The following is a 56495-nucleotide window of genomic DNA, read 5'->3' on the forward strand; positions in this document are numbered from 1 at the left end:
CAACGCGTTTGTCCGGATGAAACAGGATTCGACCGCCGCCTGTTCCGCCCCTATGCCCGCAGCCTGAAAGGGCAAATGGCGAAAGCGCGGATAAGTGGGAAAAGATACCGGCGCTTATCTTTGGTGTCCGCACAAGTCGGCAACCGGCCGATTGCTCCGATGGTTTGTCAAAATACGGTGGCCGGGGTCTTTTTTGAAGCGCGGTTTCAGCAATGCCTACTGCCCGCATTGGCTCAAAAATCGGTGATTATTTCAGATAATGCGCGATTTCGCCGTATGGGTGCCTTACGGGGAACGGCGGAAAAATTGGGACATAAGGTATTGCCTCCCGCACCTTGTTCGCCCGAGCCCAACCCGATTGAGAAAGTGTGGGCGAATATTAAGCGGTATCTGCGAACCGTTTTGTCTGATTACGCCCGATTTGACGATGCACTACTGTCCTATTTTGATTTTAATTGACTATATATTTCAGACGGCATTTTTACAGTAGATTGAAATCAAAAATGTACACGCCCGTCATTCCCGCGCAGGCGGGAATCCGGAAGGTCGGGCTTGCCGTTATTTTCAATCATTACAGAAACTGAAAGGTCCGGATTCCCGCCTGCGCGGAAATGACGGCGGTGTGCATTCTTACTTCAATCTGCCAAACAAATCGAACAGAGAAACTCTGTCCGTCAAAACATCATGCAGCCATCGCCTTGAACACTTCAACCGCAACCGCAACCGTTTCGTCAATCAGCTCGGGCGTATGCGCGGCGGAAACGAAACCTGCTTCATAAGCGGACGGGCCGAAGGCAATGCCGCGGTCGAGCATGCCGTGGAAGAAGCGTTTGAAAGCGTCGATATTGGAGCGCGCCATATCGGCATAGTTTCGCGGCACGTGTGCGGCGAAATACAGACCGAACATACCGCCCACGCTGTCGGCGGCAAACTCGATACCGTGCGCTTTGGCGGCGGCAATACCGTTGGCAAGGCGTTGTGTCAAGGCGGTCAGGTTTTCATAGAAGCCTTCGCGCTGGATGATTTCCAGCGTTTTCAAGCCGGCGGCGACGGCAATCGGGTTGCCTGATAATGTACCTGCCTGATACACGCCGCCCAACGGGGAAATACATTCCATGATGTCTTTGCGTCCGCCGAACGCGGCAAGCGGCATACCGCCGCCGATGACTTTGCCCATCGTGGTCAGGTCGGGCGTGATGCCGTGCAGCGACTGCGCGCCGCCGAGCGCGACGCGGAAACCGGTCATCACTTCGTCGTAAATCAACACCGCGCCGTGTTTTTCGGTCAATCCGCGCAAGGCTTTGACAAAGGCTTCGGTCGGGCGGACGAGGTTCATATTGCCGACGAAGGGTTCGACAATCACGCAGGCGATTTCGTCGCCGCTTTGGGCAAAGGCTTCTTCGAGTTGGGCGATGTTGTTGTATTCGAGTACCAAAGTATGTTTGGTAAAGTCGGCAGGCACACCGGCGGAAGAAGGATTGCCGAAGGTAAGCAGACCGCTGCCTGCTTTCACCAACAGGCTGTCGGAATGGCCGTGGTAGCAGCCTTCAAATTTGATGATTTTGTCGCGGCCGGTAAAACCGCGTGCCAGACGGATGGCAGTCATCGTCGCTTCCGTGCCGGAGCTGACGAGGCGCAGCCGTTCGACAGACGGCATAATTTCGGCAATTTGTTCGGCAATGGCGATTTCGCCTTCGGTGGGCGCGCCGAACGACAAACCGCCCAACGCAGCTTCGCGCACGGCTTCGACGACTTCGGGATGCGCGTGTCCGACAATCGCAGGCCCCCAAGAGCCGACATAATCGGTGTAGCGCGTGCCGTTTTCGTCCCAAACATACGCGCCTTCGGCTTTTTTGATGAAGCGCGGCACGCCGCCGACGCTGCCGAATGCGCGCACGGGCGAATTCACGCCGCCGGGAATGACCGCCTTGGCGCGGTCGAATAAAATTTCGTTACGGTTCATATTTATCCTCAAATGCCGTCTGAACGGCAGGTTTCGGGCTTGGAAGCAGAAAGCCCCATTTTATCATTTTTCAGGTTGCGACAAGGATTTGCCCGCTTCTTTGCGGATTACGCCAACCGTATCCCGGATGACGGAACGCTCGTCTTTTTCCACTTTATGTGTAAAGCGGTAGTCCCGGACGACTCCCTCCCCGTCGTAATCCGCGCACCATTCCCAATGCCGCCGCTCCGATTTCATATAGATGAAATTGGTCGGCAAAAAATTATAAATCGGCAGGCTGACCTCGTGATAGGCATAACAACCGAAAGGGTTGCGCTTCCCGAAACGTGCCTCTACCTCCGCCCGGGTCGTTTTGCCTTTAACAACCGTTTGTGCGATTCCCTCTTCCGTCTGATATAGTGGATTAAATTTAAATCAGGACAAGGCGACGAAGCCGCAGACAGTACAAATAGTACGGCAAGGCGAGGCAACGCTGTACTGGTTTAAATTTAATCCACTATAACGCAGGAACTGATGTTCCCTGTCGCCGAAATTGCTGGTACACGCACACAGCAGCAATGCCGCCCATACACACACCTCCCGTTAAAGCCAAACATTATACAGCCGTTCCGACCGATTAAATTCATATTTTAAAACAATATTTTGCCTCCCAAACCCACATCGTGCTATAATCCGCACCGATTTTCAGACGGCATCGTCGTGCCGTCTGAAATTTTTTCATTCCAACAACCATCAGCCCCGCGATTACGGCTGCCTGAGAAAGACACAAACCATGAAAAAAGTATTTATCCGCACCTTCGGCTGCCAGATGAACGAGTACGACAGCGAAAAAATGCTGTCCGTCCTTGCCGAAGAACACGGCGGCATCGAACAGGTTACCCAAGCCGACGAAGCCGACATCATCTTGTTCAACACCTGTTCCGTGCGCGAAAAAGCACAGGAAAAAGTGTTCTCCGACTTGGGGCGCGTCCGTCCGCTCAAAGAAAAAAACCCCGGCCTCATCATCGGCGTTGCCGGCTGCGTCGCCTCGCAAGAAGGCGAAAACATCATCAAACGCGCGCCTTATGTTGATGTGGTTTTCGGCCCGCAAACGCTGCACCGCCTGCCCAAAATGATTGTGGACAAAGAAACCAGCGGGCTGTCGCAAGTCGATATTTCCTTCCCCGAAATCGAAAAATTCGACCACCTGCCGCCCGCCCGCGTCGAAGGCGGCGCGGCATTTGTGTCGATTATGGAAGGCTGTTCCAAATACTGCTCCTTCTGCGTCGTCCCCTACACGCGCGGCGAAGAATTCTCCCGCCCGCTCAACGACGTATTGACCGAAATCGCCAACCTTGCCCAGCAAGGCGTGAAAGAAATCAACCTCTTGGGACAAAACGTCAATGCCTATCGCGGCGAAATGGACGACGGCGAAATCTGCGACTTCGCCACCCTGCTGCGTATCGTCCACGAAATCCCCGGCATCGAACGTATGCGCTTCACCACCAGCCACCCGCGCGAGTTTACCGACTCGATTATCGAGTGCTACCGCGACCTGCCCAAACTGGTTTCCCACCTGCACCTGCCGATTCAAAGCGGTTCCGACCGCGTATTGAGCGCGATGAAACGCGGCTACACCGCTTTGGAATACAAATCCATCATCCGCAAACTGCGCGCCATCCGTCCTGATTTGTGCCTGAGCAGCGACTTCATCGTCGGTTTCCCCGGCGAGACCGAACGCGAGTTCGAGCAAACCTTGAAACTGGTGAAAGACATTGCCTTCGACTTGAGCTTCGTGTTTATTTACAGCCCGCGCCCCGGCACGCCTGCCGCCAACCTGCCGGACGACACGCCGCACGAAGAAAAAGTGCGCCGCCTCGAAGCCTTGAACGAAGTCATCGAAGCCGAAACCGCCCGCATCAACCAAACCATGATCGGCACGGTTCAACGCTGCCTGGTCGAAGGCATCTCCAAAAAAGACCCCGACCAGCTCCAAGCCCGTACCGCCAACAACCGCGTCGTCAACTTTACCGGCACGCCCGACATGATCAACCAAATGATCGATTTGGAAATCACCGAAGCCTACACCTTTTCCCTGCGCGGCAAAATTGTCGAAGCCTAAAACCCTCACGCCGAAAAATGCCGCCTGAAGCGTTTCAGACGGCATTTTGCCTTGTATCGGCAGACGGCACCGCCGCCGTTATACGGACAAGCGGAATAAATTTCCAAACGCGCAACGGCACACCAAGCACCGCCCGAAAGCCGCCGCCCGAACCCTTCCTGCCGCCTGCGGGGTTTCAATAAAAAAACCGCAGAAACAAACGCCGTTTAAAAACGCCGCCCGATAACGACGGCGCGGTCAAGCGGTTTAATTTGCCGCATCACGGTCCGGCAGCCACTCGCGCACCCGGCGTTCCACCGCTTCGGCACTCAAACCCAAATCGTCCAAAAGTTTTTTCGGATCGCCGTGTTCGGTTACGGTATCGGCAACGCCCAAAAGCAAAACGGGTTTGCAGATGCCGTGTTTCGCCAACACTTCCAAGACCGCGCCGCCTGCGCCGCCCTGTTCGGCGTTTTCTTCAAGGGTAACGATGCGGTCGTGGCTTCGGGCAAGGCGGACAATCAACTCTTCGTCTATCGGTTTGACGAAGCGCATATCGGCGACGGTGGCGTTCAGTTTTTCGGCAACCGCCAATGCGGTGGCGACCATACTGCCGAAGGCAATGAAGGCGGTTTTCTCACCTTCGCGGCGGATAATGCCCTTGCCGATTTCCACGGTTTCCATGCCGTCTGAAACCGGCGCGCCCGTACCCGTGCCGCGCGGATAGCGGACGGCGGCGGGCGCATCCGCCTGATAGCAGGTCGAAAGCAGCAGGCGGCATTCGTTTTCATCGCTCGGCGCGGCAACAATCATGTTCGGCACACAGCGCAAGAAGCTCAAATCGTACAAGCCGGCATGGGTCGGACCGTCCGCGCCGACGATGCCCGCACGGTCGACGGCAAACAAAACGGGCAGGTTTTGCAGGGCGATGTCGTGCACCAGTTGGTCGTAGGCGCGTTGTAAAAAGGTGGAATAAATCGCCACGACGGGCTTCATGCCTTCGCACGCCAAACCGCCGGCAAAGGTAACGGCGTGCTGCTCGGCGATGCCGACATCGAAATAGCGGTCGGGGAATCGTTGTTCAAACTCCACCAGTCCGCTGCCCTCGCGCATGGCGGGGGTAATCGCAACCAGTCGGGAATCTGCCGCCGCCCGGTCGCACAGCCATTTGCCGAATACTTGGGTATAGGTCGGTTTGGCGGCGGGCTTGGGTTCTTTTTCAGACGGCATTTGCGCCCCGCCTTCTTTAGGCAGGTTGGCGACGGCGTGGTATTTGACGGGGTCGTTTTCGGCGAGTTTGTAGCCGTTGCCCTTTTTGGTGATGACGTGCAGCAACTGAGGGCCTTTGCGGCTGCGCAAGTCTTTCAATACGTCCACCAGATTCTCGACGTTGTGTCCGTCCACGGGGCCGGTGTAGCGGAAGCCGAAATTTTCAAACAGCGACAGCGACTGTTTGGCGTGTTCGGCTTCTTCGGCAAGGGTTTTGATTTTGTGTTCGACTTTTTGGGCAAACTCCATCGCGCCGGGTATTTTGTCTAATACCTTGCCCGTTTGCGCTTTGACGGTACTCAACAGTCCGTGCATATCGCGCACGACGTTGCTGGCAAGATATTTGGGCAACGCGCCGACGTTGGGGGAAATCGACATTTCGTTGTCGTTGAGGACGACCAGCAAATCCACATCCATATCGCCCGCGCAATTCAAGGCTTCAAACGCCTGCCCCGCCGTCATCGCGCCGTCGCCGATGATGGCGACGCTGCGGCGGTCGCCGCCCAAGAGTTTGTCCGCCGCCGCCATGCCCAAAGCCGCGCCGATGGAGGTGGAGGAATGCCCCACGCCGAACGCGTCGTACTCGGACTCGCAACGTTTCGGAAAACCCGCCAAACCGCCGTATTGGCGCATGGTGTGCATCTGGTTTTTCCTGCCTGTCAGGATTTTGTGCGGGTAGCTTTGGTGTCCGACATCCCACACCAGCTTGTCTTCGGGCGTGTCGTACACATAGTGCAGGGCGATGGTCAGTTCGACCGCACCCAGATTGCTGGCGAAATGCCCGCCGGTCTGCCCGACAGATTCCAGCAGAAAGGCGCGCAACTCGCCGGCAAGGCGCGGCAGCTGTTTTTTGTCCAGGCGGCGCAAATCTTGCGGGCTGTCAATCAGGTCGAGTAGGGGGCTTGGGTTCATGGTGTGTCTTTTTTATGTGTCGTCCGGGTGCAACGGTCAATTATATATCAAGAGCGTGCGGCTGACGGCTGATTTTGCCGTACGTCATTCGTCCTGCCGCTTGGCGCGCGGGTGGGCTTCGTCATAGAGGCGGGCGATGTGGTCGAAATCGAGCTTGGTATAAATCTGCGTGGTCGAAAGGCTGCTGTGTCCGAGCAGCTCCTGCACCGCCCTGATGTCGCGCGAAGCCTGCAACAGGTGGCCGGCGTAGCTGTGGCGCATCATATGCGGCGAAACGTGCCTGCCGTCGCCGTATTGCGCCGCCCACGATTCGAGGCGTTTTTGGATTTGGCGTTGGCTCAGGCGCGTGCCGTTCCTGCCGGTAAACAGGGCTTTGCCGTCCGATGCCGTCTGACGCAGCGGCAGATAGTTTTTCAAGGCTTCCACGCTTTTGCCGGTCAGCGGAACCTGACGCTGCTTGCGCCCTTTGCCGGTAACGTGTACCCACGCTTCGTCCAAATATACATCATCTGCATTCAAGCCGTGTATCTCGCTCACGCGCAAACCGCTGCCGTACATCAGCTCGAACAGCGCGTGGTCGCGCACCGCCAGCGGGTCGCCGCCGTCCACGGGCAAATCCAACATCCGGTTCAGCCATTCCTGCGGCAGGGCTTTGGGTACGCGCTCGGGCTGCTTCGGCGGTTTGATGTCGGCGGTCGGGTCGGCGCGCATCAGCCCGCGTTTGACCAGCCAGGCGCAATACTGCCGCCACGCCGACAGCTTGCGCGCCAGCGTCCGACCGTCCAAACCGCGCTGCGACAGCCGCCGCAACGCCGCCGTAAAATCGCGCCGCGACAAGTCCTGCGGCACGCCGCCTGCATCTTCAGACGGCATTTGTGCCAACAGTGCAAACAGTTCTTCCAAATCGCGCCGGTATGCCGCAACCGTGTGCTCCGACTTGCCCTCGCGCACGATGTTTTCCAAATAAGCGTCAAAATACGCCGCAAACCCGTCCAAAACCATAACCGTCCCACACAAATATCAAAAAACCAGTGAAAACATTATCATAAACAACACACCAAAATCCCGAACCGCCCAAAATCCGCCCCATCTGCCCGCCGTTATCGTTAATATAAAATCAATGAGCCGTTTATGGTTTTTTGCCGTAAAAAACATTATAATCCGCCTTATTTACCTATTGCCCAAGGAGACACAAATGGCACTCGTATCCATGCGCCAACTGCTCGACCACGCCGCCGAAAACAGCTACGGCCTGCCCGCGTTCAACGTCAACAACCTCGAACAAATGCGCGCCATTATGGAAGCCGCCGACCAAGTCAACGCGCCCGTCATCGTACAGGCGAGCGCAGGTGCGCGCAAATACGCGGGCGCGCCGTTTTTGCGCCACCTGATTCTGGCGGCAGTCGAAGAATTTCCGCACATCCCCGTCGTGATGCACCAAGACCACGGCGCATCGCCCGACGTGTGCCAACGCTCCATCCAACTGGGCTTCTCCTCCGTGATGATGGACGGCTCTTTGCTCGAAGACGGCAAAACCCCTTCTTCTTACGAATACAACGTCAACGCCACCCGTACCGTCGTCAACTTCTCCCACGCCTGCGGCGTGTCCGTCGAAGGCGAAATCGGCGTATTGGGCAACCTCGAAACCGGCGAAGCAGGCGAAGAAGACGGAGTGGGCGCGGCAGGCAAACTCTCACACGACCAAATGCTCACCAGCGTTGAAGATGCCGTGCGTTTCGTTAAAGATACCGGCGTTGACGCATTGGCGATTGCCGTCGGCACCAGCCACGGCGCATACAAATTCACCCGTCCGCCCACAGGCGACGTATTGCGTATCGACCGCATCAAGGAAATCCACCAAGCCCTGCCCAATACACACATCGTGATGCACGGCTCCAGCTCCGTTCCGCAAGAATGGCTGAAAGTCATCAACGAATACGGCGGCAATATCGGCGAAACCTACGGCGTGCCGGTTGAAGAAATCGTCGAAGGCATCAAACACGGCGTGCGCAAAGTCAACATCGATACCGACCTGCGCCTCGCTTCCACCGGCGCGGTACGCCGCTACCTTGCCGAAAACCCGTCCGACTTTGATCCGCGCAAATACTTGGGCAAAACCATTGAAGCGATGAAGCAAATCTGCCTCGACCGTTATCTTGCGTTCGGTTGCGAAGGTCAGGCAGGCAAAATCAAACCTGTTTCGTTGGAAAAAATGGCAAGCCGTTATGCCAAGGGCGAATTGAACCAAATCGTCAAATAACAGGTTGCCTGTAAACAAAATGCCGTCTGAACGCCGTTCGGACGGCATTTGATTTTTGCTTCTCTGACCTGCCTCATTGATGCAGTATGCAAAAAAAGATACCATAACCAAAACGTTTATATATTATCTATTCTGTGTATGACTAGGAGTAAACCTGTGAACCGAACTACCTTCTGCTGCCTTTCTTTGACCGCCGGCCCTGATTCTGACCGCCTGCAGCAGCGGAGGGGCGGAGGCGGTGGTGTCGCCGCCGACATCGGCACGGGGCTTGCCGATGCATTAACCGCGCCGCTCGACCATAAAGACAAAGGTTTGAAATCCCTAACATTGGAAGCCTCCATTCCCCAAAACGGAACACTGACCCTGTCGGCACAAGGTGCGGAAAAAACTTTCAAAGCCGGCGGCAAAGACAACAGCCTCAACACGGGCAAACTGAAGAACGACAAAATCAGCCGCTTCGACTTCGTGCAAAAAATCGAAGTGGACGGACAAACCATCACACTGGCAAGCGGCGAATTTCAAATATACAAACAGGATCACTCCGCCGTCGTTGCCCTACGGATTGAAAAAATCAACAACCCCGACAAAATCGACAGCCTGATAAACCAACGCTCCTTCCTTGTCAGCGATTTGGGCGGAGAACATACCGCCTTCAACCAACTGCCTGACGGCAAAGCCGAGTATCACGGCAAAGCATTCAGCTCCGACGATGCCGGCGGAAAACTGACCTATACCATAGATTTCGCCGCCAAACAGGGACACGGCAAAATCGAACACCTGAAAACACCCGAGCAGAATGTTGAGCTTGCCTCCGCCGAACTCAAAGCAGATGAAAAATCACACGCCGTCATTTTGGGCGACACGCGCTACGGCGGCGAAGAGAAAGGCACTTACCGCCTCGCCCTTTTCGGCGACCGCGCCCAAGAAATCGCTGGCTCGGCAACCGTGAAGATAGGGGAAAAGGTTCACGAAATCGGCATCGCCGACAAACAGTAGTATTTGAAAAATGCCGTCCGAACACGATAATTTACCGTTCGGACGGCATTTTTGCGCCATACCGCCCTAGGACACGACGGCACGGCAGGCAAGCCGATTTCACTATATAATGCCGTCTGAACCAACGAGAACCACACCATGCAAGCCGATTTCAACCGCCCCGTCCTCGCCGTCGATACCGGAACTTCCTATTTGTCGCTCGCGCTGCGCGCCGACGGCGAAATCCGTCTGTTCCATCAGGAAGTCGGCATCCGCCAGTCCGAACTGATCCTGCCGGAAATCCGCACCCTATTCCGAAATGCGGGCATTACCGCCGCCGATTTGGGGGCGATTGTTTATGCGAAAGGCCCCGGCGCGTTTACCGGACTGCGTATCGGCATCGGCGTGGCGCAAGGTTTGGCAACGCCGTTCGACACGCCTTTAATCGGCATCCCCACGCTCGATGCCGCCGCCTCGCTGCCGCCGCCGCAAAGCTGCATACTCGCCGCTGCGGACGCGCGTATGGGCGAAGTGTTTTATGCGTGGTTCGACACGCTGAACCGCCGCCGTTTGAGCGATTATCAAGTCGGTAGGGCGGCAGACATTGCCCTCCCCGAGGGGTACGTCTTTTCAGACGGCATCGGCAGTGCGTTCGCACTGGAAAACCGTCCGCCCTTCTCAGGCAAACCCGATATGCCGACCGCCGCCGATTTTCTCGCGCTCGCCCTCGGCGGCGGCTATCCCGCAACTGGCGCGGCACACGCCGAACTGCTCTACGTCCGCAACAAAATCGCCCTGACTGCCAAAGAACAGGCGGAACGGAAGGCACGAACATGAACATCCGCCCAGCCTTACCGTCCGACTGCGCCGCACTGGCCGCGCTCGATACCGTCTGCAACCCGTCCGCGTGGACGCAGCGCCAATTTGAGTCCGCGCTTGTTTCGCCGTCCGAACAGGTTTTCCTTGCGGAAAAAGACGGCAGGATTGCCGCCTTTATCGTTTGGCAGAACCTGCCCGACGAATCCGAACTGCACCTGATTGCCACCGCGCCCGAATGCCGCCGACGGGGCGTTGCGTCCGCCCTGCTCGAATATTGGTACGCACATCTGCCCGAAGGCACGCAACGCCTGCTGCTCGAAGTCCGCGCAGGCAACGCCGCCGCACAGGCACTGTATACCAAACACGGCTTCAGCATTGCGGGCAGGCGGAAAAACTATTACTGCGCCGCCGACGGGCAAACCGAAGATGCCGTCTTAATGGAGAAAATATGTTAAGCGCGCGCTACCTCCACCTGCACGAGGCTTTGGGCTTGGGTCCGATGTGGCTGAAACAGGCCGCCGCCGTCCTGCCGCCCAAAAACACACCCGCAACCCCGGCACAGGCACGTCCCCAAACCGTCCGCGCCGCCACGATCCGCCCTTCCCAACCCCATAACGTTCAGGCGCGGCTCGAAACGATGAAAGCGTTGGAAACCGCCGCCGTACATACGCGCAAACCCGCGCCTGAAACCGAAACGCCCCCGCCCGGCCTTTCAGACGGCATCGCCCCCGTTCCCGCCGCTTCGGGCATCACCAAGCTTGCCGTCGTCAGCCTGTGTCCGCCGATCGAGGATGCGGTTTACGGGCAACTGTTCCACGGCAAAGCGGGCATCCTGCTCGACAACATCCTCAAAGCCGCAGGACTGGATGCCGCCTATGTCCACAAAACCTGTTGGGTGAAAACCGCCGCCGTCGGTAACCCGATGCCGTCTGAACAGGCCGTCGCGGATGCGCTGGGTCAAATCGCCGGGGAACTCGACGGCTGCCGCGCCCCCGCCGTCCTATTCCTCGGACAGGCGTTTGTCAACCTGGAACGGCAGGCGATGATTGAAACTTTGTGCGGCAGCCGTCCCTTCTTCATCATCGACCATCCCGCCCGGCTGTTGCGCCAACCCGAACTCAAAGCCCGAAACTGGCAGGTGTTGAAACAGTTGAAACGCGCCTTGCGGCAAGGCGGCGGCAGTTGAAGCGCGCCGCACGGGGCGGTAGAATCGCAACTGCGTCCCAATATCTGACAGAAAGCACAAAATGACTGATTTCCGCCAAGATTTCCTCAAATTCTCCCTCGCCCAAAATGTTTTGAAATTCGGCGAATTTACCACCAAAGCCGGACGGCGGTCGCCCTATTTCTTCAATGCCGGCCTCTTCAACGACGGCGCGTCCACGCTGCAACTGGCAAAATTCTATGCACAATCCATCATTGAAAGCGGCATCCGATTCGATATGCTGTTCGGCCCCGCCTACAAAGGCATTATTTTGGCGGCGGCAACCGCGATGATGCTGGCGGAAAAAGGCGTGAACGTCCCGTTTGCCTACAACCGCAAAGAAGCCAAAGACCGCGGCGAAGGCGGCGTGTTGGTCGGCGCGCCGCTTAAAGGGCGCGTGCTGATTATCGACGACGTGATTTCCGCCGGCACATCCGTACGCGAATCAATCAAACTGATTGAAGCGGAGGGTGCAACCCCCGCCGGTGTCGCCATCGCGCTCGACCGCATGGAAAAAGGCACGGGTGAATTGAGCGCGGTTCAGGAAGTGGAAAAACAATACGGCCTGCCCGTCGCCCCCATCGCCAGCCTGAACGATTTGTTTATCCTGTTGCAAAACAACCCCGAATTCGGACAGTTCCTCGAACCCGTCCGCACCTACCGCCGGCAGTACGGCGTAGAATAAAGCATATGCCGTCCGAACCACCTGCCGCTTCAGACGGCATCAAACCGACACACACCGAGAAAACATCATGCCCGCCTGTTTCTGTCCGCACTGCAAAACCCGCCTCTGGGTCAAAGAAACCCAGCTCAACGTCGCCCAAGGCTTCGTCGTCTGCCAAAAATGCGAAGGGCTGTTTAAAGCCAAAGACCATCTGGCAAGCACGAAAGAACCTATATTCAACGATTTGCCCGAAGCTGTTTCGGATGTCAAACTCGTCCACCGCATCGGCACGCACGCCATTAGCAAGAAACAGATTTCCCGCGACGAAATCGCCGATATCCTCAACGGCGGTACAACCCTGCACGATACGCCGCCCGCAACCGCCGCTGCCGCACCTGCCGCCGCACCGCAGGTTTCCGTACCGCCCGCCCGTCAGGAAGGGCTCAACTGGACTATTGCAACCCTGTTCGCACTTATCGTCCTCATTATGCAGCTTTCCTACCTCTTCATCCTATGAACGCGCCCGACAGCTTTGTCGCCCACTTCCGCGAAGCCGCCCCCTACATCCGCCAAATGCGCGGCACGACACTGGTCGCCGGCATAGACGGCCGCCTGCTCGAAGGCGGCACCTTAAATAAGCTCGCCGCCGACATCGGGCTGTTGTCGCAACTGGGCATCCGACTCGTCCTCATCCACGGCGCGTACCACTTCCTCGACCGCCTCGCCGCCGCGCAAGGCCGCACGCCGCATTATTGCCGGGGTTTGCGCGTTACCGACGAAACCTCGCTCGGACAGGCGCAGCAGTTTGCCGGCACCGTCCGCAGCCGTTTTGAAGCCGCATTGTGCGGCAGCGTTTCAGGATTCGCGCGCGCGCCTTCCGTCCCGCTCGTATCGGGCAACTTCCTGACCGCCCGTCCGATAGGCGTGATTGACGGAACCGATATGGAATACGCGGGCGTTATCCGCAAAACCGACACCGCCGCCCTCCGTTTCCAACTCGACGCGGGCAATATCGTCTGGATGCCGCCGCTCGGGCATTCCTACGGCGGCAAAACCTTCAATCTCGATATGGTGCAGGCCGCCGCTTCCGTCGCCGTCTCGCTTCAGGCCGAAAAACTCGTTTACCTGACCCTTTCAGACGGCATTTCCCGCCCCGACGGCACGCTCGCCGAAACCCTCTCGGCACAGGAAGCGCAATCGCTGGCGGAACACGCCGCCAGCGAAACCCGACGACTGATTTCGTCCGCCGTTGCCGCGCTCGAAGGCGGCGTGCATCGCGTCCAAATCCTCAACGGGGCCGCCGACGGCAGCCTGCTGCAAGAACTCTTCACCCGCAACGGCATCGGCACGTCCATTGCCAAAGAAGCCTTCGTCTCCATCCGGCAGGCGCACAGCGGCGACATCCCGCACATCGCCGCCCTCATCCGCCCGCTGGAAGAACAGGGCATCCTATTGCACCGCAGCCGCGAATACCTCGAAAACCACATTTCCGAATTTTCCATCCTCGAACACGACGGCAACCTGTACGGCTGTGCCGCACTCAAAACCTTTGCCGAAGCCGATTGCGGCGAAATCGCCTGCCTTGCCGTCTCGCCGCAGGCACAGGACGGCGGCTACGGCGAACGCCTGCTTGCCCACATTATCGATAAGGCGCGCGGCATAGGCATAAGCAGGCTGTTCGCACTGTCCACAAATACCGGCGAATGGTTTGCCGAACGCGGCTTTCAGACGGCATCGGAAGACGAGCTGCCCGAAACGCGGCGCAAAGACTACCGCAGCAACGGACGAAACTCGCATATTCTGGTGCGTCGCCTGCACCGCTGACCGCAACGGAAAGCCGCCGCAGAAATGCCGCCTGAACCCCGTTTCAGACGGCATTTCCCCGATTATAAAGACCTGCCCGACCCTCAAGGACCCCGATGAAATCCTACCCCGACCCCTACCGCCATTTTGAAAACCTCGATTCCGCCGAAACGCAAAACTTCGCTGCTGAAGCGAATGCCGAAACGCGCGCGCGTTTTTTAAACAACGACAAGGCGCGCGCACTTTCAGACGGCATTTTGAATCAAATGCAGGACACGCGGCAGATTCCGTTTTGTCAGGAACACCGCGCGCGGATGTACCATTTCCATCAGAATGCGGAATATCCGAAGGGCGTGTACCGCGTGTGTACGGCGGCGACCTACCGTTCCGGCTATCCCGAGTGGAAAATCCTGTTTTCGGTGGCGGATTTCGATGAGTTGCTCGGCGACGATGTGTATTTGGGCGGCGTGTCGCACTTGGTGGAGCAGCCCAACCGCGCGCTGCTGACTTTGAACAAATCGGGCGGCGATACGGCGTATACGCTGGAAGTGGATTTGGAAGCAGGGGAATTGGTAGAGGGCGGTTTTCACTTTCCGGCAGGCAAAAACCATGTGTCGTGGCGCGATGAAAACAGCGTGTGGGTGTGTCCGGCTTGGGACGAACGCCAGTTGACCGAATCGGGCTATCCGCGCGAAGTGTGGCTGGTGGAACGCGGCAAGAGTTTCGAGGAAAGCCTGCCGGCGTACCAAATCGATAAAGGCGCGATGATGGTAAACGCGTGGCGTTACCTCGATCCGCAGGGTTCGCCGATTGATTTGATTGAAGCGTCGGACGGTTTTTACACCAAGACGTATTTGCAGGTGTCGTCCGAAGGCGGGGCGAAACCGTTGAACCTGCCTAATGATTGCGATGTGGTCGGCTATCTGGCGGGACATCTTTTGCTGACGCTGCGCAAGGACTGGCACCGCGCGAACCAAAGCTATCCGAGTGGCGCGTTGGTGGCGGTGAAACTGAATCGGGGCGAACTCGGGGCGGCGCAGCTTTTGTTTGCGCCCGATGAAACGCAGGCATTGGAAAGCGTGGAAACGACCAAGCGTTTTGTGGTGGCAAGCCTGCTGGAGAATGTACAAGGCCGTCTGAAAGCGTGGCGGTTTGCCGACAGCAAATGGCAGGAAGCCGAGTTGCCGCACCTGCCCTCGGGCGCGTTGGAAATGACCGACCAACCGTGGGGCGGCGACGTGGTTTATCTTGCCGCCAGCGATTTCACCACGCCGCTGACGCTGTTTGCGCTGGATTTGAACGTGATGGAACTGACCGTCATGCGCCTCCAGCCGCAGCAGTTTGTTTCAGACGGCATCGAAGTGCGGCAGTTTTGGGCGGTGTCGTCCGACGGCGAACGCATTCCTTATTTCCACGTCGGCAAAAACGCCGCGCCCGACACGCCGACCTTAGTCTATGCTTACGGAGGTTTCGGCATTCCTGAATTGCCGCATTATCTGGGCAGCGTCGGCAAATATTGGCTGGAAGAGGGCAATGCCTTTGTATTGGCAAACATCCGCGGCGGCGGAGAATTCGGCCCGCGCTGGCATCAGGCGGCGCAGGGAATCAGCAAACACAAAAGCGTTGATGATTTGTTGGCAGTCGTGCGTGATTTGTCCGAACGCGGCATGAGTTCGCCCAAACACATCGGCTTGCAGGGCGGCAGCAACGGCGGCCTGATTACCGCCGCCGCCTTCGTGCGCGAACCGCAAAGCATCGGTGCGCTGGTGTGCGAAGTACCGCTGACCGATATGATCCGTTATCCGCTGCTGTCCGCCGGTTCAAGTTGGACGGACGAATACGGCAATCCGCAGAAATACGAAGCCTGCAAACGCCGGCTGGGCGAATTGTCGCCGTATCACAATCTTTCAGACGGCATCGATTATCCGCCCGCACTCATTACCACCAGCCTCAGCGACGACCGCGTCCATCCCGCCCACGCGCTCAAATTCTACGCCAAACTGCGCGAAACCTCGCCGCAATCTTGGCTCTACTCGCCTGACGGCGGCGGCCATACCGGCAACGGCACCCAACGCGAATCCGCCGACAAACTCGCCTGCGTGTTGCTGTTTTTGAAAGAATTTTTGGGATAAGGGCAGGGGGCGACACTGCCGCCGCGAATGAAAAAAGATCGTCTGAAATTGCTTTTTCAGACGATCTTTTTTAATGGTTGTTTCAAATCAAAATATCTATGCCGTCGGCCCATCAGCACTTTTTCACATCCGAAGGCAAAAATCCGTAATGCCGCCTGAACGCTTCGTTGAACCGTCCCGCGTGGCGGTAGCCGCAAAAGTGCATCGCGGCTTGGATGGTGCTGCCCGATTCGATGAGGGCGAGCGCGTGTTCCAGCCGCAGGCGGCGCAGGCGTCCGGCGACGGTTTCGCCGGTTTGCGCTTTGAAATAGCGTTTCAGGTAGCATTCGTTCAGCCCGACGCGGCGGGCGATTTCGGCGATGGTCAGCGGGCGGGCGAATTCGCTGTTCAAAATATCGGCGGCTTCGTCTATGCGCCGGCGGCGGTAGCCGTTGTCGTGGCGGCGGAAGGTGAAGCGTAATAATCGGGCGGAGAGTTCCAGCGCGTCGGCTTCGTCGGCGAGCAGGTCGAAGCCGTCCGATTCGAACGGGCGTTGCAGCAGGGGGCAGGCCGCCGCCGTCAGTGTCCCCGCGTTTTGCGCCAGCCGTTGCAGGGCGAATCGGCCTATCGTTTGCGGCGAAAACAGGCGTTCGTCCAGTAAACCTTCGTCGTGCCAGCGGCGCAGTTTTTCCAGCGAAAAATCCAAATGCAGCGCGCACATGCCGCCGCTGTCTGGCAGCAGGGTTTCGGATACGTCCGCCAGTTCGCCGCGTACCAGCCAGATTTCGCCGGCAGACGGGCGGTATTCCCTGCCGCCCATTTGTAACCGGTTCTGCCCCGATACCATGACGAACAAGGCGCAGTTGTGGCTGAAATTGTGGATTTCGGTGGGAAACGCACCCGTTCCGCCGCCGCGCATCCGTGATAAGGTGATGCCCGAGTCGAAGCGGTTGATGCACATTTTCAGATGCAAACCGGGCTGTTTTGCCTGCGCAATGAGTGCGCTGTCGGAACAGCCGTCCAACGCCCAGCCGGATTTATCGGAGCGGACATAGGTTTGGTACTGGCGGTAGATGGCGGCGGTGTTCATGATTGGATAGGAACGAGTTGTCTAACAAATGAATTAAATAGGAATTATTACCAATAATCAAGCACAGGGATTGGTTGGAACGGAAAAGGTCGTCTGAAAGGGTGTTTCAGACGACCTTTTCCGTTTCGGGAATTTGTTTTGCCGTATCGGGAATTTGTTTTGCCGTATCGGGAATTTTGCGTTTTGCGGCGTGGTTTCTGCAGGTTGTTTGCTTAATAATAAACATTCTTATTCGTATGCAAAGGAACCGCACACCGTGAAACCGCGTTTTTATTGGGCAGCCTGCGCCGTCCTGCCGGCCGCCTGTTCGCCCGAACCTGCCGCCGAAAAAACTGTATCCGCCGCATCCCAAGCCGCATCCACACCTGTCGCCACGCTGACCGTGCCGACCGCGCGGGGCGATGCCGTTGTGCCGAAGAATCCCGAACGCGTCGCCGTGTACGACTGGGCGGCGTTGGATACGCTGACCGAGCCGGGCGTGAATGTGGGCGCAACCACCGCGCCGGTGCGCGTGGACTATTTGCAGCCTGCATTTGACAAGGCGGCAACGGTGGGGACGCTGTTTGAGCCCGATTGCGAATCCCTGCACCGCCACAATCCGCAGTTTGTCATTACCGGCGGGCCGGGTGCGGAAGCGTATGAACAGTTGGCGAAAAACGCGACCACCATAGATTTGACGGTGGACAACGGCAATATCCGCACCAGCGGCGAGAAGCAGATGGAGACCCTGTCGCGGATTTTCGGTAAGGAAGCGCGCGTGGCGGAATTGAATGCGCAGATTGACGCGCTGTTCGCCCAAAAGCGCGAAGCCGCCAAAGGCAAAGGACGCGGGCTGGTGCTGTCGGTTACAGGCAACAAGGTGTCCGCCTTCGGCACGCAATCGCGGTTGGCAAGTTGGATACACGGCGACATCGGCCTGCCGCCCGTGGACGAATCTTTACGCAACGAAGGGCACGGGCAGCCCGTTTCCTTCGAATACATCAAAGAGAAAAACCCCGGCTGGATTTTCATCATCGACCGCACCGCCGCCATCGGGCAGGAAGGGCCGGCTGCCGTGGAAGTGTTGGATAACGCGCTGGTATGCGGCACGAACGCTTGGAAGCGCAAGCAAATCATCGTCATGCCTGCCGCGAACTACATTGTCGCGGGCGGCGCGCGGCAGTTGATACAGGCGGCGGAACAGTTGAAGGCGGCGTTTGAAAAGGCAGAACCCGTTGCGGCGCAGTAGTTTTATTCAAAACAAACCACAAGGAGAACCCCATGCAAAACGAAACCATCAACCTGAAACAGCACCTTGCCGCCATCAAAGAATACTGGCAGCCCGAAATCATCAACCGCCACGGGTTCCAATTCCGCCTGGTCAAACTTTTGGGCGATTACGGCTGGCACACGCACGGATACAGCGACAAAGTGCTGTTTGCCGTGGAGGGCGACATGGCGGTGGACTTCGCCGACGGCGGCAACATGACGATACGCGAGGGCGAGATGGCGGTCGTGCCGAAGTCGGTGTCGCACCGCCCGCGTTCGGAAAACGGCTGCTCGGTGGTGCTGATTGATCTGCCCGACCCGTCCGAGGCCGCCTGAAAACGAAGTTTCCGAAGGAAGCTGAGTTTCTGCGAAGCTAAAAGCAGCCTACACCTTCAATATGCCAAAAGCATAGAGGATTAACAAAAATCAGGACAAGGCGGCGGGCCGCAGGCAGTACAAATGGTACGGAACCGGTTCGCCCGGTGCTTGGGCGCCTTAGGGAACCGTTCCCTTTGAGCCGGGGCGGGGCAACGCCGTACCGGTTTAAAGTTAATCCGCTATACAACCCCACCGCACACCAACACACAAAGGAAACCCCATGACACGCTTCAAATACTCCCTGCTTTTTGCCGCCCTGCTACCCGTGTACGCGCAGGCCGATGTTTCTGTTTCAGACGACCCCAAACCGCAGGAAAGCACCGAATTGCCGACCATCACCGTTACCGCCGACCGCACCGCGAGTTCCAACGACGGCTACACCGTTTCCGGCACGCACACCCCGTTCGGGCTGCCCATGACCCTGCGCGAAATCCCGCAGAGCGTCAGCGTCATCACATCGCAACAAATGCGCGACCAAAACATCAAAACGCTCGACCGCGCCCTGTTGCAGGCGACCGGCACCAGCCGCCAGATTTACGGCTCCGACCGCGCGGGCTACAACTACCTGTTCGCGCGCGGCAGCCGCATCGCCAACTACCAAATCAACGGCATCCCCGTTGCCGACGCGCTGGCCGATACGGGCAATGCCAACACCGCCGCCTATGAGCGCGTGGAAGTCGTGCGCGGCGTGGCGGGGCTGCCGGACGGCACGGGCGAGCCTTCTGCCACCGTCAATCTGGTACGCAAACACCCGACCCGCAAGCCATTGTTTGAAGTCCGCGCCGAAGCCGGCAACCGCAAACATTTCGGGCTGGGCGCGGACGTATCGGGCAGCCTGAACGCCGAAGGCACGCTGCGCGGCCGCCTGGTTTCCACCTTCGGACGCGGCGACTCGTGGCGGCAGCTCGAACGCAGCCGCGATGCCGAACTCTACGGCATTTTGGAATACGACATCGCACCGCAAACCCGCGTCCACGCAGGCATGGACTACCAGCAGGCGAAAGAAACCGCAGACGCGCCGCTCAGCTACGCCGTGTACGACAGCCAAGGTTATGCCACCGCCTTCGGCCCAAAAGACAACCCCGCCACAAATTGGTCGAACAGCCGCAACCGTGCGCTCAACCTGTTCGCCGGCATAGAACACCGCTTCAACCAAGACTGGAAACTCAAAGCCGAATACGACTACACCCGTAGCCGCTTCCGCCAGCCCTACGGTGTGGCAGGCGTACTTTCCATCGACCACAGCACTGCCGCCACCGACCTGATTCCCGGTTATTGGCACGCCGATCCGCGCACCCACAGCGCCAGCATGTCATTGACCGGCAAATACCGCCTGTTCGGCCGCGAGCACGATTTAATCGCGGGTATCAACGGCTACAAATACGCCAGCAACAAATACGGCGAACGCAGCATCATTCCCAACGCCATTCCCAACGCCTACGAATTTTCCCGCACGGGCGCCTATCCGCAGCCATCATCGTTTGCCCAAACCATCCCGCAATACGACACCAGGCGGCAAATCGGCGGCTATCTCGCCACCCGTTTCCGCGCCGCCGACAACCTTTCGCTGATACTCGGCGGCAGATACAGCCGCTACCGCGCAGGCAGCTACAACAGCCGCACACAAGGCATGACCTATGTGTCCGCCAACCGTTTCACCCCCTACACAGGCATCGTGTTCGATCTGACCGGCAACCTGTCGCTTTACGGCTCGTACAGCAGCCTGTTCGTCCCGCAATTGCAAAAAGACGAACACGGCAGCTACCTGAAACCCGTAACCGGCAACAATCTGGAAGCCGACATCAAAGGCGAATGGCTTGAAGGGCGTCTGAACGCATCCGCCGCCGTGTACCGCGCCCGTAAAAACAACCTCGCCACCGCAGCAGGACGCGACCAGAGCGGCAACACCTACTATCGCGCCGCCAACCAAGCCAAAACCCACGGCTGGGAAATCGAAGTCGGCGGCCGCATCACGCCCGAATGGCAGATACAGGCAGGCTACAGCCAAAGCAAACCCCGCGACCAAGACGGCAGCCGCCTGAACCCCGACAGCGTACCCGAACGCAGCTTCAAACTCTTCACCGCCTACCACTTAGCCCCCGAAGCCCCCAGCGGCCGGACCATCGGTGCGGGTGTGCGCCGGCAGGGCGAAACCCACACCGACCCAGCCGCGCTCCACATCCCCAACCCCGCCGCCAAAGCCCGCGCCGTCGCCAACAGCCGCCAGAAAGCCTACGCCGTCGCCGACATCATGGCGCGTTACCGCTTCAATCCGCGCACCGAACTGTCGCTGAACGTGGACAACCTGTTCAACAAACACTACCGCACCCAGCCCGACCGCCACAGCTACGGCGCACTGCGGACAGTGAACGCGGCGTTTACCTATCGGTTTAAATAAGGTCGTCTGAAAACGGAGTTTCTGCGAAGCTAAAAGCAGCCTGCACATTGAAAATGCCGCCCAAGCAAACCTGCAGTTTGCCGCCCTCTCCCTAGCCTTCTCCCACGGGGCGAGGGAATTGGGGTGCAGGCTGCCTTTAAGGTTCAGGCAAATTTTAACTTCGTTGATACTGCGCTTTAGCTTCGCAGAAGCTGCACTTTCAGACGACCTTTATGGAACACCAGAGGTACACGCATTTAAGGAATGCCGTCTGAAGCCGCCTTCAATACCGCGCCATTTCCGCGTCAACCTCAACCGCCCACGCGTCGATGCCGCCCTGAAGGTTGTACAGGTTTTCAAAACCCGCCTCCGCCAAATACATCGCCGTATGCAGGCTGCGGATACCGTGATGGCAATACACCACAAGCGGCACATCGTCCGGCAACTCGTTTTGCCGCAGCGGAATCAGATTCATCGGGATATGCAGCGCATTTGGCAGCGAACAAACCGCCGCTTCTTCATCCGTACGCACGTCCAACAAACAAAACATCCGCCCTTCGTCCATCCACGCCTTCAATGCCGCCGACGGAAGTTGCACAATATCCATCACAAACCCCCCGAAAAAAACCAAGCAAAATGCCGTCTGAAGCCCCAAACCCGCTTTCAGACGGCATCACAATCCGAACATCAAAAATTAAAACTGTCGAAAGGATGGGCATCCTTGTCGTCCAAATGCGCCACCAAAGTATCGAACAGCACCTTTTCTTCAAACACATCGCCCCTGCGCGTAATCAAAAGCGCGCGCTGCACCGGCCTGCGTCCCACAATAACCGCCATACGCCCGCCGTCCTTCAACTGTTCCTTTAACACTTCAGGCACAAGGGTTACCGCGCCGCCGACGTAAACCGCATCAAACGGCGCACCTGCGGAAAGTTCGGTCAACCCGTTATTTTGCACATAATCGATGTTTTCCAAAGACAAGCCGTCCAAAACCGCTTTGGCGCGCTTTTGCCGTTCGGCATCGATGTCGTCCGAAACCACACGGCCAGCCAGTTTTGCCAACAGAGCCGTCGCATAGCCCGAACCCGTGCCGATTTCCAAAACCGTATCGTTTTTCGTCAGCTTCAAGCCCTGCGCCAGCCGCGCCACGATTTTCGGCTCGAGCATCTTATGACCGTTGGCAAGCGGCAGCTCCATATCCGCATACGCCAAACCCTGCAAAGACTCATCCACGAAAAGCTCGCGCGGAATCTCCTCCAAAGCGTCCAACACGTCAAAATCCAATACATCCCAAGGACGGATCTGCTGTTCGACCATATTGAACCGCGCTTTTTCAAAATCCATTTAGTGCTCCGTCAAATAATTGTTTTATCAATGGCAGGCATTATAAAACCACACTACCGCCGCGCCAACTTCGGCACGCGAAGCCCGCCCGTTTTGCCAGTCTCAAGCCGCCTGACTCGAAGCCTCAAACCGCCTCTCCAAAATCTTCGCCAGTTCGCCCAAATACAAAGCATCTGCCTCATCAAACTGCGCCAAATGTTCGCTGTCCGCGTCCAACACGCCGATACAGCGGCCGTCTGAAAACAGCGGCACGACAATCTCCGAACGCGACAAAGACGAACAGGCAATATGGTCGGGATGCGCGTTCACATCCTTAACAACCACCGTTTCACCCTTCGCCCAAGCCTGACCGCACACCCCGCGCCCGAACGGAATCCGCGTACACGCCAAAGGTCCCTGAAACGGTGCCAAAACCAATTCGTCCGAACGCGTATCGACAAAATAAAAACCCACCCACAACCAGCCGAACGCCTCCTTCAAAACCGCCGCCGTGTTCGCCAAATTCGCCACCCAATCCGCCTCGTCCGCCACCACAGACTCAATCTGCGGCAACACCTCACGATAAAGCGCGGCCTTGTCCGAAGCCGAAAAATGAAGCGCGTGCATCATATCTCCCATATTTGCATACATATCAGGCAGCCATTATAAAACATCCTGCCCGAAACAACATTCCAAACCGCCCCCGCAGCCGCCCGCCCCAAGTTGCGAACCCGCCGCATATCCACTAAACTTCACATTGCAACGCGCCACACGCGGCAGACAGAAAAACACGACACGGAGCAAAAAAGATGTATCGCCAAATCGGAATGTGGGATCAAAAATGGGTCATCGGCAACTGGAAAATGAACGGCCGGCTCCAAAACAACAACGCACTGATGCACCGCTTCCGCATCCTCCCCACCGCCGAACGCGTCCTCATCGGACTCGCCGCCCCGACCGTTTACCTGCTGCAACTGCACAACGCCATGCAAATCGTCTTAAACAACCGCATCCTCACCTGCGCCCAAGACGTGAGCCGCTTCCCCGACAACGGCGCGTACACCGGCGAAGTGTCCGCCGAAATGCTCGCCGACACCGGCACAGACATCGTCCTCATCGGACACTCCGAACGCAGCCTTTATTTCGGCGAAAAAAACGAAATCCAACGCCGCAAAATGGAAAACGTCCTCAACGTCGGACTCATCCCATTATTGTGCGTCGGCGAAAGCCTCGAAGAGCGCGAAACCGGCAAAGAACACGAAGTCATCGCCCATCAGCTTTCCATCCTGCAAGGGCTGGATACCAAAAACATCGCCGTCGCCTACGAACCCGTCTGGGCAATCGGCACAGGCAAAGTCGCCACCGTCGAACAGATTGCCGATATGCACGCATTCATCTACAAAGAAATCTTGTCTTTGTGCGGAAGCGATGTTAAAATCCGCGTCCTTTACGGCGGAAGTGTGAAAGCGGACAACGCGGCCGACATCTTCGCAGTACCTTATGTGGACGGCGCACTCGTCGGCGGCGCGTCATTGTCGTACGACTCCTTTACCGCCATCATCAGTGCCGCACAAAATGCGTAGAAAAATATGGAAGCCTTCAAAACCCTAATTTGGATTATTAATATTATTTCCGCTTTGGCCGTCATCGTGTTAGTATTGCTCCAACACGGCAAAGGCGCGGATGCCGGCGCGACCTTCGGATCGGGAAGCGGCAGCGCGCAAGGCGTATTCGGCTCTGCCGGCAACGCCAACTTCCTCAGCCGCTCGACCGCCGTTGCAGCAACATTTTTCTTCGCAACCTGCATGGCTATGGTGTATATTCACACCCACACGACAAAACACGGTTTGGACTTCAGCAACATACGACAGACTCAGCAAGCACCCAAACCCGTAAGCAATACCGAACCTTCTGCCCCTGTTCCTCAGCAGCAGAAATAACAGTTTTTCAAATGCCGACATGGTGAAATTGGTAGACACGCTATCTTGAGGGGGTAGTGGCCGTAGGCTGTGCGAGTTCAAATCTCGCTGTCGGCACCAACACACAAAAACGCTTAGAAATTCTAGGCGTTTTTTTTCGTTTAATCCTGTCTGATGCCATCAACCAATCCCAATCAATACAAGGATTTCAGGCTGATTGTTATCCTGCCGTCCCCTTCCTGACTGTGCAATCCCGTCCAATCCGCCCTAATTGAACTAACCTGATTTTTTACGGTATCCGAAAAATACCGCAAAAATAAAGCTGAACGACCACCAAATCAGGAATGCCAAGCGGAAAAGAGCTTGCGGGGAATACTGACGAACCGTAGGGAACGAGGGGGAAACCGTCCAAGATGCAGAGCGGTTTTTTTGGGTTTTTGGAAAAAACCTATACTAGGAAGCGATACCCTTAGTTGTTACCTTGTTACCGGGGAAAAGTTAGATAAATAAGTATATGAAATATAGTGAATTAAATTTAAATCGGGACAAGGCGGCGAACCGCAGACAGTACAAATAGTACGGCAAGGCGAGGCAACGCCGTACCGGTTTAAATTTAATTCACTATAAAAATAAGAAAAAGATAAAAAATTGGTAACAAATGCGGTAACAAATGGTAACGAATCGGTAACAACTTTTGGGGTTTTCCGGTTTTTTACCGTCTTGGCAGTGGGAGCGTAGCGGAATGAAAAGCCAAAACGCACGGAACCGCGCCTATTTTGAGCAGGAATGGCGGTTAAACCGGTTGGTTATATTGCGGGGCATAGGAAGACAGCGAAACGCGCTAAAAACGCAATTTGAGCCATTAAAAGCGATTGATTAAAAAATAATCAAATTAGCCGCCGGTGTTTCAGGCGGCATAAACGGAGAAATTGCAGGGTATAAAAAGGCGGCTTGCCGTGTTGCCTGTCTTTGGTATAATCCCCAGTATCACTAAGTAAACGGTTGCACAATGCGGATATTCAAAAACCAATGGATAGTGAAATTTGCCAAGAAGCACAAAATCAGTGATTCAGAGCTGATAGAGGCGGTAGAGCGGGCAGATAACGGGCTGATAGATGCAGATTTGGGCGGCGCGTGATTAAGCAGCGTATAGCAAGGCAAGGGCAAGGCAGAAGCGGCGGTTATCGCAGTCTGATATTTTTCAGGCATGGAGAACGGGCGTTTTTCATGACCGCCTTTGCCAAGAACGACCGCGAAAACATCACTGATAAAGAACTTACAGAATTAAAGAAAACCGCCGCCATCATCTTGGCAATGACAGAAACCGACATAGAGCAAGCCAAGTCAAACGGCACTTTCACGGAGATACAGCCATGAAATATAAAAGCGGGATTTTCGCAGCAATACACGAAACCATGCAGGGATTGCACGACATCGGCGCAATCGACAAAAAGACTATGCGCGGCTTTGACAAGTCCTGCCTGACCGAAATCAAGCCGTTGAGCGGCGGGGACATCAAGGCAATCAGGGAGAAGGAGGCACTATCGCAAGCCGCTTTCGCCATCTATCTCAACGTGGGGAAAAATCACGTTTCGGCTTGGGAGCGGGGCGTTAAAAAGCCCGGCGGCGCAGCGTTGAAGCTGCTGACCATCGTCAAAAACAAGGGCATCGAAGCCATTGCGTAGCCGACTTGGCAAACGGCAAAATCAGCAAGTTCACATATAGACGCGCTGCTGAATATGCCTGCCAAGACAGGCAAGACCGCCGAACTGAATATCAGGGCGTAGCCGCACAAATGCCCGACCGCATCAAACCAAGCCGAAACGGCGGCGGTACAGACGGCATAGCCCGACAGCAAGGCACGGCGCAGACGGGCGCGAAACCCGAAACATCCCCGACCGCGAGGCACGGGGATTTTTTGCGCCCGTTGCAGGGGGGGATTGGATTTAAGCGGCGCGGGCTTGAAGGCAAAACGGGCGGGGCGCAGAACTGTTTAAATGCCGTCTGAATCTCAAACGATTTCAGACGGCATTTTGAAACAACGGCTCAAATTCTCGATCCCCTTCCCTTAACGCCGACGTTTTTTATTAACGCGCCCCTTATTTCTGACACTTTGCTCATAAACCGGCATAACGGTCGGCAACAACCGTTTTAGATTTTCTATACGGGCATTGTTTACAGCATCAGCATAAGACACCGTACTCTGGAATACCGCCTAAACCCTGCGGATAGTTTTGGATGTGGTATCGACATTGTCGGCAGACTTGTCTAACTCGACCGTTTTCAAATAATCTTTGGCAGATGCTGCATTCAGTGTCGCGGAATCCGCGTATTTTGAACAAAAGGTCGGGCTACTTTATCACAATAGCAGAAAGATGGAAAACGGCGGGGATTGGTGAAAGGTCGTCTGAAATGATATTCAGACGACCTTGAACGGTTGTGTTTTAAATATGGTATTTATTCATTTGTTTCACCATCAGGCAGTCCAAACCACCTTAAGGGAATCGTGTTAAATTGGTAATGGCAGTTAACACTGATAATATAATCTAAAACATCTTTAATATTCCGGTTTTGTAAACCAATCATTCAAAACATAGACATATCCAACCCGCCAACCTAAAGAGTGAACTAACTTTGTATATTGTTTTCTCTTAAAATCGCAAGTTTGTAATTTCTCATCTACTGAACCGGGAGTTTGTTGGAATTTGATCTCAATAATAAATAAGGTATCACGGATGATGATAAATAAGCCATTATCGGGCAGTAATCTTTTAGACAGATGGTCTTTCCAATTAATATTGTATTCCAGTCTTTCCAAAAATCGGTAAAACTCATATTTTTTGAAACAATAAGCCTTCAATTCTCCATTAAACCAAACTTCATAACCCGCATTATCATCTGTTTTTCTTAAGTCGTACCCGGGAATTTCTTCAAACAACTTTCGTAAGTCTGTACGTTCTTCGAATCTGAGTCCTGTTTGTGTCCTTGCACCGCCGATTCCGCCAATAATCATTTTTCTAACCTTTTCTTTGCTAATTCAAAAAATCTTCTTCCAGTTCGCAACCGCAAAATCTCCGACCATGTTTTAAGGCGGCAACGCCTGTTGTGCCGCTGCCCATAAAAGGGTCAAAAATTAAATCTCCGATATTTGAAGCCGATAGTATGCAGCGTTCAAGTAAGGAGAGTGGTTTTTGTGTCGGATGTTTGCCGAATGTTTTTTCGGTTTTATTTGGTGGAGGAAATGTCCAAACACATTTCATCTGTTTGCCATTATTTTGTGCTTTCATCATTTCATAATGAAACGTATGTTTGGCTTTTTTATTTTTCTTTGCCCATAAGATTGTTTCTGTCGAATGGGTAAAGAAACGGCAGGACAAATTAGGGGGAGGATTGGGTTTTTCCCAAGTAATATTGTTCAAAATATGGTAGCCGACGGTTTGCATCAGGTAGCCGATTAAATAGATATTATGAAATGTGCCGCAAACCCAAATTGTGCCGTTTGGTTTTAATAAGGCGTAACACAGTCGGAGCCATTCTTCGTAAAATTCCAAATCTGCCGCCATTCCTTTGGATTTATCCCAGTTGCCCTTATTGACGGAAACCATTTGCCCGTTTTGACAACTGAAACCGTCATTGGAAAGAAAGTAAGGCGGGTCTGCGAAAATCATATCAAAACAGCCGTTTGGATGTTTTTCCAATATCTTCCGCATGACGTTAAGGGAATTTTCGTTGTAGAGGACAAGGTCGTCTGAAACGATTTTTTCAAACGACTTTGATAAATGGCAGCTTCTTCAGCCGGTTTGTCAAAATCAATCATAAATTGCCAATAATTCTCCGACTTTTTTACGACTGCTGCCCTTTGCGGCAATATTGCGTTGTACTTCAACCGTTTTTAGAATGGCAGAAGAATAAATATTTCTCGTAAATTCAGTATCATGATTTGAAATCAAAACGCCTTGGGAGTTGGGTGCAATTTGTCGATTTTTTTGTAAAGTCCGCGACCAATGAATTCGATCATATTTTGATCACGCAAAATTTGCAACTGTTGGCGGATTTTGTCTTTGATATGGTTGTTTTGGGGAAATTGGATGGATAGTTTGTTTTCAAATTCATACATTTGCGACAATGTGAATTCTTCGGTGAGTTGGTCGATACATTTCATAACAGCCAAAAGCCAGTCTTTGCGCTCCGCATTTTGGTTGCGTAAAAACAGGTTGGATTGCCATTTTTTCAGAACGGTTTCGGGTTCGATAATGCGGGAATCGTCTATTAAGAATATTTTTCCGCTTTCAGGCAAAGGGGCGAGATTGATGGAACACATAATGTGGTGCGGTCGGTTTTTAATGCCTTTATTTCTGGGAATAATCATATCCGGCGTGATGAAATGTTTGGGTACAAGCACCAATTGCCGTATGGAGTAATCCGCTTTTTTATATGCAAGAAAGAAAAAGTTGGGGTTGGTATCTGACCGGATGCGCTCCAACATAGTGCGATATGCACCGTCAGGCACGCTGTTGCCTATGGTTTTTTGATTTTTACTCTTTAATTCATATTGCTCGTGGCAATTTGGGCAAAAGAGGTCTGCAACAGGTTTGTTATTGGCAAATCTCTGCATCGGCTTGCTTCCGCAACAGGGGCAATAGCCGTTTTTTTCCAGCCAAGCCTCGCTCATTACACGGATTTTGTGGGTTGCTTTATTTTGTTGCTTTCCCAATTGGGTATCGAAAAATAAATTCATATTTTGGATTTTGAGATTAATTTTTAGTAGATTAACAAAAATCAGGACAAGGAGACGAAGCCGCAGACAGCAGGGCAAGGCGGGGCAACGCCGTACCGGTTTAAAGTTAATCCGCTATATTTGAGGTCTGTCTTGCAGACAACCCAATCTGCCTTAAAAAGGCCGTCTGAAACCCTGTTTCCAAGTTTCAGACGGCCTTTATCCGTATGGCTAAACCTTAAAAGCGGTTTAGACGACGATGTTCACCAGTCTGCCCGGTACGACGATGATTTTCTTCGCAGGCTTGCCTTCCATGAATTTCACTGCGCCTTCGTTGGCGAGTGCGGCGGCTTCGAGGTCGGCTTTGGAGGCGTCGGCGGCGACGGTGATTTTGCCGCGCAGTTTGCCGTTGACTTGAACCATCACTTCGATTTCGGATTTGACCAGGGCGGCTTCGTCGACTGTCGGCCAGCCTGCTTCCCACAGTTTCGCGCCGTTCAATTCGCTCCACAGGGTTTCGCAGATGTGCGGCACGATGGGCCACAACAGGCGTACGGCGGCTTCCAATACTTCTTGGGCGACGGCGCGGCCTTGTTCGCTGCCGGTGTCGGTTTTGTCGTATTGGTTGAGCAGTTCCATCACGGCGGCGATGGCGGTGTTGAACTGCTGGCGGCGGCCGTAGTCGTCGCTGACTTTGGCGGTGGTGGAATGCAGTTTGTGGCGCAGGTCTTTGAGTTCTTTAGACAAACCGTCTTGGTTGCCTGCAAATGCTTTGACCGCGCCGCCTTGCTTCAGGTATTCGTAAACGGTACGCCACAGACGGCGCAGGAAGCGGTGTGCACCTTCGACGCCGCTGTCGCTCCATTCGAGGGACTGTTCGGGCGGTGCGGCGAACATCATGAACAGGCGGGCGGTGTCCGCGCCGTAGGCGTTAATCAGTTCTTGCGGATCGACGCCGTTGTTTTTGGATTTGGACATTTTTTCCGTGCCGCTGATGACGACGGGCAGTCCGTCGGCTTTGAGGACGGCGGAAACGGGGCGGCCTTTGTCATCGAAAGTCAGCTCGACATCGGCGGGGTTGATCCAGTCTTTGCCGCCTTTGTCGTTTTCGCGGTAGTAGGTTTCGCAGACGACCATACCTTGCGTGAGCAGGCGTTCAAACGGTTCGTCAACATTGACCAAACCTTCGTCGCGCATCAGTTTGGTGAAGAAGCGCGCGTACAGGAGGTGCAAAATCGCGTGTTCGATGCCGCCGATGTATTGGTCGACCGCGCCCCAGTATTTCGCGGATTCTGCCGATACCATGCCGTCTGAAAACTTGGGCGACATATAGCGGAAGAAGTACCAGCTCGACTCCATGAAGGTGTCCATGGTGTCGGTTTCGCGTTTCGCCGCGCCGCCGCAGCACGGGCAGGAAGTTTCGTAAAACTCGGGCATTTTTGCCAGCGGCGAACCCATACCGTCGGGTACGACGTTTTCAGGCAGGACGACGGGCAGTTGGTCGGCAGGGACGGGAACGTCTCCGCATTTTTCGCAATGGACGATGGGAATCGGGCAGCCCCAGTAGCGTTGGCGCGAAATGCCCCAGTCGCGCAGGCGGTATTGGGTTTTCGGTTCGCCCGCACCTTGGCTTTGCAGCTTGGCGGCAACGGCATCAAATGCCGTCTGAAAATCCAAGCCGTCCAAGTCGCCGCTGTTGACCAATACGCCGTTTTCTTTGTTGCCGTACCATTCTTGCCATCGGTTTGCGTCGAATGCGTTGTCGCCGACGGCAATGACTTGTTTTTTCGGCAGATTGTATTTGGCGGCAAACTCGAAATCGCGTTCGTCGTGCGCCGGAACAGCCATCACCGCGCCGTCGCCGTAGCCCCACAAGACATAGTTGGCAATCCACACTTCCAGCTTGTCGCCGTTGAGCGGGTTGACGACGTAGCGGCCGGTCGGCACGCCTTTTTTCTCCATCGTCGCCATATCGGCTTCGGCAACCGAACCGGCTTTGCATTCGGCGATAAATGCCTGCAATTCGGGTTTGTCGGCGGCTGCGGCTGTTGCCAGCGGATGTTCGGCGGCAACAGCGACATAAGTCGCACCCATCAGCGTGTCGGGGCGGGTGGTATAAACTTGCAGGAATTTCGCGTAATCGCCTTCCAAACCTTGCTTGCTGTCGTCTGAAACGGCGAAGCGCACGGTCATGCCGCGAGATTTGCCGATCCAGTTGCGCTGCATGGTTTTGACTTGTTCCGGCCAGTGTTCCAGCTTGTCCAAATCGTTGAGCAGCTCTTCGGCGTAATCCGTGATTTTGAAGTAATACATCGGGATTTCGCGTTTTTCGATCAACGCGCCCGAACGCCAGCCGCGTCCGTCGATGACTTGCTCGTTGGCAAGGACGGTTTGGTCGACCGGGTCCCAGTTCACCGTGCCGTTTTTGCGATAGACGATGCCTTTTTCAAACAGCTTGGTAAACAGCCATTGTTCCCAGCGGTAGTATTCGGGTTTGCAGGTGGCGACTTCGCGTTCCCAGTCAACCGCAAAACCCAGGCTTTTGAGCTGGGTTTTCATGTATTCGATGTTGTCGTAGGTCCAAGCGGCGGGGGCGACGTTGTTTTTCATCGCCGCATTTTCCGCCGGCATGCCGAACGCGTCCCAACCCATAGGCTGCATAACGTTGAAGCCGTTTAAAAGTTTGAAGCGGCTCAATACGTCGCCGATGGTGTAGTTGCGTACATGCCCCATATGCAGCTTGCCGCTAGGGTAAGGGAACATCGAAAGGCAATAATATTTGGGTTTGGAAGCGTCTTCGGAGACGTTGGAAATACGGGCGTCGTCCCATTTTTTCTGCGCCGCAGGCTCGATGGCGGCGGGCTGGTAATGTTCTTGCATGGTCATTTTGTTTTTCGCTTGAAAACGTTAGGAATTTAAAGGAGGAATTATAACAGGTTGCCGATGTCGGCGAATCGGCAAATTGCCGGCAGGATGCGTAAATTCGCACGCGCATCATTCCGTATGCCGTACAAATACACCGCGTTTACTGATACGCACGTTTTTTATGCTAATATTACGAACCAAAATCAAACGTTTAAAACTCTCCTGATGCGGCTCTTCCGAACAAAAGGCAGACGGGCATCGGGTAAAAAAGGATTCTGCATATGAAAATCAAACAAATCGTCAAACCGAGCTTGGCAGTATTGGCGGCAGGCATTCTGTCTGCCTGCGCAACCATAAAGCAACGTCAAAGCCGACGGCACGACCGACAATCCGGTTTTCCCGGAACCCTATTCCGTAACGCTCGACAACAAGCGCGGCACATTCCCGACTTATGACGAACTGGATCAGATGCGCCCCGGTCTGACCAAAGACGACATCTACAAAATCCCGGGCCGCCCGCATTACGACGAAGGTATGTACGGCGTGCGCGAATGGGATTACCTGTTCCACTTCCACACCCCGGGCGTGGGTATCGACCCTGAAAACACTTCCGGCGTGGAAGGCGTTACTACCTGCCAATACAAAGTGATTTTCGATAAAGACAAATTTGCCCGCAGCTTCTACTGGAACCCCGTCTTCCCGAAAGATGCCGTCTGCCCGCCGCCCGCACCCAAAGCCGAGCCGCAAGTCATCATCCGCGAAATCGTGCCGGCAAAACCGAAACGTATCCGCCAATAAGCCGCTATGCCGCCCCGCCTGCTTTCAGGGATATTGTGCTGCCTGCTGACGACTGCCCCCGTATTCGCACAGGGGCAGCCGGATGCGGTCAGTGCCTATATTCAAAAGAAAAAAGTCATCGTCGACACATCCAAGGCGGAACTCTGTTTTGCCGACGACCGTCAGTGCCACCCCGTCCTCATCGGCACTGCCACACCCAAGGGGACGTTCGGACTGACGCTGAACAGTACCGACAAGCCCGGTTACGGCGGCGAAGTCATCGGTTTCAAGCAGGAGGGCGATTTTCTTTTCGCCCTGCACCGCGTTTGGAATCAGATACCGTCCGAAAGGCGAAACGAACGCATCGCCTCCCCGTCCGTGTCCGACAGGATTATGACCAACGGCTGCATCAACGTCAGCGATGCGGTGTACGAAAAACTGCGTCATTATTTTGTGTTGGAAGTGATTTGAAACAGACGGATACCGCACGTGCCGGTATCCGTTTTCACATTGCCCCGATGCCTGAAACAGACCGTCCGTCACGTCATGCCGCCTGAAACCGGCGCAGATGCCGCCAAGCCTTCAGACGGCATTGTCCGCCCGCTCCGACCGAACAACAACCATCTTTGGGAGAACCTTATGACCGAACAAAACCGCATCCTCTGCCGCGAACTGAGCCTGCTGGCATTCAACCGCCGCGTGTTGGCACAGGCGGAAGACAAAAACGTCCCCCTTTTGGAACGCCTGCGCTTCCTGTGCATCGTGTCGTCCAATCTTGACGAGTTTTTTGAAGTCCGCATGGCGTGGCTCAAGCGTGAAAACAAGCTGCACCCCCGGCGCAGGCCGGACAACGGCAAAACGCCGTCTGAAACCATCGCCGACGTTACCGAAGCGGCGCGCTCCCTGATACGGCACCAGTACGACCTGTTCAACAACGTCCTTCAGCCCGAGTTGGCGCGGGAAAGCATCCATTTTTACCGCCGCCGCAATTGGACGGGCACGCAGAAAAAATGGATCGAAGACTATTTCGACCGCGAACTGCTGCCGATCCTGACCCCCATCGGACTCGACCCTTCCCACCCTTTCCCGCGCCCGCTGAACAAATCGCTCAACTTCGCCGTAGAACTCGACGGCACGGACGCGTTCGGCAGGCCTTCGGGTATGGCGATTGTCCAAGCACCGCGCATCCTGCCGCGCGTTGTTCCCCTGCCGTCCGAACTGTGTGGCGGCGGACACGGCTTCGTCTTCCTGTCGTCCATCCTCCACGCCCACGTCGGCAAACTCTTCCCGGGCATGAACGTCAAAGGCTGCCACCAGTTCCGCCTCACGCGCGACAGCGACTTGACCGTTGACGAAGAAGACGTACAAAACCTCCGCGCCGCCATTCAAAACGAACTGCACGACCGCGAATACGGCGACGGCGTGCGGCTCGAAGTCGCCGACACCTGTCCCGCCTACATCCGCGACTTTCTGCTCGCGCAATTCAGGCTGACCGACGCCGAACTCTATCAGGTCAAAGGCCCGGTCAACCTCGTCCGCCTCAACGCCGTCCCCGACCTAGTCAACCGCCCCGATTTGAAATTTCCGCCGCACACGCCGGGCCGTCTGAAAGCCTTGGGCAAAAACAGCCCGATCTTCGATTTGGTGCGCCAATCGCCCATCCTGCTGCACCACCCCTACCAATCTTTCGATCCCGTGGTCGATATGATACGCGAAGCCGCCGCCGATCCCGCCGTTCTTGCCGTCAAAATGACGATTTACCGCACCGGCACGCGCTCCGAACTCGTCCCCGCCCTGATGAAGGCGGCACTCGCCGGCAAACAAGTAACCGTCGTCGTCGAACTGATGGCGCGTTTTGACGAAGCCAACAACGTCAACTGGGCGAAGCAGCTCGAAGAGGCGGGAGCGCACGTCGTGTACGGCGTGTTCGGCTACAAAGTCCACGCCAAAATGGCACTGGTCATCCGCCGCGAAGACGGCGTGCTCAAGCGTTACGCCCACCTCGGCACGGGCAACTACCACCAAGGCACATCGCGCATCTACACCGACTTCGGCCTCATTACCGCCGACGAACAAATCACCGCCGACGTGAACACATTATTTATGGAAATCACAGGCTTGGGCAAACCCGGGCGGCTGAACAAACTCTACCAAAGTCCGTTTACCCTGCACAAAATGGTTATCGGCCGCATCGCTCGCGAAACCGAACACGCAAAAGCCGGCAAACCGGCGCGGATTACCGCCAAGATGAATTCGCTCATCGAACCGACTGTCATAGAAGCCCTGTATCAAGCAAGCGCGGCAGGCGTGCAAATCGATTTGATTGTGCGCGGTATGTGTACCTTGCGCCCGGGTGTAAAAGGCTTGTCCGAAAACATCCGCGTCCGCTCCATCGTCGGCAGGCAGCTCGAACACGCGCGCGTATATTGTTTCCACAACAACGGCGCGGACGACACCTTTATTTCCAGCGCGGATTGGATGGGGCGCAATTTCTTCCGCCGCATCGAAACCGCCACCCCGATTACCGCGCCCGAACTCAAAAAACGCGTCATCCGCGAAGGTTTGGAAATGGCACTGGCAGACAATACCCACGCGTGGCTGATGCAGCCCGACGGCGGCTATATCCGCGCCGCGCCCGCCGAAGGCGAAAGCGAAGCCGACCTGCAAAACGATTTATGGGATTTGCTCCGAGGCTGACCCGCACAAGCACTTCCCCCATACGCTCCCAACCCCAATCCGCCGCATTCCAGACGGCATTGCCTTTCCGACAGCCGAACAAAACCCCGAATCCGTCTGCACGGTTCGGGGCATATCTCCAATACGGGCATCGTGTTCCGGAAAACCGTCAAATCCGCATCGGCATCACAATATATTTGAAATTCGGATTGTTCGGCACGGTAAACAGCGTCGAGCGGTTGGCGTCGCCGAAGGCAAGCTGCATATCGTCGGAATGGATGTTGCGCAACACGTCCATCAAATAGCCGATATTGAAACCGACTTCGAGTTCGCCGCCCTGATAGGCGATTTCGATTTCTTCGCGCGCTTCTTCCTGCTCGTTGTTGCTGCACACGACGCTCAACAGGCCGGGTTGCAGGAACAGGCGCGCGCCACGGAATTTTTCGTTGGCAAGAATGGACACACGTTCCAGCGCGCCCAAAAGTTCGGCACGGGACAACACGAAAATCTTGTCGTTGTCCAAAGGAATCACGCGGTTGAAATCGGGGAATTTGCCGTCGATGACCTTGCTGACGATGGTCGTGCCGTTGCATTGGAAACGCACCTGCTTGTCCAGCAGCTCGATTTGAATCGGATCGTCGGGGTTGTTCAACAGTTTGAACAGTTCCAGCACCGTTTTGCGCGGCAAAATCACTTCGGCGCGCGGCAAATCCGCATCAATCGCGCAGGCTGCATAGGCAAGGCGGTGTCCGTCGGTCGCCACAAGGCGCAACTGGCTGCCCTCAACCTGCATCAGCAGACCGTTGAGATAATAGCGGATGTCCTGCACCGCCATGCTGTACTGCACTTGCGACAGCATGGTTTTGAAACGCTCCTGCCCCAGCGAGAAAGTCGCGCTGATGTCCTCGCCGACATTCATCATCGGAAAATCGGCGGCAGGCAGGGTTTGCAGGGCAAAACGCGATTTGCCCGCCTTCAGCGTCAGACGGTTGTCGTCCCAATCCAGCGACACCAGCGCACCGGCAGGCAGCGCGCGCAAAATGTCCTGAAATTTCTTGGCATTGGTAGTGATGCGGAAGTCGCCCGCACCTCCCTCGGGACCCGCGGTGTCGATTTGGATTTCCAAATCGGTTGCCAAGAGTTTGGTCTGACCGCCCCTGCCCTCAATCAGCACATTGGACAGGATGGGCAGGGTGTGTCGGCGTTCGACGATGCCGGTAACGGCTTGCAGCGGCTTGAGCAGGCTGTCGCGCTCGGCTTGTAAAATCAACATTTTCGCTCCTTAAATCGGTTGGATTTCCTACCCTTCGGACGGCATGGTCAATGTCATGCCGTCTGAAAGGCGTGTCCGGTCAGTTTTGAATCAGAATCAGCAGTTTCTCGTAATCCTGCGCCAACTCGGGGTCTTCCTCGCGCAGTTTCGCCACCGCCCTGATGCCGTGCATGACGGTCGTATGGTCGCGTCCGCCGAACGAATCGCCGATAGACGGCAGGCTCAAAGTGGTCAATTCTTTGGTCAGGCTCATGGCAACCTGACGCGGACGGGCAATGTTGCGCGTGCGTTTTTTGCCGAGTACGTCGCTGATTTTGATGCGGTAATATTTCGCCACCGCATCGATGATGATGTCGGCGGTGATGACTTTGTGCTTCTCGGCAATAATGTCCTGCAAAGCGGTACGCGCCAAATCGATGTCGATGACGGGACGGTTCATAAAGCGGCTGCTCGCTCCGACACGGTTGAACGCGCCTTCCAGTTCGCGCACGTTGGAACGGATCAGATTGGCAATGAACAGCGCGGCTTCGTCTTCGATACTGATGCCCGCCGCTTCCGCCTTTTTCTGCAAAATGGCGATACGCATTTCCAATTCGGGCGGCTCGAGTTCCAAAGTCAGCCCCCACGAAAAGCGGGATTTGAGGCGGTCGTCCATACCTTCGATTTTGGCGGGTAAAACATCGCAAGTGAGGATGAGCTGTTTTTTCTCATTGTGAAAATGGTTGTACAGATAGAAAAATTCTTCCATCGTACGGTCTTTTCCTTTGATGAACTGAATATCGTCGATAATCAGCAGGTCGTATTGCTTGTATTGCTGCTTGAACACGTCGTAGGTATTGTTGCGAACCGCCTTCATAAAGCTGCGGATGTAGTCGTCCGAATGCATATAGCGCACTTTGGCATCGGGACGGTTTTTCAACAGCTCGTTGCCGACCGCCTGCACAAGGTGGGTTTTGCCCAAACCCGTGCTGCCGTACAGGAAGAACGGGTTGTAACTCTGCCCCGGGTTTTCCGCAATCGCCTGCGCCGCAGCCGCCGCAAGGCGGTTGCCCTTACCTTCTACCAACGTATCAAACGTGTAATCCGGAGACAGGTTGGTTTGTTCGTAACGCGCTTCTTCCGCATCACGCTGCGCATCCGTCCGCGCTTTGGCAACTGCCGCCGATTCCGGCCGGGAAGCAGGCCCGGCAGCCTGACGCGGCTCGTGCGGCAGGTTTTTCATACGTTCCGCCAAAATATCCGCCGCCGTTTTCGACGCAGCGGGTTTGACAGGCTTTTCAGACGGCAGCTCGTCCAACAGAACCTCCTGCACGGGCATCTCCTCCGACCCCGCGTGCAAGGACGGCTCGGCAGGTTCGACAGCACCTTCAACCGCCGCCATCTCATAACGCACGCCTTCTCCCGGTTTGAATACGAAGGCGGGACGGCCGGCAGCCAACTCTTCCCTCACCGCTTCTATTTTTCCGGCAAACTGGCTCTTGAGCATATTGCAGGCAAACTGGTTCTTGCCGTACACCACCCATACGCCACCCTCCTCACCAACCGTAAGGGGCGCAATCCATTGCGCAAACTGCCCGTGAGGCAACATATCGTGAAGACGGCGGAGGCACAGCGGCCAAAACTCTGCTAATGTCATGGATAGGCTCGAATCGGTAAAAATGAAATCGAAAACAAAGAAAATATAATATTTTCAAAAAGAAAACAAATCTGTTGAATACGCGTCGGTTCAAAACGCAGCGAACCGATTATACCGACTCGCCGATATTTTATCCACAACCCGTGCAAAAATTTATCCACAGAAAGGCGGCAGAAATCCGCAGGCAATCGGGCAATCCTCCTGCAAAGTTTCTATATTGATTGACAAAAGCGGCAAATTGGAGTGTAATTCACGGTTTAATTATCTACCCATTCTATTTTAGGAACCATCATGAAACGCACTTATCAACCTTCCGTTACCAAACGCAAACGCACCCACGGCTTCCTCGTGCGCTCCAAAACACGCGGCGGACGCGCAGTATTGGCCGCACGCCGTGCCAAAGGCCGCAAACGCCTGGCAGTGTAATTTTGGACTACCGCTTCGGAAGGCAGTACCGCTTGTTAAAAACGGATGATTTTTCATCCGTTTTTGCATTCAGAAACCGCCGCAGCCGCGACCTGCTGCAAGTTTCGCGCTCAAACGGCAACGGGCTGGACCATCCCCGCATCGGTCTGGTGGTCGGCAAAAAAACCGCCAAACGCGCCAACGAGCGGAACTATATGAAACGCGTCATCCGCGACTGGTTCAGATTGAACAAAAACCGGCTGCCGCCTCAGGATTTCGTCGTGCGCGTCCGCCGGAAATTCGACAGGGCTACCGCAAAACAGGCAAGGGCGGAACTGGCACAACTCATGTTCGGCAACCCCGCAACCGGATGCGGGAAACAGGTATGATCAGAACGGTACTCTGCACGCAAGGTTCAGACGGCAACGGGTTTCCCATACAAGGAACATCCCGATGAACTTCCTATTGTCCAAACTGCTGCTGGGGCTGATAAGGTTTTACCAATACTGCATCAGCCCGCTGATTCCGCCGCGCTGCCGTTATACGCCGACCTGTTCGCAATACGCGGTCGAAGCGGTCAAAAAATACGGCGCATTCAAAGGCCTCCGGCTCGCCATCAAGCGCATTGCACGCTGCCACCCTTTCGGCGGACACGGACACGACCCCGTTCCCTGACCCGACGCAATATTCAAATTGCACGCTTTCCTTTTATTTCCCATCGGTTTCTATATAATGCCGTCTGAACCTTCGGGCTGGCGGCACGGCCGTCGGGTATGAAGCCCGCCCTTATTCCCCGTCTATCGGAACACGCAACCTGCGGCATTTCCGACCATTCAGGAAACTCTATATGGATTTTAAAAGACTCACGGCGTTTTTCGCCATCGCGCTGGTGATTATGATCGGCTGGGAAAAAATGTTCCCCACCCCGAAACCCGTCCCCGCGCCCCAACAGGCGGCACAAAAACAGGCAGCAACCGCTTCCGCCGAAGCCGCGCTCGCGCCCGCAACGCCGATTACCGTAACGACCGACACGGTTCAAGCCGTTATTGATGAAAAAAGTGGCGACCTGCGCCGGCTGACCCTGCTCAAATACAAAGCAACCGGCGACGAAAACAAACCGTTCGTCCTGTTTGGCGACGGCAAAGAATACACCTACGTCGCCCAATCCGAACTTTTGGACGCGCAGGGCAACAACATTCTGAAAGGCATCGGCTTTAGCGCACCGAAAAAACAGTACACCCTCAACGGCGACACAGTCGAAGTCCGCCTGAGCGCGCCCGAAACCAACGGACTGAAAATCGACAAAGTCTATACCTTTACCAAAGACAGCTATCTGGTCAACGTCCGCTTCGACATCGCCAACGGCAGCGCTCAAACCGCCAACCTGAGCGCGGACTACCGCATCGTCCGCGACCACAGCGAACCCGAGGGTCAAGGCTACTTTACCCACTCTTACGTCGGCCCTGTTGTTTATACCCCTGAAGGCAACTTCCAAAAAGTCAGCTTCTCCGACTTGGACGACGATGCGAAATCCGGCAAATCCGAGGCCGAATACATCCGCAAAACCCCGACCGGTTGGCTCGGCATGATTGAACACCACTTCATGTCCACCTGGATCCTCCAACCTAAAGGCGGCCAAAGCGTTTGCGCCGCAGGCGACTGCCGTATCGACATCAAACGCCGCAGCGACAAGCTGTACAGCGCAAGCGTCAGCGTGCCTTTAGCCGCTATCCAAGCCGGCGCCAAAGCCGAAACTGCCGTCAACCTGTATGCCGGTCCGCAAACCACATCCGTTATCGCAAACATCGCCGACAACCTGCAACTGGCAAAAGACTACGGTAAAGTACACTGGTTCGCATCGCCGCTCTTCTGGCTCCTGAACCAACTGCACAACATTATCGGCAACTGGGGCTGGGCAATCGTCGTTTTGACCATCATCGTCAAAGCCGTACTGTATCCATTGACCAACGCCTCCTACCGTTCGATGGCGAAAATGCGTGCCGCCGCACCCAAACTGCAGACCATCAAAGAAAAATACGGCGACGACCGTATGGCGCAACAGCAAGCGATGATGCAGCTTTACAAAGACGAGAAAATCAACCCGCTGGGCGGCTGTCTGCCTATGCTGTTGCAAATCCCCGTCTTCATCGGCTTGTACTGGGCATTGTTCGCCTCCGTAGAATTGCGCCAGGCACCTTGGCTGGGCTGGATTACCGACCTCAGCCGCGCCGACCCCTACTACATCCTGCCCATCATTATGGCGGCAACGATGTTCGCCCAAACCTATCTGAACCCGCCGCCGACCGACCCGATGCAGGCGAAAATGATGAAAATCATGCCGTTGGTTTTCTCCGTCATGTTCTTCTTCTTCCCTGCCGGTTTGGTTCTCTACTGGGTGGTCAACAACCTCCTGACCATCTCCCAGCAGTGGCACATCAACCGCAGCATCGAAAAACAACGCGCCCAAGGCGAAGTCGTTTCCTAAATGCCGCAGCATGAAAAATGCCGTCTGAAACCTGTTCAGACGGCATTTTTATTGTTCACCCCCTATCGGGGCGGAAATCTTCAACCCGCATACATCACAAAAATCGTCGGGCGTTTTTTCAGATTGGGCATTTCCTTCATCCTGCGCCAATCCGCAACCGTTTTACTGACCACCAACTGAGTCGGCAACGTCAAATCCGTAGCCGTACACAAGCGCGTTTCAGGATGCAGGTTTTCCACCGCATCGGCAAGCAGCGCATCATTGCGGTAAGGCGTTTCAATAAAAATCTGCGTCTCGCCGCACTGCCGCGAACGTTGCTCCAAAGCATTCAAACTCTGAATGCGCTCATTTTTTTCAGACGGCAGATAACCATTAAACGCAAAGTTCTGCCCATTCGCACCCGAAGCCATCAGCGCCAGCAGCAGGCTGGACGGGCCGACCAAAGGCCGTACTTCAAAACCGTGTTTATGCGCCAATGCCACCAAATTCGCGCCCGGATCGGCAACAGCCGGGCAACCCGCCTCGCTGACAATCCCCATACTGCGCCCTTCTTGCAAAGGTTTCAGCAATTCCGGCAAAGTCTTCAAATCCGTGTGTTCATTCAACGTTTGCAGATTCAGTTCGCGTATCGGCGTCGTTATCCCCAAATGCTTCAAATGCGCACGCGCCGTTTTTTCCGCTTCCACGACAAAATCCGTCAGCCCGACAACCGCCCGTTGTTCATGCTGCAACAGGCACGGCGTGTCAGGCGTACCCAAAGGCGTAGGAATCAAATACAAAACAGGAGACATCATTCCCTCACTCATCGGTTAAAAATGCCGTCCGAACCCTTCAGACGGCATAAACGGGCAGTTACAAAACATCCACGCCCTCGTTTTTCAAAAAATCGACCAGACGGAAAACCGGCAGACCAATCAAGGCATTCGGATCGGTACTTTCAATCCGTTCGATCAACAGCGCGCCCAAGCCCTCGCTTTTCGCCGCACACGAACAATAAACCGCATCCGGCTCGCGCTCCAAATAGCGGAGGATGTGCAGCTCGTCCAACTGCCTCATCACGACCACCGTCTTATCGATATGCCGATGCATCCTGCCCGTAACCGTATTTAGCAGAACGACCGCACTGTAAAACTCAATCTCCCTGCCGCTCAAATGCATCAACATCTTTTGCGCGTTGGCAAGGTTCATCGGCTTGCCCCACTGCCTGCCGTCGCACCACGCCACCTGGTCCGCACCGACAATCAACGCCCCGGGGAAACGCCCGGTCAACGACCGCGCCTTACCCTCGGCAAGGCGCAATGCCGTCTGAGGGGCGGATTCCCCCAACATCGGCGTTTCGTCAAAATCGGGGGATGCCGCCTGAAAGGCAATGCCGAGCCTTTCCATCTGTTCGCGGCGGAAAACCGAACTCGTACCCAAAACCAAAGGCAGTTCCAAACCCATCCCATCCTCCTTACCGTTGAAAACACGCCCGAAGGGGCGGTAAAATCCAGCCATGCGCCGAAACACGGACGCCCGCCTTCGGCGTACCGCAACATTTTTCTTAAAAATATTGACGTTAGAACATCTAAATTATATCATACCCCGTTTATGTCAGACCCTAATTTGATTGACCCGGAAATTTTTGCCGCCGAAAGGCAGAACCTGCAAGGCAGTTTTCTGCTGGAAGAATTGGACGAGCGAGTCAGTTTGCACGATTATCCCGCCGACAGGCGGACCAAAATATCGTTTACACTGACCGGCGGTCGCGACCGGCTGCAACGCCTGTTCCTCGACCTGAACGTCAAAGCCGATATGCCCCTGATTTGCCAGAGATGTATCAAACCCATGCCGTTCATGCTCGATGAAAGCAGCCGTATCGTCCTGTTTTCCGACGAAGAGTCCTTGGACGAATCCATGCTTGCCGACAAAGAACTCGAAGGCATACTGATTGAAAAAGAACTCGACGTGCGCGCATTGGTAGAAGACCAAATCCTGATGTCCCTGCCCTTTTCGCCGCGACACGGACACTGCGGCAATACCCTTCCGGAATCCGCCAACCAAGACAAACCCAACCCCTTTGCTGTTTTGGCGGGTTTGAAAAGCAGTTAATTAGGACACAGTTTATTTATCTAGGAGCTTGAAATGGCCGTTCAACAAAACAAAAAATCCCCTTCCAAACGCGGTATGCACCGTTCGCACGACGCACTGACCGCGCCCGCACTGTTTGTCGACAGCACAACCGGCGAAGTACACCGCCCGCACCACATCTCCCCCAACGGTATGTACCGCGGCCGCAAAGTGGTCAAAGCCAAAGGCGAATAATCCCTATTCGACTGACTGAAAAAGCCAGAACATTGCCATGCAATTACTGGCTTTTTTTGCATTGGACGCACCATCCGTCCAAACTTTCGCCATACGTCAACACACAGGGGCAAAGCGTTCCGTATAATACCCCGTGAAAATATTCCAAAAGCCCCAACCACCAAGGAAATTCCGATGAAACAGAAAATCTGGTACACCTACGATGACATCCACCGCGTCATCAAAGCATTGGCAGAAAAAATCCGGAACGCCGGCGTCAAATACGATGCCATGATCGCTATCGGCGGCGGCGGCTTTATTCCGGCACGCATGCTGCGCTGTTTTCTGGAAATTCCGATTTATGCCGTAACCACCGCCTATTACGACAGCGACAACGAAGGACAAGTTACCGAAGAAGTCAAAAAAGTCCAATGGCTAGACCCCGTCCCCGAAGTCCTGCGGGGCAAAAACGTGCTCGTCGTCGATGAAGTGGACGACAGCCGCGTAACCATGGAGTTCTGCCTGAAAGAACTGCTCAAGGAAGACTTCGACACTGTCGGCGTCGCCGTCCTGCACGAAAAAATCAAAGCCAAAGCAGGCAAAATCCCCGAAGGCATTCCCTATTTCAGCGGCATTACCGTAGAAGACTGGTGGATCAACTATCCGTGGGACGCACTCGACATCGACGAACACAACCGCCTTGCCGAAGCCGGCCGAGGCTAACCCTTTCAGACGGCATATTTTCCGAACCGATGCCGTCTGAAGCCCGCACGACCCCTGCCGCAGACCGAAAATCTACCGGAGAAACCCCTATGATTACATTGGCCGTAGATGCCATGGGCGGCGACCAAGGACTTGCCGTTACCGTACCCGGCGCAACCGCATTCCTCCAAGCACACCCCGATGTCCGCCTGATTATGACCGGCGACGAAACGCAGCTCCGCCAAGCCCTGAACGCGGCAGGCGCGCCGATGGAACGCATCGACATCTGCCATACCACCCAGGTTGTCGGCATGGATGAATCCCCTCAGTCCGCCCTAAAGAACAAAAAATACTCCTCCATGCGCGTTGCCATCAACCAAGTTAAAGAAGGCAAAGCCCAAGCCGCCGTATCCGCAGGCAACACGGGCGCGCTCATGGCAACCGCACGTTTCGTCCTCAAGACCATACCCGGCATCGAACGCCCCGCCATCGCCAAATTCCTTCCTTCCGACACCGACCACGTTACCCTCGCCCTCGACCTCGGCGCAAACGTCGACTGCACACCCGAACAGCTTGCCCAATTTGCCGTCATCGGCAGCGAACTCGTCCACGCGCTCCATCCTCAAAAAGGACAGCCGCGCGTCGGGCTGGTCAACGTCGGCACAGAAGACATCAAAGGTACGGATACCGTCAAACAAACCTACAAACTGCTGCAAAACAGCAAACTCAACTTTATCGGCAACATCGAAAGCAACGGCATCCTGTACGGCGAAGCAGATGTCGTCGTCGCCGACGGCTTTGTCGGCAACGTCATGCTCAAAACCATCGAAGGCGCAGTCAAATTCATGAGCGGAGCCATCCGCCGCGAATTCCAGAGCAACCTGTTCAACAAACTTGCCGCCGTTGCCGCCCTACCCGCCCTCAAAGGCTTGAAAAACAAACTCGATCCGCGCAAATTCAACGGGGCCATCCTGCTCGGGCTGCGCGGCATCGTCATCAAAAGCCACGGCGGCACAGACAAAACCGGTTTCCGCTACGCACTCGAAGAAGCCTACCACGAAGCCAAGTCCGCCGGCCTTTCCAAAATCGAACAAGGCGTTGCCGAACAACTCGCCGCACTGGAAGCCGCCCAAAACGAAACCGCCGCCAGTCTGTAACACGCACGATGCCGTCTGAACGCCCCCGCCCCTTTCAGACGGCATCCGGCACCCGTCCAAACCTGCGGGCGCGGACGGCGATGCGCCTGTCCGGCACTTCCCAAATACTTCCCTGTAAAATAAGGAGTATTTGAAAAATGAAGACATTAGAAAAACGGATGAAAGCTCTAGACAAACGGATGATGAAGTTCGGAAAATCCCTTGAAGGCAGGCTTGATGCCCGTCTGATTGAATCCGCATTGGATTATATTCATTATTCGGAACGTTTTTTGGCTTTTGACATCCTGTGTACTTATATCGAAGATTTCGATATCCGGCTGACGGAACAAGAATCCCGGGAAATTTCTTTTATCAACAAGGAATTTGAGATAGAAAGCACGTCCGATTAACCAATAAAGCCAATGATTTGATAAGAATGAAAACATCGACGGTCGTTTTTGGCGGATTTTTTATGGCAGACAACGGGGAGCGAATCCAAATCCCCGTTTTGGAAAATCCTGACATTAGGGAAATCAATCGCTTTTTTTCCGTATCAAATTTTGAGAAAAAAGCCGGCGTCCTTGTTTTCAGAATCATCCCCGAGCCGGAATTTGGCAATACCGAATTAACTGTCTATTTTGAAAAAGGATATTATAGTGGATTAACAAAAACCGGTACGGCGTTGCCCCGCCTTGGCTCAAAGGGAACGATTCCCTAAGGTGCCCAAGCACCAAGTGAACCGGTTCCGTACTATCCGTACTGTCCGCGGCTTCGCCGCCTTGTCCTGATTTTTGTTAATCCACTATATTTGCCAATAATTCAAACAATTTTAGAAGGCGGGGATATTAAAGTAAAAAACCTTAAAACAGAAAATTACAGCGGGAAGGCAAGGGAAATCTTGGGAGATTGCTACCCTATTGAACATATCTCTAAAAATATTTCTACAATTCAAAATATCATTTCCGAATTTATCAGACAAAAACAAACACCGGCACCAAATAATTTGATGGAAACCCAACAATCAAGATGCCGTCTGAAGCAGCTTGGGCTTTCAGACGGCATTTCCTTCGCTTAAAACAGCGTATCGGCAACCCCGCCCCGCCCGTCCACGGCAATCCGCATCTGAAAACCATCTGTATGCCAAACCACACCCCCATCCCTGTTTCCGTCATTTGCACCCTGCCCGTATTGGGCAATCATCGGTTTTTCGCTTACAATAGCCGAATCTGAACCAACTCTCTAAAAAGGCCGTTCCCATGCAGTATGCAAAAATTTCCGGCACGGGCAGCTATCTTCCTGCCAACCGCGTCAGCAATGACGACCTTGCCCAAAAGGTAGATACCTCTGACGAGTGGATTACCGCGCGTACGGGCATCAAATTCCGCCATATTGCAGCCGAAAACGAAAAAACCAGCGATCTTGCAGCCGAAGCGGCGCGGCGCGCTTTGGCAGATGCCAAATTAAATATAAACGACATTGATTTGATTATCGTGGCGACGGCAACGCCGGATATGCAGTTTCCTTCTACCGCCACCATCGTGCAGCAAAAATTGGGCATCACCAACGGCTGCCCCGCGTTTGACGTGCAGGCGGTGTGCGCAGGCTTTATGTACGCGCTGACTACGGCAAATGCCTACATTAAAAGCGGTATGGCGAAAAACGCGCTGGTCATCGGCGCGGAAACCTTCAGCCGCATCGTCGATTGGAACGACCGCACAACCTGCGTGCTGTTCGGCGACGGCGCGGGCGCGGTGGTTTTAAGCGCGTCCGACAAACCGGGCATCATCCACAGCAAACTCAAAGCCGACGGCAATTATCTGAAACTCTTAAACGTCCCCGGGCAAATCGCCTGCGGCAAAGTTTCCGGTTCGCCGTACATTTCGATGGACGGTCCCGGCGTGTTCAAGTTTGCCGTCAAAATGCTGTCCAAAATCGCCGATGACGTTATCGAAGAAGCAGGTTACACCGCCGAACAAATCGACTGGATTGTTCCCCATCAGGCAAACCGCCGCATTATCGAATCGACCGCGAAACATTTGGGTTTGAGTATGGACAAAGTCGTCCTGACCGTCCAAGACCACGGCAACACGTCCGCCGCATCCATTCCGCTGGCTTTGGACGCGGGCATCCGCAGCGGACAAATCAAACGCGGTCAAAACCTGCTGCTCGAAGGCATAGGCGGCGGTTTCGCGTGGGGCGCGGTGCTGTTGCAATATTGAAACCGGTGCCGTCTGAAACAGGCTTTCAGACGGCATTTCCCATATCATGAAGCGGCAGGCTTTCTTCAAACCGATGGCGTGTGCGGCATTTCTGTCCGCCGTTTCGCTGCGCCTCCCCGTATTGGGCGCGTGTTACGCAATATTGTCCCTCTATGCGTTTGCACTTTACGGCATCGACAAACGGCGTGCCGTGCGGGGAAAACGCCGCATTCCCGAACACCGCCTGCTCCTGCCTGCCTTGTTCGGCGGTTGGACGGGCGCATACTTGGGTAGTAGGATGTTCAGGCATAAAACGGCGAAAAAGCGTTTTGTTGTGCTGTTCCGTCTGACTGTTTCGGGCAATGTCCTGGCGACCTGCATCCTGATTGATTATTTCGTTCCGCCCGAACTTTTTGTAAAACTCGGGCAACATCTCTGACAATCCAACCCAACAAAGGAATACTATGTCTTTCGCATTCTTCTTCCCCGGACAAGGTTCCCAAAGCCTCGGCATGATGAACGGCTTTGCCGAACACGCCATCGTCAAAAACACATTTGACGAAGCCTCCGCCATATTGGGGCAGGACTTGTGGGCGATGATTAACGGCAGCGATGCCGAAATCATCGGTCAAACAGTCAACACCCAGCCCATTATGCTCGCCGCCGGCGTTGCCGTTTACCGCGCCTATTTGGAAGTGGGCGGCAAAACGCCTGCCGCCGTTGCCGGACACAGCCTCGGCGAATACACCGCACTCGTTGCCGCCGGCGCATTGGATTTTGCCGATGCCGTCAAACTCGTCCGCCTGCGCGCCGAACTGATGCAGTCCGCCGTACCGCAAGGCGTAGGCGCAATGGCGGCCATTTTGGGTTTGGAAGATGAACAGGTCAGGCAGATTTGTGCCGAATCCGCACAGGGCGAAGTGGTCGAAGCCGTCAACTTCAACTCGCCCGGACAAGTCGTGATTGCAGGCAACGCCGCCGCCGTCGGACGCACCATGGCTGCCGCCAAAGAAGCCGGAGCCAAACGCGCCCTGCCGCTGCCGGTATCCGTTCCTTCCCATTGCAGCCTGATGAAACCCGCCGCCGACAAACTTGCCGAAACACTCAAAACCGTTGAAATCAAGCAGCCGCAAATCCGTGTCATCCACAACGCCGACGTTGCCGCCTACGATGATGCCGGCAAAATCAAAGACGCGCTCGTCCGCCAGCTTTACAGCCCCGTGCGCTGGACGGAAACCGTCAACGCCCTCGTTTCAGACGGCATTGCCGAATCCGCCGAATGCGGCCCGGGCAAAGTGTTGGCGGGCTTGGCAAAACGCATCAACAAGGCCGCCGCGTGCAGCGCACTGACCGATGCCGGACAGATTACCGCCTTTATCGAAGCGCACTGACTTCGTTCCGCAAAAAGCAGCCTGCCCTCTTCAGGCTGCTTTTCACGTCCGAACGGCAAACAGCCGCATATTTGCGCTATAATCCATCCCTACCAAACCACCGACAGCGGCTGCCGTTGCAGTTCCCGCCCTACCGATATGATAGAAAAACTGACTTTCGGACTGTTTAAAAAAGAAGACGCGCGCAGCTTTATGCGCCTGATGGCGTACGTCCGCCCCTACAAAATCCGCATCGTTGCCGCCCTGATTGCCATTTTCGGCGTTGCCGCCACCGAAAGCTATCTTGCCGCCTTCATCGCCCCCCTGATCAACCACGGCTTTTCCGCGCCCGCCGCGCCGCCCGAGCTGTCCGCCGCCGCCGACATCCTTTCCACCCTGCAAAACTGGCGCGAACAGTTTACCTATATGGTTTGGGGGACGGAAAACAAAATCTGGACCGTCCCCCTCTTCCTCATCATCCTCGTCGTCATCCGTGGCATCTGCCGCTTTACCAGCACCTATCTGATGACTTGGGTCTCCGTGATGACCATCAGCAAAATCCGCAAAGATATGTTTGCCAAAATGCTGACCCTTTCCTCCCGCTACCATCAGGAAACGCCGTCCGGCACCGTACTGATGAATATGCTCAACCTGACCGAACAGTCGGTCAGCAACGCCAGCGACATCTTCACCGCCCTCACGCGCGACACGATGATCGTTACCGGCCTGACCATCGTCCTGCTTTACCTCAACTGGCAGCTCAGCCTCATCGTCGTCCTGATGTTCCCCCTGCTCTCCCTGCTCTCGCGCTACTACCGCGACCGCTTGAAACACGTCATTTCCGACTCGCAAAAAAGCATAGGCACGATGAACAACGTGATTGCCGAAACCCATCAGGGACACCGCGTCGTCAAGCTGTTCAACGGGCAGGCGCAGGCGGCAAACCGGTTCGACGCGGTCAACCGCACCATCGTCCGCCTCAGCAAAAAAATCACGCAGGCAACGGCGGCACATTCCCCGTTCAGCGAACTGATTGCCTCGATCGCCCTCGCCGTCGTCATCTTCATCGCCCTGTGGCAAAGCCAAAACGGCTACACCACCATCGGCGAATTTATGGCATTCATCGTCGCGATGCTGCAAATGTACGCCCCCATCAAAAGCCTTGCCAACATCAGCATCCCTATGCAGACGATGTTCCTCGCCGCCGACGGCGTATGTGCATTTCTCGACACCCCGCCCGAACAGGACAAAGGCACGCTCGCGCCGCAGCGTGTCGAAGGGCGCATCAGCTTCCGCAACGTCGATGTCGAATACCGTTCAGACGGCATCAAAGCCCTCGACAACTTCAACCTCGACATCAGACAAGGCGAACGCGTCGCCCTGGTCGGACGTTCCGGCAGTGGCAAATCCACCGTCGTCAACCTTCTGCCCCGCTTTGTCGAACCGTCTGCCGGCAACATCTGCATAGACGGTATCGACATCGCCGACATCAAACTCGACTGCCTGCGCGCCCAATTCGCCCTCGTCTCCCAAGACGTATTCCTGTTTGACGACACCCTGTTTGAAAACGTCCGATACAGCCGTCCCGACGCTGGCGAATCCGAAGTCCTGTCCGCCCTCCAAGCCGCCAACCTGCAAAGCCTGATCGACGCATCCCCGCTCGGACTGCACCAGCCCATCGGATCGAACGGCAGCAACTTATCCGGCGGACAGCGGCAACGCGTCGCCATTGCCCGCGCCATTTTGAAAGACGCGCCGATATTATTATTGGACGAAGCCACCAGCGCATTGGACAACGAATCCGAACGCCTCGTCCAACAAGCGCTCGAACGCCTGATGGAAAACCGCACCGGCATCATCGTCGCCCACCGCCTGACCACCGTCGAATCCGCCGACCGCATCATCGTCATGGATGGCGGCAAAATCATCGAACAAGGCACACACGATCAACTCATGTTCCAAAACGGCTACTACACCATGCTGAGGAACATCTCCGGAAAAGATACCGCCGCCGTTCAGACGGCATAAACAAAATGCCGTCCGAAATGGTATAATCGCCCCGACCCCTTCAGACGGCACTATATCCGCCGACCCATCCGATTATCTTCAACCACCGTAAAACCCATTATGACCCAAGACAAAATCCTCATCCTCGACTTCGGTTCGCAAGTTACCCGGCTGATCGCCCGCCGCGTGCGCGAAGCACACGTTTACTGCGAGCTGCATTCCTTCGATATGCCTTTGGACGAAATCAAAGCCTTCAACCCCAAAGGCATCATCCTTTCCGGCGGCCCTAATTCTGTTTACGAATCCGACTATCAAGCCGATACCGGTATTTTTGATTTGGGCATTCCGGTTTTGGGCATCTGCTACGGCATGCAGTTTATGGCGCACCACTTGGGTGGCGAAGTGCAGCCCGGCAACCAGCGCGAATTCGGTTACGCGCAAGTCAAAACCATCGACAGCGGACTGACACGCGGCATTCAAGACGACGCGCCCAACACACTCGACGTATGGATGAGCCACGGCGACAAAGTGTCCAAACTGCCCGACGGTTTCGCCGTCATCGGCGACACTCCGTCCTGCCCGATTGCCATGATGGAAAACACCGAAAAACAATTCTATGGCATCCAGTTCCACCCCGAAGTTACCCACACCAAACAAGGCCGCGCCCTGTTGAACCGCTTTGTCTTGGATATTTGCGGCGCGCAACCGGGCTGGACGATGCCCAACTACATCGAAGAAGCCGTTGCCAAAATCCGCGAACAAGTCGGCAGCGACGAAGTGATTTTAGGTCTGTCCGGCGGCGTGGACTCTTCCGTAGCCGCCGCGCTGATTCACCGCGCCATCGGCGACCAACTGACCTGCGTGTTCGTCGATCACGGTTTGTTGCGCCTGAACGAAGGCAAAATGGTGATGGATATGTTCGCCCGCAACTTGGGTGTGAAAGTGATACACGTCGATGCCGAAGGGCAGTTTATGGCGAAACTCGCCGGCGTGACCGACCCTGAGAAAAAACGCAAAATCATCGGCGCGGAATTTATCGAAGTATTTGATGCCGAAGAGAAAAAACTCACCAACGCCAAATGGCTGGCGCAAGGCACGATTTACCCCGACGTAATCGAATCCGCCGGTGCGAAAACCAAAAAAGCCCACGCCATCAAATCCCACCACAACGTCGGCGGCCTGCCTGAAAATATGAAGCTCAAACTGCTTGAGCCCTTGCGCGACTTGTTCAAAGACGAAGTGCGCGAGTTGGGCGTGGCTTTGGGCCTGCCGCGCGAAATGGTGTACCGCCACCCCTTCCCGGGCCCCGGTTTGGGTGTGCGCATCTTGGGCGAAGTGAAAAAAGAATACGCCGACTTGCTGCGTCAGGCGGACGATATTTTCATCCAAGAATTACGCAATACTACCGACGAAAACGGCACGTCTTGGTATGACCTGACCAGCCAGGCATTTGCCGTATTCCTGCCCGTCAAATCCGTCGGCGTGATGGGCGACGGCCGCACTTACGACTACGTCGTCGCACTGCGCGCAGTCATCACCAGCGACTTTATGACTGCACACTGGGCAGAGCTGCCATACTCACTGCTCGGCCGCGTGTCCAACCGCATCATCAACGAAGTCAAAGGCATCAACCGCGTGGTGTACGATGTCAGCGGCAAACCGCCCGCCACCATCGAGTGGGAATAAACAGCAAACAGGGCTGCACCGTCCGGCGCAGTCCTTCGATTATCGGAAAAAAGGAAAAAATATGAGCACACAAGATTTAAGCGGCAAAATCGCTTTGGTAACCGGCGCATCGCGCGGCATCGGCGCGGCAATTGCCGACACACTGGCGGCAGCCGGTGCCAAAATCATCGGTACGGCAACCGGCGAGAGCGGTGCGGCGGCGATTAGCAAACGTCTGGCACAATGGGGCGGCGAAGGCCGCGTATTAAATTCCGCCGAACCCGAAACCGTCGAAAACCTGATTGCCGACATCGAAAAAACGTTCGGCAAACTCGACATTCTGGTCAACAACGCCGGCATCACCCGCGACAACCTGTTGATGCGTATGAAAGAAGAAGAGTGGGACGACATCATGCAGGTCAACCTCAAATCCGTGTTCCGTGCTTCTAAAGCCGTCTTGCGCGGTATGATGAAACAACGTTCCGGCCGCATCATCAACATCACCTCCGTCGTCGGCGTGATGGGCAATGCCGGGCAAACCAATTATGCCGCCGCAAAAGCGGGCTTGATCGGTTTTGCCAAATCTATGGCGCGCGAAGTCGGCAGCCGGGGCATTACCGTCAACTGCGTCGCCCCGGGCTTTATCGATACCGATATGACCCGCGCCCTGCCCGAAGAAACCCGCCAAACATTTACCGCCCAAACCGCCTTGGGCAGATTCGGCGACGCGCAAGACATCGCCGATGCGGTTCTGTTCCTCGCTTCCGATCAGGCGAAATACATCACCGGTCAAACGCTGCACGTCAACGGCGGTATGCTGATGCCCTAACGGACAGGCTTTTCAACCATGCCGTCTGAAGCCCTTTCAGACGGCATTTGCATTCCCAAACAAAATGAACACTCACCACCACCTGCCCTGCCCCTGCGGTTCAGGCACAAGCTATGCCGGCTGCTGCCGACCGCTTCATCTGCGCCAAATCCTGCCGCCCACCGCCGAAGCCCTCATGCGTTCGCGGTACGGCGCGTATGTGCTGCACCTTATCGACTACATCATCGCTACTACCGTTCCGGCGCAACAAACATTCCTCGATGCCGCCGAACTGATGCAGTGGAGCAGAGAAGCCGAATGGCTGGGCTTGAATGTCATCGCACACCGCAACCTCGGCAAACAGCACGCCCAAGTCGAATTTGAAGCCTACTTCCAAGACGGCGGAAACCGAACAGTGCATCACGAGCTGTCGGCATTCGTGAAAATAGCGGAGCAATGGTATTTCATCGATCCGACTGTTCCGCTGCCTACCATGAAACAGCCCTGCATTTGCGGTTCGGGCAAAAAATTCAAAGCCTGCTGCGGCAAATATCTGCAACCTGTCGCATAAAAATGCCGTCTGAACGTTCAGACGGCATTTTCAACGCGCAAAAAAAACCATTCATACCAAGGGTAAGTATGAATGGTCAATACATTGCGGGAAAACATCTTACTTGCTGCACTGCCGAAAAGGGAGAAACGGCAGCGTTAACCAGCAAAAGCATTGTACCTTTATTAATGTTAAAAAACATTAATTTTGAAAATATATTAACGAATATATCTGGAACCTACTGGTTTTCCCGTATCCACCCGACCCAGCGTTCAAACAGCTTCGGTTCGAGCGCGGCGACGACCGAGCGTTTGAACACGTGTTCACCACTCCAAAACCCGTCGCCTTCCAAAGTCGTCAGCCTGCCGCCCGCCTCCTCGAAAATCAACGCACCCGCAGCATAATCCCACAGCTTCTGCCCGCCGTGGACATAAACATCATAACGCCCGCACGCCAGATAACACCAGTCCAGCGTGCTGCTGCCCATACTGCGTATCGTCCCGAAAGGCGCGAGCGTACTCATGCGGCTGGAAAGTTTGCCCGAACGCAGATATTTGATTTCCACGCCCGCAATCGCCTCATTGAGTTTTTTATCCACGAGACGCAAAGGCAGGCGTGTCCCATTAAGAAACGCACCCTGCCCGCGTTCGGCATAAAAACATTCGCCGCTGACCGGATTGTAGATTACGCCCAATTCGGCGCGCCCGTTGCGGACAAACGCCACCGACACGGCAAAATGCGGCAGCCCGTTGACAAAATTGTTCGTCCCGTCTATCGGATCGACAATCCACAGCCCCTTTTCCCCCGAATATTGTTCCCACAAAGCCGACTGTTCCTGCCGCGACATTTCCTCGCCCAACATCGGGCAATCGATCAGAAGCGGCAACGCGGCGGCAAATGCCGTCTGCGCGGCAATGTCCGCCTCGCTCAACATCGAACCGTCTTCCTTGCGGCGGGACGGCGTATTCAAAAAACGCGGCATAATTTCGGTTTGCGCGATATGGCGCACGACTTTCTGCAAACGGTGTAACACTTCCTACTGTCCTCATATTTTGAACTTGCGGCGCGCGAACGTATAATGTCCGTTTCCATCACGCCGCTGCGACGGATTATAACCGTCCGAACCGCCAAAAACTATGCCCAGATTCTACCTGCCCGAAAACCTTTCCGTCGGACAAACCGTCGACCTTCCCGACAACATCGTCCGCCACCTCAACGTCCTGCGCATCCGCCCCAACGAAAACATCACCCTCTTCGACGGCAAAGGCAAGGCACATACCGCACGGCTGACCGTTTTGGAAAAACACCGCGCCGAAGCCGAAATCCTGCACGAAGACACAACCGACAACGAGTCCCCGCTCAACATCACGCTCATCCAATCCATTTCCTCCGGCGATCGCATGGATTTCACCCTGCAAAAAAGCGTCGAACTCGGCGTAACCGCCATACAGCCCGTCATCAGCGAACGCTGCATCGTCCGCCTCGACGGAGAACGCGCCGCCAAACGCCTCGCACGCTGGCAGGAAATCGTCATCTCCGCGTGCGAACAAAGCGGCAGGAACACCGTTCCCCCCGTACTGCCCATCATCGGCTACCGTGAAGCACTCGACAAAATGCCGTCTGAAAGCACCAGGCTGATTATGAGCATCAACCGCGCCTGCAAACTCGGCGACATCCGCCACCCGTCCGGCGCAATCGTCTTTATGGTCGGGCCCGAAGGCGGCTGGACAGAACAGGAAGAACAACAGGCATTTGAAGCCGGCTTTCAGGCGGTTACACTCGGAAAACGGATTTTACGCACAGAAACCGCCCCACTCGCCGCCATCGCCGCGATGCAGACGCTTTGGGGCGATTTTACCTAGCAGATGAAAAAACACGGGATTTTATCCGAAAAAGCAACAATCCCCCCGCCGTCATCCCCGCGAAAGCGGGAATCTGGAAACGAAAAACTACAGGGATTTACCCGAAACAACAAACCCTCTCCGCCGTCATTCCCGCGCAGGCGGGAATCTAGAAATTTAACGTTGCGGTGATTTATCGGAAATGACTGAAACTCAACGAACCGGATTCCCACTTTCGCGGGAATGACGAAGTGGAAGTTACCCGAAACTTAAAACAAGCGAAACCGAACGGACTGGATTCCCGCCTGCGCGGGAATGACGAATTTTAGGTTTCTGTTTTCAGGTTTCTGTTTTTGGTTTTCTGTTTTCGCGGGAATAACGGAATTTTAAGTTTTAGGAATTTGTCGGAAAAACAGAAATCCCCCCGCCGTCATTCCCGCGAAAGCGGGAATCTGGAATTTTAATGCGGCAAGAATTTATCGGAAAAAACCGAAGTTTAAAGACCTAGATTCCCGCCTGCGCGGGAATGACAGTGTGTCCATTTCTGATTTTAATCCCCTATATTTTACACAAACTATTTGAACAATATGACCCGCCTGCCGTAAACTTTCTCAAGCTCCGCCTGCCTTTGACGCTCCATTCTTTTCTTCTTTTCCCTACCGAATTTACCCAAAGCACGCTTCAAGTCAAACATCACCTTCAACGA

The 56495-nt window shown here is 55.2% G+C and carries 55 protein-coding genes, 1 tRNA gene and 8 pseudogenes (1 of these 64 running past the window's edge); 44 read left to right on the forward strand and 20 right to left on the reverse strand.

Annotated features, from left to right (window positions below; all coding sequences use genetic code 11):
- Window positions 1-459 (forward strand): transposase (locus DFR77_RS02905; protein WP_211305715.1); only part of this gene is annotated, 459 nt, incomplete at its 5' end.
- A gap of 223 nt (window positions 460-682) precedes the next feature.
- Here the strand turns inward: DFR77_RS02905 and hemL are convergent.
- The 3 genes and pseudogenes from hemL to DFR77_RS12855 all read right to left on the reverse strand — a co-directional run.
- Window positions 683-1963 (reverse strand): glutamate-1-semialdehyde 2,1-aminomutase, encoded by a 1281-nt coding sequence (hemL, locus tag DFR77_RS02910; RefSeq protein WP_003692485.1) that lies wholly within the window; start codon window positions 1961-1963, stop codon window positions 683-685.
- A 63-nt stretch (window positions 1964-2026) separates the two neighbouring features.
- Window positions 2027-2341: a glucosamine-fructose-6-phosphate aminotransferase gene (locus DFR77_RS13955; protein WP_249033549.1), complete on the reverse strand. Its 315-nt coding sequence runs from the start codon at window positions 2339-2341 to the stop codon at window positions 2027-2029.
- Window positions 2342-2464: 123 nt separating this feature from the next.
- A pseudogene (locus DFR77_RS12855) lies at window positions 2465-2539 on the reverse strand (glucosamine-fructose-6-phosphate aminotransferase); the annotation flags it as partial.
- A gap of 196 nt (window positions 2540-2735) precedes the next feature.
- On the opposite strand from DFR77_RS12855, the gene miaB reads away from it, so the two are divergent.
- Both miaB and DFR77_RS13275 read left to right on the forward strand, forming a co-directional pair.
- Entirely contained in the window at window positions 2736-4064 is a 1329-nt protein-coding gene (gene miaB / locus DFR77_RS02920) for a tRNA (N6-isopentenyl adenosine(37)-C2)-methylthiotransferase MiaB (protein WP_003687255.1), read from the forward strand.
- Window positions 4065-4081: 17 nt separating this feature from the next.
- The gene (locus DFR77_RS13275; protein WP_153707845.1) at window positions 4082-4246 is read left to right on the forward strand and encodes a hypothetical protein; all 165 of its coding nucleotides are present in this window, start codon (window positions 4082-4084) and stop codon (window positions 4244-4246) included.
- 64 nt (window positions 4247-4310) lie between these two features.
- On the opposite strand, the gene dxs is transcribed toward DFR77_RS13275, so the two are convergent.
- Together dxs and xerC are read right to left on the reverse strand one after the other, a co-directional pair.
- Window positions 4311-6224, reverse strand: coding sequence for a 1-deoxy-D-xylulose-5-phosphate synthase (dxs, locus tag DFR77_RS02925; RefSeq protein ID WP_003687254.1), 1914 nt, complete (start codon window positions 6222-6224; stop codon window positions 4311-4313).
- An 84-nt stretch (window positions 6225-6308) separates the two neighbouring features.
- Window positions 6309-7226 (reverse strand): tyrosine recombinase XerC, encoded by a 918-nt coding sequence (gene xerC, locus DFR77_RS02930; RefSeq protein ID WP_003687253.1) that lies wholly within the window; start codon window positions 7224-7226, stop codon window positions 6309-6311.
- 193 nt (window positions 7227-7419) lie between these two features.
- Between xerC and fba the strand changes: the two genes are divergently transcribed.
- The 9 genes from fba (at window position 7420) to DFR77_RS02975 (ending at window position 16081) form a co-directional block, all read left to right on the forward strand.
- A complete protein-coding gene (gene fba, locus DFR77_RS02935; RefSeq protein ID WP_003687252.1) occupies window positions 7420-8484 on the forward strand; it encodes a class II fructose-bisphosphate aldolase in 1065 nt (354 codons plus the stop codon).
- A 138-nt stretch (window positions 8485-8622) separates the two neighbouring features.
- Complete coding sequence (locus DFR77_RS02940) at window positions 8623-9480, forward strand: factor H-binding protein (protein WP_017146691.1); 858 nt, start codon at window positions 8623-8625, stop codon at window positions 9478-9480.
- 138 nt (window positions 9481-9618) lie between these two features.
- A complete protein-coding gene (gene tsaB / locus DFR77_RS02945; RefSeq protein ID WP_003687250.1) occupies window positions 9619-10296 on the forward strand; it encodes a tRNA (adenosine(37)-N6)-threonylcarbamoyltransferase complex dimerization subunit type 1 TsaB in 678 nt (225 codons plus the stop codon).
- A complete protein-coding gene (gene rimI / locus DFR77_RS02950; RefSeq protein WP_003687249.1) occupies window positions 10293-10733 on the forward strand; it encodes a ribosomal protein S18-alanine N-acetyltransferase in 441 nt (146 codons plus the stop codon). The genes tsaB and rimI overlap by 4 nt, the downstream gene beginning before the upstream one ends.
- Window positions 10727-11464 (forward strand): uracil-DNA glycosylase family protein, encoded by a 738-nt coding sequence (locus DFR77_RS02955; RefSeq protein ID WP_003687248.1) that lies wholly within the window; start codon window positions 10727-10729, stop codon window positions 11462-11464. Before rimI ends, DFR77_RS02955 begins: the two co-directional genes overlap by 7 nt.
- Before the next feature lie 61 nt (window positions 11465-11525).
- Window positions 11526-12167, forward strand: a complete 642-nt coding sequence (pyrE, locus tag DFR77_RS02960; protein WP_003692477.1) for an orotate phosphoribosyltransferase — start codon at window positions 11526-11528, stop codon at window positions 12165-12167.
- A gap of 67 nt (window positions 12168-12234) precedes the next feature.
- A complete protein-coding gene (locus DFR77_RS02965; protein ID WP_003690500.1) occupies window positions 12235-12663 on the forward strand; it encodes an MJ0042-type zinc finger domain-containing protein in 429 nt (142 codons plus the stop codon).
- Window positions 12660-13970, forward strand: a complete 1311-nt coding sequence (gene argA / locus DFR77_RS02970) for an amino-acid N-acetyltransferase (protein WP_003692474.1) — start codon at window positions 12660-12662, stop codon at window positions 13968-13970. Before DFR77_RS02965 ends, argA begins: the two co-directional genes overlap by 4 nt.
- Window positions 13971-14065: 95 nt before the next feature.
- The gene (locus DFR77_RS02975) at window positions 14066-16081 is read left to right on the forward strand and encodes a prolyl oligopeptidase family serine peptidase (RefSeq protein ID WP_003692472.1); all 2016 of its coding nucleotides are present in this window, start codon (window positions 14066-14068) and stop codon (window positions 16079-16081) included.
- Window positions 16082-16193: 112 nt separating this feature from the next.
- On the opposite strand, the gene DFR77_RS02980 is transcribed toward DFR77_RS02975, so the two are convergent.
- Window positions 16194-17150 (reverse strand): helix-turn-helix transcriptional regulator, encoded by a 957-nt coding sequence (locus DFR77_RS02980; protein WP_003692470.1) that lies wholly within the window; start codon window positions 17148-17150, stop codon window positions 16194-16196.
- A 256-nt stretch (window positions 17151-17406) separates the two neighbouring features.
- On the opposite strand from DFR77_RS02980, the gene DFR77_RS02985 reads away from it, so the two are divergent.
- From DFR77_RS02985 to tdfF, 3 genes are all read left to right on the forward strand, one after another.
- A complete protein-coding gene (locus DFR77_RS02985; protein ID WP_010356564.1) occupies window positions 17407-18378 on the forward strand; it encodes a siderophore ABC transporter substrate-binding protein in 972 nt (323 codons plus the stop codon).
- 32 nt (window positions 18379-18410) lie between these two features.
- On the forward strand, window positions 18411-18734 hold the full coding sequence (locus DFR77_RS02990) for a cupin domain-containing protein (RefSeq protein ID WP_003687232.1): 324 nt from the start codon (window positions 18411-18413) through the stop codon (window positions 18732-18734).
- A gap of 262 nt (window positions 18735-18996) precedes the next feature.
- On the forward strand, window positions 18997-21174 hold the full coding sequence (gene tdfF, locus DFR77_RS03000) for a TonB-dependent iron piracy receptor TdfF (protein ID WP_003692469.1): 2178 nt from the start codon (window positions 18997-18999) through the stop codon (window positions 21172-21174).
- A 262-nt stretch (window positions 21175-21436) separates the two neighbouring features.
- Here the strand turns inward: tdfF and DFR77_RS03010 are convergent, their stop codons facing one another.
- From DFR77_RS03010 to DFR77_RS03020, 3 genes are all read right to left on the reverse strand, one after another.
- Window positions 21437-21760 (reverse strand): rhodanese-like domain-containing protein, encoded by a 324-nt coding sequence (locus DFR77_RS03010; protein ID WP_003687228.1) that lies wholly within the window; start codon window positions 21758-21760, stop codon window positions 21437-21439.
- Between the two features lie 80 nt (window positions 21761-21840).
- Window positions 21841-22497, reverse strand: a complete 657-nt coding sequence (locus DFR77_RS03015) for a protein-L-isoaspartate O-methyltransferase family protein (protein WP_003692467.1) — start codon at window positions 22495-22497, stop codon at window positions 21841-21843.
- Window positions 22498-22599: 102 nt separating this feature from the next.
- Window positions 22600-23103 (reverse strand): GAF domain-containing protein, encoded by a 504-nt coding sequence (locus DFR77_RS03020; RefSeq protein WP_025455757.1) that lies wholly within the window; start codon window positions 23101-23103, stop codon window positions 22600-22602.
- Window positions 23104-23285: 182 nt separating this feature from the next.
- On the opposite strand from DFR77_RS03020, the gene tpiA reads away from it, so the two are divergent.
- From tpiA to DFR77_RS03060, 6 genes and pseudogenes are all read left to right on the forward strand, one after another.
- On the forward strand, window positions 23286-24059 hold the full coding sequence (tpiA, locus tag DFR77_RS03025; RefSeq protein WP_003687222.1) for a triose-phosphate isomerase: 774 nt from the start codon (window positions 23286-23288) through the stop codon (window positions 24057-24059).
- Between the two features lie 6 nt (window positions 24060-24065).
- Window positions 24066-24416, forward strand: coding sequence for a preprotein translocase subunit SecG (secG, locus tag DFR77_RS03030; protein WP_003687220.1), 351 nt, complete (start codon window positions 24066-24068; stop codon window positions 24414-24416).
- A gap of 13 nt (window positions 24417-24429) precedes the next feature.
- A tRNA-Leu gene (locus DFR77_RS03035) sits at window positions 24430-24515 on the forward strand.
- 889 nt (window positions 24516-25404) lie between these two features.
- Window positions 25405-25772, forward strand: a pseudogene (locus DFR77_RS03050) (type II toxin-antitoxin system RelE/ParE family toxin).
- Complete coding sequence (locus tag DFR77_RS03055) at window positions 25769-26080, forward strand: helix-turn-helix domain-containing protein (RefSeq protein ID WP_003687216.1); 312 nt, start codon at window positions 25769-25771, stop codon at window positions 26078-26080. Before DFR77_RS03050 ends, DFR77_RS03055 begins: the two are co-directional and overlap by 4 nt.
- 110 nt (window positions 26081-26190) lie before the next feature.
- Window positions 26191-26403, forward strand: coding sequence for a hypothetical protein (locus DFR77_RS03060; protein ID WP_003692461.1), 213 nt, complete (start codon window positions 26191-26193; stop codon window positions 26401-26403).
- 449 nt (window positions 26404-26852) lie between these two features.
- Here the strand turns inward: DFR77_RS03060 and DFR77_RS03070 are convergent.
- From DFR77_RS03070 to leuS, 5 genes and pseudogenes are all read right to left on the reverse strand, one after another.
- Window positions 26853-27408: pseudogene (locus DFR77_RS03070) on the reverse strand (hypothetical protein).
- Window positions 27405-28212: pseudogene (locus tag DFR77_RS03075) on the reverse strand (DNA-methyltransferase). The pseudogenes DFR77_RS03070 and DFR77_RS03075 overlap by 4 nt, the downstream one beginning before the upstream one ends.
- Window positions 28205-28378: pseudogene (locus DFR77_RS14495) on the reverse strand (restriction endonuclease); the annotation flags it as partial. The pseudogenes DFR77_RS03075 and DFR77_RS14495, both read right to left, overlap by 8 nt.
- Window positions 28342-29133, reverse strand: a complete 792-nt coding sequence (locus DFR77_RS03085) for a DpnI domain-containing protein (RefSeq protein ID WP_003687206.1) — start codon at window positions 29131-29133, stop codon at window positions 28342-28344. The pseudogene DFR77_RS14495 and the gene DFR77_RS03085, both read right to left, overlap by 37 nt.
- Window positions 29134-29361: 228 nt before the next feature.
- Window positions 29362-31992, reverse strand: coding sequence for a leucine--tRNA ligase (leuS, locus tag DFR77_RS03090; protein WP_025456091.1), 2631 nt, complete (start codon window positions 31990-31992; stop codon window positions 29362-29364).
- Window positions 31993-32258: 266 nt separating this feature from the next.
- On the opposite strand from leuS, the pseudogene DFR77_RS03100 reads away from it, so the two are divergent.
- From DFR77_RS03100 to ppk1, 3 genes and pseudogenes are all read left to right on the forward strand, one after another.
- Window positions 32259-32775 (forward strand): annotated as a pseudogene (locus DFR77_RS03100) (outer membrane protein assembly factor BamE).
- A 6-nt stretch (window positions 32776-32781) separates the two neighbouring features.
- Entirely contained in the window at window positions 32782-33225 is a 444-nt protein-coding gene (locus DFR77_RS03105) for a hypothetical protein (protein ID WP_003687201.1), read from the forward strand.
- A 168-nt stretch (window positions 33226-33393) separates the two neighbouring features.
- Window positions 33394-35451 (forward strand): polyphosphate kinase 1, encoded by a 2058-nt coding sequence (ppk1, locus tag DFR77_RS03110; RefSeq protein ID WP_020996757.1) that lies wholly within the window; start codon window positions 33394-33396, stop codon window positions 35449-35451.
- Between the two features lie 148 nt (window positions 35452-35599).
- On the opposite strand, the gene dnaN is transcribed toward ppk1, so the two are convergent.
- Window positions 35600-36703, reverse strand: coding sequence for a DNA polymerase III subunit beta (gene dnaN / locus DFR77_RS03120; protein ID WP_003687195.1), 1104 nt, complete (start codon window positions 36701-36703; stop codon window positions 35600-35602).
- A 79-nt stretch (window positions 36704-36782) separates the two neighbouring features.
- Window positions 36783-38339, reverse strand: a complete 1557-nt coding sequence (dnaA, locus tag DFR77_RS03125) for a chromosomal replication initiator protein DnaA (protein ID WP_003687194.1) — start codon at window positions 38337-38339, stop codon at window positions 36783-36785.
- Window positions 38340-38630: 291 nt separating this feature from the next.
- Between dnaA and rpmH the strand changes: the two genes are divergently transcribed.
- The 4 genes from rpmH (at window position 38631) to yidC (ending at window position 41229) form a co-directional block, all read left to right on the forward strand.
- Window positions 38631-38765, forward strand: a complete 135-nt coding sequence (gene rpmH, locus DFR77_RS03135; protein ID WP_002214728.1) for a 50S ribosomal protein L34 — start codon at window positions 38631-38633, stop codon at window positions 38763-38765.
- A gap of 2 nt (window positions 38766-38767) precedes the next feature.
- Entirely contained in the window at window positions 38768-39133 is a 366-nt protein-coding gene (gene rnpA, locus DFR77_RS03140; protein ID WP_003687193.1) for a ribonuclease P protein component, read from the forward strand.
- 64 nt (window positions 39134-39197) lie between these two features.
- Window positions 39198-39419 carry a membrane protein insertion efficiency factor YidD gene (gene yidD / locus DFR77_RS03145; protein ID WP_003690475.1) on the forward strand — a complete coding sequence of 74 codons (222 nt, stop codon included), beginning with the start codon at window positions 39198-39200 and terminating at the stop codon, window positions 39417-39419.
- Between the two features lie 172 nt (window positions 39420-39591).
- Window positions 39592-41229, forward strand: coding sequence for a membrane protein insertase YidC (gene yidC, locus DFR77_RS03155; RefSeq protein ID WP_003692454.1), 1638 nt, complete (start codon window positions 39592-39594; stop codon window positions 41227-41229).
- An 80-nt stretch (window positions 41230-41309) separates the two neighbouring features.
- Here yidC and DFR77_RS03160 read toward each other — a convergent pair whose 3' ends face one another.
- Both DFR77_RS03160 and DFR77_RS03165 read right to left on the reverse strand, forming a co-directional pair.
- Complete coding sequence (locus DFR77_RS03160; protein ID WP_010356435.1) at window positions 41310-42020, reverse strand: SAM-dependent methyltransferase; 711 nt, start codon at window positions 42018-42020, stop codon at window positions 41310-41312.
- 61 nt (window positions 42021-42081) lie between these two features.
- Window positions 42082-42672: a Maf family protein gene (locus tag DFR77_RS03165; protein WP_003690470.1), complete on the reverse strand. Its 591-nt coding sequence runs from the start codon at window positions 42670-42672 to the stop codon at window positions 42082-42084.
- A gap of 147 nt (window positions 42673-42819) precedes the next feature.
- Between DFR77_RS03165 and DFR77_RS03170 the strand changes: the two genes are divergently transcribed.
- The 15 genes and pseudogenes from DFR77_RS03170 to DFR77_RS03240 all read left to right on the forward strand — a co-directional run bounded on the left by DFR77_RS03170 (window position 42820) and on the right by DFR77_RS03240 (window position 53969).
- Window positions 42820-43320: a YceD family protein gene (locus DFR77_RS03170; protein ID WP_003692452.1), complete on the forward strand. Its 501-nt coding sequence runs from the start codon at window positions 42820-42822 to the stop codon at window positions 43318-43320.
- Window positions 43321-43353: 33 nt separating this feature from the next.
- Window positions 43354-43533 carry a 50S ribosomal protein L32 gene (rpmF, locus tag DFR77_RS03175; RefSeq protein ID WP_003687186.1) on the forward strand — a complete coding sequence of 60 codons (180 nt, stop codon included), beginning with the start codon at window positions 43354-43356 and terminating at the stop codon, window positions 43531-43533.
- 174 nt (window positions 43534-43707) lie between these two features.
- Window positions 43708-44235, forward strand: coding sequence for a phosphoribosyltransferase (locus DFR77_RS03180; protein WP_003690468.1), 528 nt, complete (start codon window positions 43708-43710; stop codon window positions 44233-44235).
- An 89-nt stretch (window positions 44236-44324) separates the two neighbouring features.
- Window positions 44325-45371: a phosphate acyltransferase PlsX gene (gene plsX / locus DFR77_RS03185; protein ID WP_003687182.1), complete on the forward strand. Its 1047-nt coding sequence runs from the start codon at window positions 44325-44327 to the stop codon at window positions 45369-45371.
- A gap of 137 nt (window positions 45372-45508) precedes the next feature.
- Window positions 45509-45760, forward strand: a complete 252-nt coding sequence (locus tag DFR77_RS03190) for a MafI family immunity protein (protein WP_003687181.1) — start codon at window positions 45509-45511, stop codon at window positions 45758-45760.
- A 26-nt stretch (window positions 45761-45786) separates the two neighbouring features.
- Window positions 45787-46002: pseudogene (locus DFR77_RS03195) on the forward strand (DUF6911 family protein); the annotation flags it as partial.
- Window positions 46003-46134: 132 nt separating this feature from the next.
- Window positions 46135-46323: pseudogene (locus tag DFR77_RS03200) on the forward strand (DUF6911 family protein); the annotation flags it as partial.
- Between the two features lie 53 nt (window positions 46324-46376).
- The gene (locus DFR77_RS03205; protein WP_003694669.1) at window positions 46377-46580 is read left to right on the forward strand and encodes a hypothetical protein; all 204 of its coding nucleotides are present in this window, start codon (window positions 46377-46379) and stop codon (window positions 46578-46580) included.
- Between the two features lie 26 nt (window positions 46581-46606).
- Window positions 46607-47569 (forward strand): beta-ketoacyl-ACP synthase III, encoded by a 963-nt coding sequence (locus tag DFR77_RS03210; protein WP_003687179.1) that lies wholly within the window; start codon window positions 46607-46609, stop codon window positions 47567-47569.
- Between the two features lie 46 nt (window positions 47570-47615).
- Entirely contained in the window at window positions 47616-47987 is a 372-nt protein-coding gene (locus DFR77_RS03215) for a DUF1294 domain-containing protein (RefSeq protein ID WP_003687178.1), read from the forward strand.
- A 25-nt stretch (window positions 47988-48012) separates the two neighbouring features.
- Window positions 48013-48939 carry an ACP S-malonyltransferase gene (fabD, locus tag DFR77_RS03220; RefSeq protein WP_003692446.1) on the forward strand — a complete coding sequence of 309 codons (927 nt, stop codon included), beginning with the start codon at window positions 48013-48015 and terminating at the stop codon, window positions 48937-48939.
- 138 nt (window positions 48940-49077) lie between these two features.
- Entirely contained in the window at window positions 49078-50946 is a 1869-nt protein-coding gene (msbA, locus tag DFR77_RS03225; RefSeq protein WP_017146686.1) for a lipid A export permease/ATP-binding protein MsbA, read from the forward strand.
- A gap of 99 nt (window positions 50947-51045) precedes the next feature.
- A complete protein-coding gene (gene guaA / locus DFR77_RS03230) occupies window positions 51046-52611 on the forward strand; it encodes a glutamine-hydrolyzing GMP synthase (RefSeq protein WP_003702177.1) in 1566 nt (521 codons plus the stop codon).
- Window positions 52612-52672: 61 nt separating this feature from the next.
- Window positions 52673-53419, forward strand: coding sequence for a 3-oxoacyl-ACP reductase FabG (gene fabG, locus DFR77_RS03235; protein ID WP_050154159.1), 747 nt, complete (start codon window positions 52673-52675; stop codon window positions 53417-53419).
- A gap of 64 nt (window positions 53420-53483) precedes the next feature.
- Window positions 53484-53969, forward strand: coding sequence for a YchJ family protein (locus DFR77_RS03240; protein WP_003687172.1), 486 nt, complete (start codon window positions 53484-53486; stop codon window positions 53967-53969).
- 217 nt (window positions 53970-54186) lie between these two features.
- Here the strand turns inward: DFR77_RS03240 and DFR77_RS03250 are convergent, their stop codons facing one another.
- Window positions 54187-54981: an inositol monophosphatase family protein gene (locus DFR77_RS03250; protein ID WP_003687170.1), complete on the reverse strand. Its 795-nt coding sequence runs from the start codon at window positions 54979-54981 to the stop codon at window positions 54187-54189.
- A 103-nt stretch (window positions 54982-55084) separates the two neighbouring features.
- Here DFR77_RS03250 and DFR77_RS03255 point away from each other — a divergent pair, with 103 nt between their 5' ends.
- Window positions 55085-55810 carry a 16S rRNA (uracil(1498)-N(3))-methyltransferase gene (locus DFR77_RS03255; protein WP_003699396.1) on the forward strand — a complete coding sequence of 242 codons (726 nt, stop codon included), beginning with the start codon at window positions 55085-55087 and terminating at the stop codon, window positions 55808-55810.
- Between the two features lie 553 nt (window positions 55811-56363).
- On the opposite strand, the gene DFR77_RS03265 is transcribed toward DFR77_RS03255, so the two are convergent.
- Window positions 56364-56495, reverse strand: partial view of a glycosyltransferase family 25 protein gene (locus tag DFR77_RS03265; protein ID WP_113852035.1) — the final stretch only. Its footprint extends 711 nt past the window's final position; the window shows 132 of its 843 coding nt (coding positions 712-843); its start codon lies beyond the right edge, outside the window; the stop codon is at window positions 56364-56366.

It is taken from the genome of Neisseria gonorrhoeae (assembly GCF_003315235.1).
GTDB lineage: Bacteria > Pseudomonadota > Gammaproteobacteria > Burkholderiales > Neisseriaceae > Neisseria > Neisseria gonorrhoeae.

What these genes read in the sequence shown, in the direction of transcription:
- hemL (WP_003692485.1), bottom strand. Translation starts at nt 1,963, where the DNA reads ATGAACCGTAACGAAATTTTATTCGACCGCGCCAAGGCGGTCATTCCC.
- miaB (WP_003687255.1), top strand. Translation starts at nt 2,736, where the DNA reads ATGAAAAAAGTATTTATCCGCACCTTCGGCTGCCAGATGAACGAGTAC.
- DFR77_RS13275 (WP_153707845.1), top strand. Translation starts at nt 4,082, where the DNA reads ATGCCGCCTGAAGCGTTTCAGACGGCATTTTGCCTTGTATCGGCAGAC.
- dxs (WP_003687254.1), bottom strand. Translation starts at nt 6,224, where the DNA reads ATGAACCCAAGCCCCCTACTCGACCTGATTGACAGCCCGCAAGATTTG.
- xerC (WP_003687253.1), bottom strand. Translation starts at nt 7,226, where the DNA reads ATGGTTTTGGACGGGTTTGCGGCGTATTTTGACGCTTATTTGGAAAAC.
- fba (WP_003687252.1), top strand. Translation starts at nt 7,420, where the DNA reads ATGGCACTCGTATCCATGCGCCAACTGCTCGACCACGCCGCCGAAAAC.
- DFR77_RS02940 (WP_017146691.1), top strand. Translation starts at nt 8,623, where the DNA reads ATGACTAGGAGTAAACCTGTGAACCGAACTACCTTCTGCTGCCTTTCT.
- tsaB (WP_003687250.1), top strand. Translation starts at nt 9,619, where the DNA reads ATGCAAGCCGATTTCAACCGCCCCGTCCTCGCCGTCGATACCGGAACT.
- rimI (WP_003687249.1), top strand. Translation starts at nt 10,293, where the DNA reads ATGAACATCCGCCCAGCCTTACCGTCCGACTGCGCCGCACTGGCCGCG.
- DFR77_RS02955 (WP_003687248.1), top strand. Translation starts at nt 10,727, where the DNA reads ATGTTAAGCGCGCGCTACCTCCACCTGCACGAGGCTTTGGGCTTGGGT.
- pyrE (WP_003692477.1), top strand. Translation starts at nt 11,526, where the DNA reads ATGACTGATTTCCGCCAAGATTTCCTCAAATTCTCCCTCGCCCAAAAT.
- DFR77_RS02965 (WP_003690500.1), top strand. Translation starts at nt 12,235, where the DNA reads ATGCCCGCCTGTTTCTGTCCGCACTGCAAAACCCGCCTCTGGGTCAAA.
- argA (WP_003692474.1), top strand. Translation starts at nt 12,660, where the DNA reads ATGAACGCGCCCGACAGCTTTGTCGCCCACTTCCGCGAAGCCGCCCCC.
- DFR77_RS02975 (WP_003692472.1), top strand. Translation starts at nt 14,066, where the DNA reads ATGAAATCCTACCCCGACCCCTACCGCCATTTTGAAAACCTCGATTCC.
- DFR77_RS02980 (WP_003692470.1), bottom strand. Translation starts at nt 17,150, where the DNA reads ATGAACACCGCCGCCATCTACCGCCAGTACCAAACCTATGTCCGCTCC.
- DFR77_RS02990 (WP_003687232.1), top strand. Translation starts at nt 18,411, where the DNA reads ATGCAAAACGAAACCATCAACCTGAAACAGCACCTTGCCGCCATCAAA.
- tdfF (WP_003692469.1), top strand. Translation starts at nt 18,997, where the DNA reads ATGACACGCTTCAAATACTCCCTGCTTTTTGCCGCCCTGCTACCCGTG.
- DFR77_RS03010 (WP_003687228.1), bottom strand. Translation starts at nt 21,760, where the DNA reads ATGGATATTGTGCAACTTCCGTCGGCGGCATTGAAGGCGTGGATGGAC.
- DFR77_RS03015 (WP_003692467.1), bottom strand. Translation starts at nt 22,497, where the DNA reads ATGGATTTTGAAAAAGCGCGGTTCAATATGGTCGAACAGCAGATCCGT.
- DFR77_RS03020 (WP_025455757.1), bottom strand. Translation starts at nt 23,103, where the DNA reads ATGCACGCGCTTCATTTTTCGGCTTCGGACAAGGCCGCGCTTTATCGT.
- tpiA (WP_003687222.1), top strand. Translation starts at nt 23,286, where the DNA reads ATGTATCGCCAAATCGGAATGTGGGATCAAAAATGGGTCATCGGCAAC.
- secG (WP_003687220.1), top strand. Translation starts at nt 24,066, where the DNA reads ATGGAAGCCTTCAAAACCCTAATTTGGATTATTAATATTATTTCCGCT.
- DFR77_RS03055 (WP_003687216.1), top strand. Translation starts at nt 25,769, where the DNA reads ATGAAATATAAAAGCGGGATTTTCGCAGCAATACACGAAACCATGCAG.
- DFR77_RS03060 (WP_003692461.1), top strand. Translation starts at nt 26,191, where the DNA reads ATGCCCGACCGCATCAAACCAAGCCGAAACGGCGGCGGTACAGACGGC.
- DFR77_RS03085 (WP_003687206.1), bottom strand. Translation starts at nt 29,133, where the DNA reads ATGAATTTATTTTTCGATACCCAATTGGGAAAGCAACAAAATAAAGCA.
- leuS (WP_025456091.1), bottom strand. Translation starts at nt 31,992, where the DNA reads ATGCAAGAACATTACCAGCCCGCCGCCATCGAGCCTGCGGCGCAGAAA.
- DFR77_RS03105 (WP_003687201.1), top strand. Translation starts at nt 32,782, where the DNA reads ATGCCGCCCCGCCTGCTTTCAGGGATATTGTGCTGCCTGCTGACGACT.
- ppk1 (WP_020996757.1), top strand. Translation starts at nt 33,394, where the DNA reads ATGACCGAACAAAACCGCATCCTCTGCCGCGAACTGAGCCTGCTGGCA.
- dnaN (WP_003687195.1), bottom strand. Translation starts at nt 36,703, where the DNA reads ATGTTGATTTTACAAGCCGAGCGCGACAGCCTGCTCAAGCCGCTGCAA.
- dnaA (WP_003687194.1), bottom strand. Translation starts at nt 38,339, where the DNA reads ATGACATTAGCAGAGTTTTGGCCGCTGTGCCTCCGCCGTCTTCACGAT.
- rpmH (WP_002214728.1), top strand. Translation starts at nt 38,631, where the DNA reads ATGAAACGCACTTATCAACCTTCCGTTACCAAACGCAAACGCACCCAC.
- yidD (WP_003690475.1), top strand. Translation starts at nt 39,198, where the DNA reads ATGAACTTCCTATTGTCCAAACTGCTGCTGGGGCTGATAAGGTTTTAC.
- yidC (WP_003692454.1), top strand. Translation starts at nt 39,592, where the DNA reads ATGGATTTTAAAAGACTCACGGCGTTTTTCGCCATCGCGCTGGTGATT.
- DFR77_RS03160 (WP_010356435.1), bottom strand. Translation starts at nt 42,020, where the DNA reads ATGTCTCCTGTTTTGTATTTGATTCCTACGCCTTTGGGTACGCCTGAC.
- DFR77_RS03165 (WP_003690470.1), bottom strand. Translation starts at nt 42,672, where the DNA reads ATGGGTTTGGAACTGCCTTTGGTTTTGGGTACGAGTTCGGTTTTCCGC.
- DFR77_RS03170 (WP_003692452.1), top strand. Translation starts at nt 42,820, where the DNA reads ATGTCAGACCCTAATTTGATTGACCCGGAAATTTTTGCCGCCGAAAGG.
- rpmF (WP_003687186.1), top strand. Translation starts at nt 43,354, where the DNA reads ATGGCCGTTCAACAAAACAAAAAATCCCCTTCCAAACGCGGTATGCAC.
- DFR77_RS03180 (WP_003690468.1), top strand. Translation starts at nt 43,708, where the DNA reads ATGAAACAGAAAATCTGGTACACCTACGATGACATCCACCGCGTCATC.
- plsX (WP_003687182.1), top strand. Translation starts at nt 44,325, where the DNA reads ATGATTACATTGGCCGTAGATGCCATGGGCGGCGACCAAGGACTTGCC.
- DFR77_RS03190 (WP_003687181.1), top strand. Translation starts at nt 45,509, where the DNA reads ATGAAGACATTAGAAAAACGGATGAAAGCTCTAGACAAACGGATGATG.
- DFR77_RS03205 (WP_003694669.1), top strand. Translation starts at nt 46,377, where the DNA reads ATGCCGTCTGAAGCAGCTTGGGCTTTCAGACGGCATTTCCTTCGCTTA.
- DFR77_RS03210 (WP_003687179.1), top strand. Translation starts at nt 46,607, where the DNA reads ATGCAGTATGCAAAAATTTCCGGCACGGGCAGCTATCTTCCTGCCAAC.
- DFR77_RS03215 (WP_003687178.1), top strand. Translation starts at nt 47,616, where the DNA reads ATGAAGCGGCAGGCTTTCTTCAAACCGATGGCGTGTGCGGCATTTCTG.
- fabD (WP_003692446.1), top strand. Translation starts at nt 48,013, where the DNA reads ATGTCTTTCGCATTCTTCTTCCCCGGACAAGGTTCCCAAAGCCTCGGC.
- msbA (WP_017146686.1), top strand. Translation starts at nt 49,078, where the DNA reads ATGATAGAAAAACTGACTTTCGGACTGTTTAAAAAAGAAGACGCGCGC.
- guaA (WP_003702177.1), top strand. Translation starts at nt 51,046, where the DNA reads ATGACCCAAGACAAAATCCTCATCCTCGACTTCGGTTCGCAAGTTACC.
- fabG (WP_050154159.1), top strand. Translation starts at nt 52,673, where the DNA reads ATGAGCACACAAGATTTAAGCGGCAAAATCGCTTTGGTAACCGGCGCA.
- DFR77_RS03240 (WP_003687172.1), top strand. Translation starts at nt 53,484, where the DNA reads ATGAACACTCACCACCACCTGCCCTGCCCCTGCGGTTCAGGCACAAGC.
- DFR77_RS03255 (WP_003699396.1), top strand. Translation starts at nt 55,085, where the DNA reads ATGCCCAGATTCTACCTGCCCGAAAACCTTTCCGTCGGACAAACCGTC.